Origin of the sequence: Bradyrhizobium sp. SZCCHNRI3052 (genome assembly GCF_032484895.1) — a bacterium.
GTDB lineage: Bacteria > Pseudomonadota > Alphaproteobacteria > Rhizobiales > Xanthobacteraceae > Bradyrhizobium.
Genome location: NZ_JAUETW010000003.1, coordinates 172,635 through 230,305, shown reverse-complemented (window position 1 = coordinate 230,305; position 57,671 = coordinate 172,635). Strand labels below are relative to the sequence as shown.

Annotated in this window: 48 protein-coding genes (2 of these 48 cut by a window edge); 16 read left to right on the top strand and 32 right to left on the bottom strand. The window is 65.8% G+C overall.

Features of this window, described 5'->3' with window-relative positions:
* Together QW887_RS11495 and QW887_RS11490 are read right to left on the bottom strand one after the other, a co-directional pair.
* Window positions 1–592, bottom strand: partial view of an IlvD/Edd family dehydratase gene (locus tag QW887_RS11495; RefSeq protein ID WP_315826401.1) — the 5' portion only. The gene continues 1,115 nt to the left of window position 1, outside the view; only the first 592 of its 1,707 coding nucleotides appear in the window; its start codon is at window positions 590–592; the stop codon falls past the left edge of the window.
* A gap of 138 nt (window positions 593–730) precedes the next feature.
* A complete protein-coding gene (locus tag QW887_RS11490) occupies window positions 731–1,549 on the bottom strand; it encodes an NAD(P)-dependent oxidoreductase (protein WP_316164338.1) in 819 nt (272 codons plus the stop codon).
* A gap of 89 nt (window positions 1,550–1,638) precedes the next feature.
* Here QW887_RS11490 and QW887_RS11485 point away from each other — a divergent pair, with 89 nt between their 5' ends.
* Complete coding sequence (locus tag QW887_RS11485; protein ID WP_315715742.1) at window positions 1,639–2,607, top strand: SMP-30/gluconolactonase/LRE family protein; 969 nt, start codon at window positions 1,639–1,641, stop codon at window positions 2,605–2,607.
* 95 nt (window positions 2,608–2,702) lie between these two features.
* Here the strand turns inward: QW887_RS11485 and QW887_RS11480 are convergent, their stop codons facing one another.
* Window positions 2,703–4,133, bottom strand: a complete 1,431-nt coding sequence (locus QW887_RS11480) for an aldehyde dehydrogenase family protein (protein ID WP_315754729.1) — start codon at window positions 4,131–4,133, stop codon at window positions 2,703–2,705.
* Between the two features lie 490 nt (window positions 4,134–4,623).
* Window positions 4,624–6,993 (bottom strand): transketolase, encoded by a 2,370-nt coding sequence (locus tag QW887_RS11475; RefSeq protein ID WP_315715740.1) that lies wholly within the window; start codon window positions 6,991–6,993, stop codon window positions 4,624–4,626.
* Window positions 6,994–7,134: 141 nt separating this feature from the next.
* Between QW887_RS11475 and QW887_RS11470 the strand changes: the two genes are divergently transcribed.
* The 4 genes from QW887_RS11470 to QW887_RS11455 all read left to right on the top strand — a co-directional run bounded on the left by QW887_RS11470 (window position 7,135) and on the right by QW887_RS11455 (window position 11,371).
* Window positions 7,135–7,596 (top strand): Lrp/AsnC family transcriptional regulator, encoded by a 462-nt coding sequence (locus QW887_RS11470; RefSeq protein WP_315715739.1) that lies wholly within the window; start codon window positions 7,135–7,137, stop codon window positions 7,594–7,596.
* Window positions 7,597–8,124: 528 nt separating this feature from the next.
* On the top strand, window positions 8,125–8,499 hold the full coding sequence (locus tag QW887_RS11465; RefSeq protein WP_315715738.1) for a hypothetical protein: 375 nt from the start codon (window positions 8,125–8,127) through the stop codon (window positions 8,497–8,499).
* Window positions 8,500–8,952: 453 nt separating this feature from the next.
* The gene (locus QW887_RS11460) at window positions 8,953–10,056 is read left to right on the top strand and encodes a ferredoxin (RefSeq protein ID WP_315715737.1); all 1,104 of its coding nucleotides are present in this window, start codon (window positions 8,953–8,955) and stop codon (window positions 10,054–10,056) included.
* 55 nt (window positions 10,057–10,111) lie between these two features.
* Complete coding sequence (locus tag QW887_RS11455) at window positions 10,112–11,371, top strand: 2Fe-2S iron-sulfur cluster-binding protein (protein ID WP_315715736.1); 1,260 nt, start codon at window positions 10,112–10,114, stop codon at window positions 11,369–11,371.
* Between the two features lie 203 nt (window positions 11,372–11,574).
* Here QW887_RS11455 and QW887_RS11450 read toward each other — a convergent pair whose 3' ends face one another.
* The 10 genes from QW887_RS11450 to QW887_RS11405 all read right to left on the bottom strand — a co-directional run bounded on the left by QW887_RS11450 (window position 11,575) and on the right by QW887_RS11405 (window position 25,813).
* Window positions 11,575–12,747, bottom strand: a complete 1,173-nt coding sequence (locus QW887_RS11450; protein WP_315715735.1) for a fumarylacetoacetate hydrolase family protein — start codon at window positions 12,745–12,747, stop codon at window positions 11,575–11,577.
* 85 nt (window positions 12,748–12,832) lie between these two features.
* The gene (locus QW887_RS11445; protein WP_315826406.1) at window positions 12,833–15,814 is read right to left on the bottom strand and encodes an autotransporter domain-containing protein; all 2,982 of its coding nucleotides are present in this window, start codon (window positions 15,812–15,814) and stop codon (window positions 12,833–12,835) included.
* A 266-nt stretch (window positions 15,815–16,080) separates the two neighbouring features.
* Window positions 16,081–17,034 (bottom strand): DMT family transporter, encoded by a 954-nt coding sequence (locus QW887_RS11440; protein ID WP_315715821.1) that lies wholly within the window; start codon window positions 17,032–17,034, stop codon window positions 16,081–16,083.
* A 195-nt stretch (window positions 17,035–17,229) separates the two neighbouring features.
* On the bottom strand, window positions 17,230–18,069 hold the full coding sequence (locus tag QW887_RS11435; protein ID WP_315826407.1) for an aldo/keto reductase: 840 nt from the start codon (window positions 18,067–18,069) through the stop codon (window positions 17,230–17,232).
* A 212-nt stretch (window positions 18,070–18,281) separates the two neighbouring features.
* On the bottom strand, window positions 18,282–20,972 hold the full coding sequence (locus tag QW887_RS11430) for a molybdopterin-dependent oxidoreductase (protein WP_315826408.1): 2,691 nt from the start codon (window positions 20,970–20,972) through the stop codon (window positions 18,282–18,284).
* A 19-nt stretch (window positions 20,973–20,991) separates the two neighbouring features.
* Window positions 20,992–22,206, bottom strand: a complete 1,215-nt coding sequence (locus QW887_RS11425) for an NAD(P)/FAD-dependent oxidoreductase (RefSeq protein WP_409999223.1) — start codon at window positions 22,204–22,206, stop codon at window positions 20,992–20,994.
* Between the two features lie 5 nt (window positions 22,207–22,211).
* On the bottom strand, window positions 22,212–22,637 hold the full coding sequence (locus QW887_RS11420) for a globin family protein (protein WP_315826409.1): 426 nt from the start codon (window positions 22,635–22,637) through the stop codon (window positions 22,212–22,214).
* 82 nt (window positions 22,638–22,719) lie between these two features.
* A complete protein-coding gene (locus QW887_RS11415) occupies window positions 22,720–23,514 on the bottom strand; it encodes an ABC transporter ATP-binding protein (protein ID WP_315715819.1) in 795 nt (264 codons plus the stop codon).
* A gap of 9 nt (window positions 23,515–23,523) precedes the next feature.
* Complete coding sequence (gene ntrB, locus QW887_RS11410; RefSeq protein WP_316194538.1) at window positions 23,524–24,432, bottom strand: nitrate ABC transporter permease; 909 nt, start codon at window positions 24,430–24,432, stop codon at window positions 23,524–23,526.
* Between the two features lie 64 nt (window positions 24,433–24,496).
* Window positions 24,497–25,813, bottom strand: coding sequence for a CmpA/NrtA family ABC transporter substrate-binding protein (locus QW887_RS11405; RefSeq protein ID WP_315715729.1), 1,317 nt, complete (start codon window positions 25,811–25,813; stop codon window positions 24,497–24,499).
* A gap of 679 nt (window positions 25,814–26,492) precedes the next feature.
* Between QW887_RS11405 and QW887_RS11400 the strand changes: the two genes are divergently transcribed.
* Complete coding sequence (locus QW887_RS11400) at window positions 26,493–27,326, top strand: formate/nitrite transporter family protein (protein ID WP_315715728.1); 834 nt, start codon at window positions 26,493–26,495, stop codon at window positions 27,324–27,326.
* A 69-nt stretch (window positions 27,327–27,395) separates the two neighbouring features.
* Window positions 27,396–29,126 (top strand): bifunctional protein-serine/threonine kinase/phosphatase, encoded by a 1,731-nt coding sequence (locus QW887_RS11395; RefSeq protein WP_315715727.1) that lies wholly within the window; start codon window positions 27,396–27,398, stop codon window positions 29,124–29,126.
* A 20-nt stretch (window positions 29,127–29,146) separates the two neighbouring features.
* On the opposite strand, the gene QW887_RS11390 is transcribed toward QW887_RS11395, so the two are convergent.
* Complete coding sequence (locus QW887_RS11390) at window positions 29,147–30,061, bottom strand: dioxygenase (protein WP_315715726.1); 915 nt, start codon at window positions 30,059–30,061, stop codon at window positions 29,147–29,149.
* A gap of 149 nt (window positions 30,062–30,210) precedes the next feature.
* On the opposite strand from QW887_RS11390, the gene QW887_RS11385 reads away from it, so the two are divergent.
* Together QW887_RS11385 and QW887_RS11380 are read left to right on the top strand one after the other, a co-directional pair.
* Entirely contained in the window at window positions 30,211–31,485 is a 1,275-nt protein-coding gene (locus QW887_RS11385; RefSeq protein ID WP_315715725.1) for a serine hydrolase domain-containing protein, read from the top strand.
* A 242-nt stretch (window positions 31,486–31,727) separates the two neighbouring features.
* Window positions 31,728–33,245, top strand: coding sequence for a sensor histidine kinase (locus tag QW887_RS11380; RefSeq protein ID WP_315715724.1), 1,518 nt, complete (start codon window positions 31,728–31,730; stop codon window positions 33,243–33,245).
* Window positions 33,246–33,251: 6 nt separating this feature from the next.
* Here QW887_RS11380 and QW887_RS11375 read toward each other — a convergent pair whose 3' ends face one another.
* Both QW887_RS11375 and QW887_RS11370 read right to left on the bottom strand, forming a co-directional pair.
* Window positions 33,252–33,986 (bottom strand): cytochrome c biogenesis CcdA family protein, encoded by a 735-nt coding sequence (locus tag QW887_RS11375; protein ID WP_315715723.1) that lies wholly within the window; start codon window positions 33,984–33,986, stop codon window positions 33,252–33,254.
* Window positions 33,987–34,290: 304 nt separating this feature from the next.
* Window positions 34,291–34,536 (bottom strand): hypothetical protein, encoded by a 246-nt coding sequence (locus QW887_RS11370; protein WP_315737708.1) that lies wholly within the window; start codon window positions 34,534–34,536, stop codon window positions 34,291–34,293.
* Window positions 34,537–35,051: 515 nt separating this feature from the next.
* Here QW887_RS11370 and QW887_RS11365 point away from each other — a divergent pair.
* The 3 genes from QW887_RS11365 to QW887_RS11355 all read left to right on the top strand — a co-directional run bounded on the left by QW887_RS11365 (window position 35,052) and on the right by QW887_RS11355 (window position 37,936).
* Window positions 35,052–36,272 (top strand): LysR family transcriptional regulator, encoded by a 1,221-nt coding sequence (locus QW887_RS11365; RefSeq protein ID WP_315715722.1) that lies wholly within the window; start codon window positions 35,052–35,054, stop codon window positions 36,270–36,272.
* A gap of 7 nt (window positions 36,273–36,279) precedes the next feature.
* The gene (locus QW887_RS11360) at window positions 36,280–36,675 is read left to right on the top strand and encodes a helix-turn-helix domain-containing protein (protein WP_015668220.1); all 396 of its coding nucleotides are present in this window, start codon (window positions 36,280–36,282) and stop codon (window positions 36,673–36,675) included.
* Window positions 36,676–37,114: 439 nt separating this feature from the next.
* Window positions 37,115–37,936, top strand: a complete 822-nt coding sequence (locus tag QW887_RS11355) for an enoyl-CoA hydratase (RefSeq protein ID WP_315715720.1) — start codon at window positions 37,115–37,117, stop codon at window positions 37,934–37,936.
* On the opposite strand, the gene QW887_RS11350 is transcribed toward QW887_RS11355, so the two are convergent.
* The 3 genes from QW887_RS11350 to QW887_RS11340 all read right to left on the bottom strand — a co-directional run bounded on the left by QW887_RS11350 (window position 37,933) and on the right by QW887_RS11340 (window position 41,542).
* Window positions 37,933–39,012 carry an isocitrate/isopropylmalate dehydrogenase family protein gene (locus tag QW887_RS11350; protein WP_315715719.1) on the bottom strand — a complete coding sequence of 360 codons (1,080 nt, stop codon included), beginning with the start codon at window positions 39,010–39,012 and terminating at the stop codon, window positions 37,933–37,935. The two genes, QW887_RS11355 and QW887_RS11350, sit on opposite strands and share 4 nt — an antisense overlap.
* A gap of 164 nt (window positions 39,013–39,176) precedes the next feature.
* Window positions 39,177–40,244 (bottom strand): alcohol dehydrogenase, encoded by a 1,068-nt coding sequence (locus QW887_RS11345; protein WP_315715718.1) that lies wholly within the window; start codon window positions 40,242–40,244, stop codon window positions 39,177–39,179.
* A gap of 230 nt (window positions 40,245–40,474) precedes the next feature.
* Window positions 40,475–41,542: a CaiB/BaiF CoA transferase family protein gene (locus QW887_RS11340; RefSeq protein WP_409977934.1), complete on the bottom strand. Its 1,068-nt coding sequence runs from the start codon at window positions 41,540–41,542 to the stop codon at window positions 40,475–40,477.
* Between the two features lie 339 nt (window positions 41,543–41,881).
* Between QW887_RS11340 and glgA the strand changes: the two genes are divergently transcribed.
* Entirely contained in the window at window positions 41,882–43,297 is a 1,416-nt protein-coding gene (gene glgA, locus QW887_RS11335) for a glycogen synthase GlgA (RefSeq protein ID WP_315715717.1), read from the top strand.
* 21 nt (window positions 43,298–43,318) lie between these two features.
* Here glgA and QW887_RS11330 read toward each other — a convergent pair whose 3' ends face one another.
* The 3 genes from QW887_RS11330 to QW887_RS11320 all read right to left on the bottom strand — a co-directional run bounded on the left by QW887_RS11330 (window position 43,319) and on the right by QW887_RS11320 (window position 47,734).
* Complete coding sequence (locus QW887_RS11330; RefSeq protein ID WP_315715716.1) at window positions 43,319–45,442, bottom strand: HAMP domain-containing methyl-accepting chemotaxis protein; 2,124 nt, start codon at window positions 45,440–45,442, stop codon at window positions 43,319–43,321.
* Window positions 45,443–45,681: 239 nt separating this feature from the next.
* A complete protein-coding gene (locus QW887_RS11325) occupies window positions 45,682–46,836 on the bottom strand; it encodes a patatin-like phospholipase family protein (RefSeq protein ID WP_315715715.1) in 1,155 nt (384 codons plus the stop codon).
* Window positions 46,837–46,912: 76 nt separating this feature from the next.
* Complete coding sequence (locus QW887_RS11320; protein ID WP_315715714.1) at window positions 46,913–47,734, bottom strand: 3-hydroxybutyrate dehydrogenase; 822 nt, start codon at window positions 47,732–47,734, stop codon at window positions 46,913–46,915.
* 183 nt (window positions 47,735–47,917) lie between these two features.
* Here QW887_RS11320 and QW887_RS11315 point away from each other — a divergent pair, with 183 nt between their 5' ends.
* On the top strand, window positions 47,918–48,814 hold the full coding sequence (locus QW887_RS11315) for a LysR family transcriptional regulator (protein WP_315715713.1): 897 nt from the start codon (window positions 47,918–47,920) through the stop codon (window positions 48,812–48,814).
* Here the strand turns inward: QW887_RS11315 and QW887_RS11310 are convergent.
* Entirely contained in the window at window positions 48,802–49,521 is a 720-nt protein-coding gene (locus QW887_RS11310; protein WP_315715712.1) for a peroxiredoxin-like family protein, read from the bottom strand. The two genes, QW887_RS11315 and QW887_RS11310, sit on opposite strands and share 13 nt — an antisense overlap.
* An 85-nt stretch (window positions 49,522–49,606) precedes the next feature.
* The gene (locus QW887_RS11305; protein ID WP_315715711.1) at window positions 49,607–49,888 is read right to left on the bottom strand and encodes a hypothetical protein; all 282 of its coding nucleotides are present in this window, start codon (window positions 49,886–49,888) and stop codon (window positions 49,607–49,609) included.
* Window positions 49,889–50,132: 244 nt separating this feature from the next.
* Between QW887_RS11305 and QW887_RS11300 the strand changes: the two genes are divergently transcribed.
* Together QW887_RS11300 and QW887_RS11295 are read left to right on the top strand one after the other, a co-directional pair.
* Complete coding sequence (locus QW887_RS11300; protein ID WP_409977935.1) at window positions 50,133–50,618, top strand: cupin domain-containing protein; 486 nt, start codon at window positions 50,133–50,135, stop codon at window positions 50,616–50,618.
* Window positions 50,619–50,710: 92 nt separating this feature from the next.
* On the top strand, window positions 50,711–51,940 hold the full coding sequence (locus tag QW887_RS11295; protein WP_315754195.1) for an MFS transporter: 1,230 nt from the start codon (window positions 50,711–50,713) through the stop codon (window positions 51,938–51,940).
* Here the strand turns inward: QW887_RS11295 and ccoS are convergent.
* From ccoS to ccoO, 7 genes are all read right to left on the bottom strand, one after another.
* Window positions 51,910–52,095, bottom strand: a complete 186-nt coding sequence (ccoS, locus tag QW887_RS11290) for a cbb3-type cytochrome oxidase assembly protein CcoS (RefSeq protein ID WP_315715707.1) — start codon at window positions 52,093–52,095, stop codon at window positions 51,910–51,912. The two genes, QW887_RS11295 and ccoS, sit on opposite strands and share 31 nt — an antisense overlap.
* A complete protein-coding gene (locus QW887_RS11285) occupies window positions 52,086–54,287 on the bottom strand; it encodes a cation-translocating P-type ATPase (RefSeq protein WP_315715706.1) in 2,202 nt (733 codons plus the stop codon). The genes ccoS and QW887_RS11285 overlap by 10 nt, the downstream gene beginning before the upstream one ends.
* Before the next feature lie 14 nt (window positions 54,288–54,301).
* Complete coding sequence (locus tag QW887_RS11280; protein WP_315715705.1) at window positions 54,302–54,802, bottom strand: FixH family protein; 501 nt, start codon at window positions 54,800–54,802, stop codon at window positions 54,302–54,304.
* Between the two features lie 17 nt (window positions 54,803–54,819).
* Entirely contained in the window at window positions 54,820–56,301 is a 1,482-nt protein-coding gene (ccoG, locus tag QW887_RS11275) for a cytochrome c oxidase accessory protein CcoG (protein WP_315715704.1), read from the bottom strand.
* 113 nt (window positions 56,302–56,414) lie between these two features.
* Window positions 56,415–57,287: a cytochrome-c oxidase, cbb3-type subunit III gene (gene ccoP / locus QW887_RS11270; protein WP_315715703.1), complete on the bottom strand. Its 873-nt coding sequence runs from the start codon at window positions 57,285–57,287 to the stop codon at window positions 56,415–56,417.
* Between the two features lie 6 nt (window positions 57,288–57,293).
* Window positions 57,294–57,458, bottom strand: a complete 165-nt coding sequence (locus QW887_RS11265; RefSeq protein ID WP_315715702.1) for a cbb3-type cytochrome c oxidase subunit 3 — start codon at window positions 57,456–57,458, stop codon at window positions 57,294–57,296.
* Between the two features lie 17 nt (window positions 57,459–57,475).
* A protein-coding gene (gene ccoO, locus QW887_RS11260; RefSeq protein ID WP_316194537.1) for a cytochrome-c oxidase, cbb3-type subunit II crosses the window boundary here: on the bottom strand, window positions 57,476–57,671 show its final stretch. Its footprint extends 539 nt past the window's final position; 196 of the gene's 735 nt are visible here — the last part of the coding sequence; the start codon falls outside the window, past its right edge — the gene reads right to left on this strand; it ends in the stop codon at window positions 57,476–57,478.

The following is a 57,671-nucleotide window of genomic DNA, read 5'->3' as shown; positions in this document are numbered from 1 at the left end:
CCATCACCATGCAGGTGCCGACCGAAGGAGCGAGCCGGCCGTTGACTGCGTCGATCTCGCTGCCGTCCATCTCACCGGCGCGATACTTCGCCCAGAGACGTCGGCAGTCGGTGCAGGCGCCGAGCACCTCGCCCTTGTGATGCCCGACCACCATCGGCCCGACCGGAATGACCACCGTCGGCAGATCGGCCGACACCGCGGCCATGATCTGCGCGGGCAGGGTCTTGTCGCAGCCGCCGATAACCACCACCGCATCCATCGGCTGCGCGCGGATCATCTCCTCGGTTTCCATTGCCATCAGGTTGCGCAGATACATCGAGGTCGGATGCGCAAAACTCTCGGCGATCGAGATGGTCGGAAACACGAACGGCATCGCGCCCGACAGCATGACGCCGCGCTTCACCGCCTCCAGGATCTGCGGCACGTTGCCGTGGCACGGATTGTAGTCGCTGTAGGTGTTGGTGATGCCGACGATTGGGCGATCGAGCGCGTCGTCCGAATAGCCGGCCGCCTTGATGAAGGCCTTGCGCAGGAACAGCGAGAAGCCGGCATCGCCGTAAGCGGTCAGTCCCTTGCGCAATCCATCGGTCATGGTCTTCTCTTCTTTCATTCTCAACGTCATTCCGGGGCGCGCGAAGCGCGAACCCGGAATCCAGACATTGTCTTGCGCTCTCACATCGAGATTCCGGGTTCGCGTCCTGCGGACGCGCCCCGGAATGACGAGGTCGGATCAACCCCAGTCGATGATCCGGCTGGTGTCGCCGTCGAACTCAGTGGTGCAGAACGCGCCGCCCTGGAAATAGTCGCCGATCGGATCGGCGGGCAGCTTGGCCTGCTCGGCCAAGGCGTGCTCGCGGAAATCCTCCGCGCGGCCGGTCGGGCGATAGCCGAGGTCATAGGCACGCTGGTTGTCCCACCAGGCGCGCTCGTTCAGCGATGCGCCATAGAGCACTTCAAAATGGATGTCGGGATGCTCGAGGCCGATGCGGCAAAGTTGCACCAGATCTTCCGGCTTGAGCCAGATCGACAGCCGGCGCTTGTCGAGCGGCTTGTCGCCAAAATTGCCGATGCGGATGCAGGTCACCTTCAGCCCATGCTTGTCGGCATAGAGCGAGCCGAGCGCCTCACCGAACACCTTGCTGACGCCGTAGCGGCCGTCGGGACGCGGCTGCACGTCATTGTCGATCTTGCGGTGACGGGGATAGAAGCCGACCGCATGGTTCGACGAGGCGAACACCACGCGCTTGACGCCCTTGCGGCGGGCCGCCTCGAACAGGTTGTAGCCGCCGATGATGTTGGCCTGCAGGATGTCGTTCCACGGTCCCTCGACCGAATAGCCGCCGAAATGGATGATGCCGTCGACGCCTTCGCACAGCGCCTCGACCTGGGCGAGGTCGGCAAGATTGGCCGCCTTGAAGGTCTCCTGGCTGGAAAGATCGGCAGGCGGTTTCAGGTCGCTGAGCAGAAGGTCCGGATAGATCGGCGGCAGCAGCTTCCGCAAGGAAGTGCCGATTCCACCGCTCGCACCGGTCATCAAGATACGTGGCATTTCATCCCTCGTGTTGGGTCCGCAGGTTTGCGGTTGTGGCGGGCCAATGATAGCAGAGATCGCAACCGCGCAATAACAGGACCGGCCAAATGTCCGACGGAAACGCTCACGCGCAGGGCTGGCGCCCTGCCACCTTCTATCCCGATCCGGCGATCCAGGCGCTGGATCCGCGCTTCGAGAAATACTGGCTCAAGCTCTCGGCCGTGGAGCGGCTGGCGACGGGCCTGCGCTGGGCGGAGGGGCCAGTGTGGTTCGGCGACGGGCGCTATCTGTTGTGCAGCGATATCCCCAACCAGCGCATCCTCAAATGGGAGGAGGAAAGCGGCGCGGTCTCGGTGTTTCGCAAGCCCTCCAATTTCGCCAATGGCAACACCCGGGATCGCCAGGGCCGTCTCGTCACCTGCGAGCACGGTGGCCGCCGCGTCACGCGGACCGAGTATGACGGCTCCATCACCGTGCTGATCGACTCCTTCGACGGCAAGCGGCTGAACTCGCCAAACGACGTCGTCGTCAAATCGGACGACTCGATCTGGTTCACAGATCCGACCTTCGGCCTGCTCGGCAATTACGAGGGCTACAAGGCCGAGTCCGAGATCGACGCCAACGTGTACCGGATCGACGCGGCCACGGGCCGGGCGACCATCGTCGCCGAGGGCGTGCTGGGACCGAACGGGCTGTGCTTCTCGCCCGATGAATCCATCCTCTACATCGTCGAATCCCGCGGCGTACCGAACCGCAAGATCCTCGCCTATGACGTCTCCGCCGATGGCAGCAAGCTCGCCAACAAGCGCGTCCACATCGATGCCGGTCCGGGCACGCCGGACGGCATGCGCTGCGACGTCGACGGCAATCTCTGGTGCGGCTGGGGGATGGGCTCGCCCGAACTCGATGGCGTCATGGTGTTCGCGCCCGACGGCGCCCCGATCGGCCGCATCGCCTTGCCCGAGCGCTGCGCCAATCTCTGCTTCGGCGGGCTGAAGCGCAACCGGCTGTTCATGGCCGCCAGCCAGTCGATCTACGCGCTCTACGTCAACACGCAGGGCGCGCTGGGGGGATAATTGGCCGTCATTGCGAGGAGCGAAGCGACGAAGCAATCCAGACTTCCTTCCCGGCCCCTGGATTGCTTCGCTGCGCTCGCAATGACGGAGACCAATCAAGCCGCGTTGTAGCCCGCGATGGCCTTGACCTCGAGATACTCCTCGAGACCGAACCGGCCCCATTCGCGGCCGTTGCCGGACTGCTTGTAGCCACCGAACGGCGCGGTGCGGTCGTTCGGGACACCCTGCAGGTTGACGTTGCCGGCGCGGATCTTGCGGCCGACCTCGCGGGCCTTCTCGATCGTCGGGGCCGTGACATAGCCGGCAAGACCATAGGGCGTGTCGTTGGCGATACGCACCGCCTCGTTCTCGTCCTTGGCGCCGATGATCACGAGCACTGGTCCAAAGATTTCCTCGCGCGAGATCGTCATCTCAGGCTTGACGTCGGCGAAGATGGTCGGCCGCACATAGAAGCCCTTGTTGACGCCCTCCGGCAGGCCCGGGCCGCCGGCGACGAGGGTCGCGCCCTCCTCGATACCCTTATTGATGAGGGCCTGGATCTTGTCCCACTGGCCGCGATTGACGACCGGGCCGATCGTGGTGCCCTCGCCGCGCGGGTCACCCGCCTTGGTCTTGTCGGCGACGCCCTTCGCGATGGCAGCGACTTCCTTCATGCGCGCGGCCGGCACGATCATGCGCGACGGCGCGTTGCAGGACTGGCCGGAGTTGTTGAACATATGCATGACGCCGCCGGTCACTGCCTTCACCAGGTCGGAGCCCTCCAGGATCACGTTCGGCGACTTGCCGCCGAGTTCCTGGCTGACGCGCTTCACGGTCGGCGCCGCGCGCTTGGCGACGTCGATGCCGGCGCGGGTCGATCCGGTGAACGAGATCATGTCGATGTCCGGATGCTCGCTCATCGCAGCGCCGACCTCCGGCCCGAGGCCGTTGATCAGGTTGAACACGCCCTTCGGCACGCCGGCTTCATGCAGGATCTCGGCGAAGATCAGCGCCGAGGTCGGAGTGAATTCCGACGGCTTCAGGATCATGGTGCAGCCCGCGGCCAGCGCCGGCGCGACCTTGCAGGCGATCTGGTTCAGCGGCCAGTTCCAGGGCGTGATCATGCCGACCACGCCGACCGGCTCGCGCACCACCACGGACGCAGGCAGCGTCTCCTCGAACTCATACTTCTTCAGCACGTCGAGCGTTGACATCAGATGGCCGAGGCCGGCGCCGGCCTGCAGCTTCTCCGCCATCGGCAGCGGCGCGCCCATCTCGTCGGAGACGGCGGCGCCGATCTCCTTCATGCGGCCCTTGTAGATCGTGATGATCTTCTCGAGCAGCGCGACGCGCTCCTCGCGCGAGGTCTGTGAGAAGGTCTCGAAGGCGCGCTTGGCGGCGGCGACGGCCTTGTCGACATCGGCCTTGGAGCCCAGCGCAACCTCGTACATCGCCTCCTCGGTCGCCGGATTGATGACCTGGGTGGACTTCTTGACGACCGGATCGACCCAGGCGCCGTCGATGTAGAATTGCAGGCGATTGACCATCGGAAAACCTCTTCACGTGGAAGCATCTGGAGGGGGCGGCAGCACGCGGCCGGCATCCTGGCACGCGCGATCCGCGGGATGAACCCGCCACATGCGGGGACCGGGGTTGCGTCCCGCGGATATAGGAGCAAGGCCGCGACCGGCGCAAGCCGACCGGCCTGCGTTTCGTCGCCGCTCCATTTTGCATCGCAGCAACCGCGTGTCCCCTTCGCCCCCTCCAGATCGCCATCATTCCGGATGGCAGAATTCCCGCCGTCGAAGATTCATTTCCAAGATGTGAACTGCTTCACATCGCCGTTCGATCGCTCTGGCTAATCTCCTCTTCATAGACATCCCGGCATCTCGAAAGGACGCCGGATAAGATTTCAGAACCGATATTTTCGCCAGTTCTTATTGCGCAGCCTTTCAGTACGTAGACATTTGATCCAAGTTGCGACGCCGTCTCCTTCATCCAGGTGAGGGAGACGGCGTCCCCGTTCTTGGCCCGCCCTCACACTGCCATCTTGCGATGCCGGACCGGCGCGCCAGTGAGGCTCTCGGCCGCATCGATGATCGCGTTGGCGTCCATCCCATTGTGGCGATAGAGGTCGTCGATCGTCCCGGTCTGGCCGAATTTCTCAACCCCCAGCGCCTCGACGCGATGGCCGCGCACCGAGCCGAGCCAGCCGAGCGTCGCCGGATGGCCGTCGATCACGGTGACGATGCCGCAATCGCGCGGCAGCGGCGCCAGCAGTTGTTCGATGTGGCTGAGATGTTGCACACCGCGCCGATGCCGCCGCAGGCTGCGCGCCGCCGTCCATCCGGCATGCAGCCGGTCCGCCGAGGTGATCGCGAGCAGGCCGACGTCGCGGCGGGACTCGCCGATCAGGCCGGTGGCCTCGATCGCCTCCGGCGCGACCGCGCCGGTATAGGCGACGATCACCTCGGCATTCGGTCCCGGCTTGCGCAGCCAATAGGCGCCGGCGGCGATGTCGGATTCCAGCTCCGGCGTCATGATCCGCTGCGGCTGATCGATGGTGCGCGTCGACAGCCGCAGATAGAGCGAGCCGCCCTCGCCTGCCTCGCGCTGCATGTGGGCAAAGCCCCATTTCATGATCGCGGCGAGCTCGTCGACGAAGGCCGGCTCGAACGACGACAGCCCGTCCTGCGCCATGCCGATCAACGGTGTCGCGATCGACTGATGCGCGCCGCCCTCCGGCGCCAAGGTCACGCCCGACGGCGTGGCCGCCACCATGAAACGCGCATCCTGATAGCAGGCGTAGTTCAGCGCATCGAGGCCGCGCTCGATGAAGGGATCGTACAAGGTGACCACCGGCAGCAGCCGCGCGCCGTTGATGGCGTGCGACAGGCCAAGCGCCGAGGCCATGATGAACAGGTTCATCTCGGCGATCCCCAGCTCGATATGCTGGCCCTTCGGCGAGGCCGCCCAATTGAAGGTCGACGGGATCTTCTCGCTGCGGAACAAATCCGCCTTCTCCGCGCGGGCGAACAGGCCACGGCGGTTGACCCAGGCGCCAAGATTGGTCGAGACGGTGACGTCGGGCGACGAGGTCACGATGCGCGAGGCCAGCGCGGTGTCGCTGCGGGCGAGATCGTTGAGGATCAGGCCAAAGCCCTGCTGCGTCGACATCTGCGCCGCCGCGGTGAAGGTCAGCCGCTCCGGCACGTCGAACACCGCATCATCGAGCCGGCGGCCATCGCGATTGAACGGCACCGACGCGAGGAACGACTCCAGCGTCGAAGCATCCTGCGTCAGTCCCTCGAACTTGTCCCACTCATGGCCCGGGCGAATGTTCTGCTGCGCGCGCCACTTCTCCATCTGGGCGACGGTCATCAGGCCGGCGTGATTGTCCTTGTGGCCCTGGAACGGCAGGCCGACGCCCTTGATGGTATAGGCGATGAAGCACACCGGGCGGTCGTGGTCGATGGACTCGAAGGCATCAAGCATGCTGGCCATGTCGTGGCCGCCGAGATTGCTCATCAGCGCCAGCAACTCGTCGTCGGTGCGCTTGTCGAGCAGCCGGGTCACGTCGCCCTGATCGCCGATCTCGTCCTGGATGTGCTTGCGGAAGGCAGCCCCACCCTGGAAGCACAGCGCCGCATAAAGCGCGTTCGGGCAGTTATCGATCCAGCGCCGCAGCGCCTCGCCGCCGGGTTCGGCAAACGCCTCTCGCATCAGCCGGCCGTATTTCACGATCACCACGTCCCAACCGAAATTGCGGAACATGGTTTCGAACTTCTCCCACAGGCCCTCGCGCACGACGGCGTCCAGGCTCTGGCGGTTGTAGTCAACGATCCACCAGGTGTTGCGCAGGCCGTGCTTCCAGCCCTCGGCCAGGGCCTCGAAGATATTGCCCTCGTCCATCTCGGCGTCGCCGACCAGCGCGATCATGCGGCCCTCGCGGCGGCCCTTCATCCAGCCATGCGCGTGTACGTAGTCCTGCACCAGCGAGGAGAACAAAGTCTGCGCGACGCCGAGGCCGACCGAGCCGGTCGAGAAGTCGACATCGTCGACATCCTTGGTGCGCGACGGATAGGATTGCGCGCCCTTGAAGCCGCGGAAATTCTCCAGCTTCTCGCGCGTCTGCCGGCCGAACAGATATTGGATGGCATGGAAGACGGGGCTCGCATGCGGCTTCACCGCGACGCGGTCCTCCGGGCGCAGCACCGAGAAGTACAGCGCCGACATGATGGTCGCGAGCGAGGCGGAGGAGGCCTGGTGGCCGCCGACCTTCAGGCCGTCGGTGTTCGGCCGGATGTGGTTGGCGTGATGGATGGTCCAGGACGACAGCCACAGCGCCTTGCGGGTCAGCGCGTTCAGGATGTCGAGACGGTCTGACGATGCGGATGGCGTGGCCATGGCGCGCTGCTCCCCGGGGCCTTGTTGGATTCGCCGATTTTAATCCTGTCGCACCGGCCATAATTCTCAATTTTTCGCGTGCAGTTGCCGATTGTTGAGATATTTTCCCATTCAGAATCCACTTTGAGCGATTTTATCCCAATGCCCGAGCTCGACGCCATCGACCGCAAGATCCTCGGCCATCTCCAGGCCGACGGCCGCATCACCATGCAGGAGCTCGCCGACAAGGTCGGGCTGTCGGTCTCGCCCTGCCACCGCCGCGTCAAGCTCTTGGAGGAGCGCGGCGTCATCACCCGCTATCTCGCGACCGTCGACCAGAAGGCGCTCGGGCTGCACGTGTCCGTCTTCATCTCCATCAAGCTCGCGCGGCAGAAGGAGGAGGACCTCAAGCGCTTCGAAAAGGCGATCTCGGCCTGGCCCGAGGTGCTGGAATGCTATCTGATGACGGGAAATCGCGACTATTTGCTGCGCGTGGTGGCGGCTGATTTGTCGTCGTATGAGGCGTTCCTGAAGAGCAAGCTGACCCGCCTCGACGGCATCGCCTCGATCGAATCGAGCTTTGCGCTGAGCCAGGTGAAGTACTCCATCGCGCTGCCGGTGTGAGGCAGGCCATCGCCACGACCTCAGCTGTCGTCCCTGCGAACGCAGGGACCAATACTCCGCGGCAGACGTTGCGAAGAACGACTGGTCCAACATCGTGCGCAACAACATCTCCCTGGGGTTATGGGTCCCGGATCTGCGCGTGCTGCGCACGCTTGTCCGGGACGACGGCGGAGAGCCAAGCGAGACTTTCGGCCATCTCTGGCGCTCGGCCATGAGAGACCTCGCATGAGCCCCTCTCCCTGCGCCGTCATTCCGGGGCGCCCGCAGGGCGAGCCCGGAATCCATAACCACGATCGTGCGTATGGATTCCGGGCCCGCGCCGCTGCGCGACGCGTCCCGGAATAACGACCTTTGTTGTGTCATCGGATTTGCCACAATCGTGAGTCCAGGACCGACCGGGATGGTCACATGCGTTCTCACTCCCGCGGCGCGTTGCGTCCGGGTGATGCCGATATCATCGCCCTTATGACGTGAAGGGCGCAGGGAAGGCCGGGCGCTGGCCGCGCCCGTGGCCCGCCTGCGGAAAAAATGCAGGCGGCAGGTACCACAGGTCTGGCCGAAGACGCCCGGCCCTCCCTGCGCGATGGTTTTGACGGCTGCTTCGCGTTCTCCCCGGTGCGCCGGCTTTTGGCCACCGTGCGCGACGACGCGCTGTCCGCGCGCCGCCGCGGGGACACCAGCATCGGGGTGCCAGGACCGCGCGACTTGACCGTGCGTGCATCATTGTTCGTCGGCGCGAATGATCACGCTGCAACGACACACGCCCATCGCATTCCGCTGCCGACGTCCATGACGACCGCGATACGTCCCCTCCGACGCAACGGAACGGGCTGGACTGTAATGCTGATTATACGAAATCGGCAAGCGATTTATTTTTTGCCTGACGGCTGGACAGGATTTTAGCGCGCGATCTGATTTGCCCGTCGGGTCGTTATGGCAGCGTCGAAATCATCTGCGCACTGCCCTGATCACGCCCGAACTACGTCACAGCCGAGGCCGTCATTGATCCAGATCAAACGATCTGGAAAAACTGCTCCAGCCCCCGATCAAATCCTTGATGTTCCTCGATTTGATCCAGATCAAACGGCCGCAGGCCGACCGCAGCATGGCCCAGGGACGTCCATATTGGCCGTCAAAAAGCGCCACATCTCGCCGTCAGATTCTGCGTCACAGCATGCGCTGCGACACGAAGTCACAGGGATTGCGGGACTAACAACTCCGCGCCTGTGAACGTGACGTCGGCGCGATCGTGAAGACCAACTCGCGTCCTGGAAAGCAATGCAGAACAACAGCGCTCAACGTTCGCCCCGACACGACTACGCTTCGCAACATCGAGATGCCCGGCCGCTCGCGCACGTGGCGGTGAAGGTGGCTCCCGCCAGGTATCAGCCGGCCGCACAGGCCGGCAGCCGCAGCACCGGACGGGCCGAGCGGCGATTCTGGCTGACGATGCAGACGGTCATGCTGGTCGTCGGCGTGCTGCTGGTGAACCTGCTGCTGTTCTTCCCTCCCCTCGGCATCGCCCTGATGTGGAATCTCCTGATTCCGATCGCGCCCGCGCTGGTGACGATCTCGCCCGGCCTGTGGCGCAACATCTGTCCAATGGCGACATTCCATCTGCTGCCGAACAAGATGGGCATCTCGCAGAACATCCGGATGCCGGAATGGGGCGCGGCGACGCTCGCGGTGATCAGCGTGACGCTTCTTTTCATCGTCGTGCCGATGCGACGAATCGGACTCAATGTCGACGGTCCGCTGACGGCGGTCATGCTGCTGTCGGCCGCGGTCATGGCGTTCGCGATGGGCTCTGTGTTCGAAATGCGCTCGGGCTGGTGCACCTCGCTGTGTCCGATCCACCCCGTCGAGCGGCTCTACGGCACCAACCCCGCCCTGACCTTCAAGAATGCCCGCTGCAACATCTGCGAGGCCTGCAGCAATCCGTGTCCCGACTCCACGCCCGAGCTGACGCCGACGGCGGGCGTGCCCACCAAAGTCCAGCAGTTCCTCGGCAACTTCCTGATCGGCAGCTTCCCCGGCTTCGTCTGGGGCTGGTATCAAGTGCCGGACTATCCGCCGCAGCAGGTCGACCAGGCCGCGATCATCACCGCCTATGTGTGGCCGCTGGGCGCCGCGCTCGTCAGCTACGTCGTCTTCAGGGTCGGCGAGCACATCCTGCGCTACAGGCCCGCCGCCCGCACCCGGATGCATCGCATCTTCGCGGCGGCCGCGATCAGCACCTACTACTGGTATCGCCTGCCCGGCCCGGCATCCTTGCTGCCGGACTGGTTTCCGCTGGTCTCGCATCTCATCACGACGCCGTTCTTCTTCTGGTTCCTGGTGCTGCGTTCGCCGAAGGTGAGCTGGCTGAAGCGGCCGGTGATGGCGTCGAACTACTGGTCGAGCCGGTTCGAGAGCACCGCCAACAAGAATCTCATCCGCGTGTCGCCCGGCAAGGCGTGAATCCCCGCGGTCTCATCCCACCATCGTCACAGCGTATCCGATCGAGGAGTGAACCATGTCGAACTTCAGGACCGTCACCGTCAAGGGCCGCCAGTTCCGCGTCCGCGCGGGTGACGTGCTGCTCGATGGCGCGCTCGCCAACGGCGTCGAGATTCCGTTCGACTGTCGCGCCGGCACCTGCGGCACCTGCATGGTTCACGTCTCCAAGGGCCAGACGGTGTGCGGCGAGACGCATACGCAGGGCATGATCTATGCCTGCCAGGCGCGCGTCGTCTCCGATCTCGACGTCGAGCTGGAGGACGTGCCGGAAATCGACACCAGCAAGGCGCGGCTGGTCGGCCTGCGCGAGGTCGCGCCCGACATCATGGAGCTGATGATCGCTCCGGAGAAGAGCATCAGCTATCTGCCCGGGCAGTACTTCAAGTTCACCTTCAACGGCTATCCGGCACGCGCCTACAGCCCAACGGCGTCGTTCGACGGCCGCATCGGCGGCCGCGTCATCCATCTCAACATCAAGCGCGTGCGCGGCGGCCGCGTCACGACGGCGCTCGGCAGCGGCATCCGTCCCGGCCATCGGCTGCGCATCCAGGGGCCGTATGGGCATGCGTTCCTGCGCCCGGGCGGCACCGGCCGTCTCGTCCTCGCCGGCAGCGGCACCGGCTTCGCGCCGATCTGGGCGATCGCCGCGATGGCGCTGCGCGAGTCCCGCAACCGGCCGATGGTGATCATCGCCGGCGCCAAGAAGCTGCCGCAGCTCTACATGACGCCGATCCTGGCGCAATTGGCGCGGCTGCCGAACGTCACGATCATCCCGACGGTCGAGGAAGGTCCGGTCAATCATCCCTCGATCCGCACCGGACGGATCGAGCCGCACATGCCGACGCTGACGGCCTCCGATGTCGTCTATGCCTGCGGCTCGCCGCGCATGGTGACCGCGCTCGCCGGGATGGTCGAGAAGGCCGGCGCGACGTTCTATGCCGACCCGTTCGATTCCGCGCCACCAGAAGCGCCATCCGGCCTGATCGGCCGCATCAAGACGCTCGTGGCGCGACGTCCGCCCGAGCCTGAGCCGGGCCGTGACGGCGGCAGGGGGCATGACGCGTCGCTCGATCCGTTCGAGCGGGCGCTGTCGCTGGTGCCGAAGGATCCGATCGACGACGATCTGGGCCTGCGCCGGTCGGAGCCACGGCGCAGCACGGCCGCCGAACGCGACCACGCACTCTCGCTGGTGCGCGAGCGCGCGCTGGGCGACGCCTCATCGCTGCAGGAGCGCCCGCGCCGCGCCGCCAGCCAGATGGCCTCGGGGCATGTGTGAGATGACGCAGGAGCCCCCCAGTCTCTCCGTCACTCCGGGGCGCTCGCGAAGCGAGCGAGCCCGGAGTCCATAACCACCAGCCTGCGTGATGGAGCGCGATCGTAACTCAGGCCGTCTGCCTCACGAGCGCTGCGGCGTATGGATTCCGGGCTCGCGCTGTCGCGCGCCCCGGAATGACATCGTGGGTGTGGAGGCTGCGTGCCTCAGATCAGCTTCCGCCGCGCCAGGCTGCGCATCAGCGCACCCACGCCGAACGTCCACGGCTCGCATTCGTCGCTGTTGCGCATGCGGTTGACGAGACGACCGAGTTGAGGCGCCGAGATCGTGACGATGTCGTCGCGCTTGTGGGTGAACCCCTGGCCCGGTGCGTCGCGATCCTTGACGGGCGCGAACATCGTGCCGAGGAACAGCGCGAAGCCGTCGGGATATTGATGCACGGCACCGATGGTCTGGGCGACGAGGTCGGTCGGATCGCGGCTGATCTTGCTGATGGAGGAATGGCCGTCGAGCACGAAGCCGTCGCTGCCGGTCACGTTCAGCGCCACGTCCATCTTGCGGACGTCATCCAGCGTGAAGGTCTTGTCGAACAGGCGCAGCAAGGGGCCGATGGCGCAGGAGGCGTTGTTGTCCTTGGCTTTCGACAGCAGCAGCGCCGAGCGGCCCTCGAAGTCGCGCAGGTTGACGTCATTGCCGAGCATCGCGCCGACGATCCGGCCGCGGCTCGACACCGCCAGCACGACCTCCGGCTCCGGATTGTTCCAGGTCGATTTCGGATGCAGCCCGGCATCCATGCCGGTGCCGACAGATGACAGCGTCGGCGCCTTGGTGAAGACCTCGGCATCGGGGCCGATGCCGACCTCGAGATATTGGCTCCAGGCGTTCTGCTCGATCAGCACCTGCTTGAGGTGCATCGCCTGGTCGGAGCCGGGCTTCAGCTTGGAGAAATCGTCGCCGACCAGGCGCACCACCTCTTTCCGGATCGCCTCGGCCGAGGCCGGATTGCCGCGCGCCCGCTCCTCGATGACGCGCTCCAGCATCGAGATCGCGAAGGTGACGCCGGCCGCCTTCAGGACCTGCAGGTCGACCGGTGCCAGCAGCCACGGCTTGGCCGGATCGCGGCGATCCGGCGGGGTGTTGGCGAGGATGGCGGCGAGGTCGCCGATGCGCTGCCCGCCCATGCCGCGCAGCGCCGTCGCCGGATCATCCTGCTCGCACAGCGCGCTGACGGTGGGGAAAGCCGAGGTGACGTCATAAACACCGTCATCGCGCACCGCGACCACGGCCGGTCCGTCCACGTCGGGGCGCCAGACCCGGCCAACCAGCGTGCCGCTGGTGCCGTCGTCGGGCAGGACGGTCTCGGGCGTCAGGTTGATCATGGCGTCGTGCTCCCTGTTGTTCTTGTTGCTCAGCGCACCCCTAGCATCGGTGCACGCCGGCTCCAAGCCACACGACGTCGCGCAATCACCAACTGTAGCGCACCACGCCCTTGCCGGCGTAGGAGCGGCTGATGGACGAGAATTCGCCTTCGAAGGTCGCGACCGCCGACCAGCCGTTGCGCCAGGCGATTTCGGCCGAGGCGGTGGTGAGCGCGAGGTCGCGCGACTGCGCGGCGCCGTTGACGACGAAGCTCGTGCCCGGCAGCGCCTCGAAGCCCGCGGTCATGGTGCGATCGGGGTTGAAATTGTGCGCCCAGGCGGCGCGGCCGCGCAGCGACAGCACGCCGTCGGCGAGCGCAAACGACCGGTCGACGCGCGCGCCGAGCTCGGTGCGCGCATCCGTCACGGTCTTGCCGGCATAGCTCAGCGCGAAGGTGCCCGCGCCGGAGAGCACCTGCTCGGCATAGGACGGCAGCACGTAAGCCGTCGCCTGGCCGCCGAGATAGGGCGTGATCCCGCCCCACGGCGTGGCATAGCGGCGGCCGGCCTCGAGGCGGGCCGAATAGGCCGACGCATCGAAGCGGGCGCGGAGCTGGTCGACGCCGGCGACGGTCACGGCGCGGTCGGTGGTCACGTCGTGCCAGCCATAGGCGAGCGCCGCGGAGAGATAGTCCGGACCACTGCGATAGCGGGCGAAGGCGCCGGCCTGGAACAGGTCGGAGCGGCCGCTGCCGCCACCATTGACGCCGAAGGCGGTGCCGCCGCCCGACAGCGCGAAGCCGGCCAGCCAGCTCGGCGACACGATGTAATCAGCGCCGGCGGCCAAGGCGACCTCGCGGATCGTGGCGTTGTTCGAGCCGAGCGCGGCGTTGCCATCGGCGAACGAGCCGCCGCCGAACGGCGCCGCCCAGGTGCTCCAGCGCTCGTCGAAGCGCCGGGCCGGTATGGCCTTCACCGGCATGCGCGCGAAGGCATCGCGCGGCGCGGCGCCCTGTCCTGCGTCGGCGAACGCCGCTGCCGGACCGGATGCGTTCGCGCTGCGCCCGGCGACAAAGGGATCGGTCATCAGGCCAAGGAAGATCTTCATCGAGTCGAACATCGCCTGCTGCGAGGCGGTGGCGATCTCGCCGGACGCCTGTGTCAGGCCGGCTGGGGTCAACGCGCCGAAAGCGAGCGGGATGCCGCCGGTGCGGTTGAAATAGCCGGTCGTGGTGTCCGTGACGTTCTGCTGGTTGGTGTTGGTCCCGGCCGTGCCGAGCGTCAGGTTCAGATAGACGTTGTTGGCGTCGTAGCTCAGGCTCGAAGAGAAGTTGGCCGGCAGGTTGGTGTTGATCAGCGTGTTGAAGGTGCCGCTGATGCCGCCGGCGGCGTTGACGATCGTGTACTGCTTGTTGACATAGCTGCCGGGCGCGAAGCTCGCCTGCACGGTCGCGCCGCCGAGCGTCGCGGTGCCCGTCACATTGACCCGGTCGGCATTGGCCGGCGACACCTCGACCATGTAGCTCGCGGCCGCCGTGAACACGAGGCTGCCCTGCACGGTGAGCAGCCCGATCGAATTGCCCGGCGCGAGCGCGCCGCCATTGACCAGCGTGCTGCCGACGATGCCGTTGCCGCCGAGCGTCCCGCCGGCATTCACGGTGACGCTGCTGCCGGCGATGGCGCCGTTGACGGCGAGGATGCCGCCATCGACCGTGGTCGTGCCGGTGTAAGTGTTGATGCCGGACAATGTCAGCTTGCCGCTGCCGACCTTGGTCAGCGAGCCTGGGCCGATGGTGCCGCACCCGCAAGGATCGGTGTCGCCGATCACGCCGGAGACCTCGGTGGAGAGATTGTTGCCGCCGACCACCAGCGTGTTGAAGGCGCCGATGTAGTAGTTGCCGGAGCCCGCCAGCGAGCCGGCGGTGATGCGGCCGTCGCCATTGACACCCATGCTACCGGAGAAATCGACCACGCCGGTGCCATTGGTGACGAACTGGGCGGTGCCGCCGGTCGTATTGTCGAGGAAGCGGGTGCGGCCGCCATCATTGGTGATGATCGTGGCGGAGCCGGCGCTGGCGTGATCGAAGAACAGCGTCGATCCGCCGTCATTGGTGGTGACGGTCGCGTTCGCCGCGGTGGAATGGGCGTTGAACTGGACCTGGCCGTTCATGTTGTTGATGATGGTGGCATTGCCGGCCGACGGGGTGTCGCTGCCGAAGCCGATCCCGAACATCACGTACGAATTGCCGCCATTGGTGATGACCGCATTGGCGGCCGTGGCGGCATTGACGAACGCCAGCAGGCTGAACGTATCGTTCGTGATCGTCGCGTTGCCGGCGCTGGTGTTGGCGTTGAACAGCGTGCGACCCTGATGGTTGGTGATCACGGCGTTCCCCGCCGTGGCCGTATCGGTGCCGCCGGCGACGCCGAACGCGGTCGTGGCAATCGACTGGTTCACGATCGTCATCGCACCGGCGGAGCTCGCGCCGAGGAAGTTGGTGGTGCCGCCGTCATTGGTGAGCGAGGTGATGCCGGAGGTGTCGGCCCTGACGATGTTGAAGATGCCGAAATTCGAAACGTCGCCGATGATGCGGGCGGTGTGGGTGGCGTCGCCGAGTTGCAGCGTCGCGACGCTGCCGATGAAGGTGCCGCCGGAATAGGAGTTGGTGCCGAGCAGGATGGTGGTGCTGTTGCCGAGCAGCTCGGCGCGCACGCCGGCAACGGTCTCGCCGAGATTGTTGCCGATCGTGATCGTCTGGCCGGAATTGGCGTTGTTGATGAAGCCCCAGCCGGAGCCGGCGACGCCGAAATTCACGTCGGCGCCGCCAATCGAATAGGACTGGGCGTTGCTGAGGAAGATCCAGGAATCCGGATTGATCGGCGCGGTGACCGTGATGGTCGATGCGCCGGTGGCGCCGAACAGCGCCTCCTGGCCGCTCGATGCCGGCGGCGCGCCGGCCGGCGGGCTCTCCCAGTTGGTCGAGAGATTGTAGTCGGAGGTCGCGGTGGACGAGCCGGTGCCGCCCCAGGTGTAGTCGGTCTGGGCCAGCGCCGACGTCGTCAGCCCGAGCCCACAGAGCCCGAGCATGAGCCCCAGCGCGCCCCACACGGCCCGCGCCGTCCGACACACCGCCGTTTCGACCCGCCTCCGCACGCAATCCCCCGATCTTGCTCTGCACCCGTGATGCAATCCAAGACCTAGCAGGCGCACGGCGCCCGCCGAGATCGACGGCGCTCCTGTTTCTTGTTTGAAATCAGTGCGTTACGCGTTTGATCGCAGGTGTAGCGGACACGCAACGCATCCACCCAAAAAGTCGCTCCCCGGTAATGGCCCGGGGGCGTGCGACCGATGGCTCACGGATTCGGCGAGCTCTCGCCGGCGACCTGGAGCAGTTGCGAGCGGCGGACGCGCTCGCGATGGGCGGTGTAGAGGCCGCTGGAGACGATGAAGGCGGCGCCGACGATGGTCCAGACGTCCGGCACCTCGCCGAACACCAGGAAGCCGAGGATGCTGACCCACAGGAGCTGGGTGTAGGAGAACGGCGCCAGCACCGAGGCGTCGGCATAGCGGAATGCCAGCACCACGATCCACTGCCCCATGGTCGAGGCGACGCCGACCAGCACGCCGAAGCCGATGTCCTGCCAGGACGGCGTGGTCCATACGAACGGCACGATTGCCGTGAGCACGCAGACGCCGGCAATCGAGGAATAGGTCATGATGGTGATGGCGTGCTCGCGGCCGCTCATCATCCGCGTCATGATCAGCGTGCAGGCCCAGGCGAACGCCGAGACGATCGGGAACAGCGCGGCAAGATGGAACGCGCCGGTGCCAGGGCGGAGGATGATCAGCACGCCGCACAGCCCGACCGCGGTTGCGACCCAGCGGCGCAGGCCGACCTTCTCGCTGAGGAAGATGATTGACAGCGCGGTGACGAACAGCGGCGCGACGAAGCCGGTCGCGGAGGCCTCGGCGATCGGCAGATAGCGTAAACCGGTGATGAACATCAGCGACGAGCCGAGCAGCGCAACGCCGCGCAGCAGCTGGAACTTGAGCTGCTCGGTGCGCATCGCGAACAGCGGCGAGCCCGGGATCATCGCCGGCACCATGATCGCTGCGAATACCACGAAGCGGATCCAGGTGATCTCGATCGAGGGCAGCGTCTTCGACAGATACTTCGCGGTGACGTCCGAGGTGCCGAGGAACACGGTCGACAGCAGGATCAGCGCGATGCCGCGGAACGGCCGGTCGGCCCGCGCGGGCGCGCGCTTGCGCGTGGCCTGCGGCTTCTCCTGCACGGATGTCGGCACATCGTCGAGGCGCGCGGCGGCGGCCGCACTCGGTGGCGGGGTCACGGTCGAACTCGGACGTTTGGAGACAGGACGATTCGGTGAGTGGCGACAAAACGCCAATCGCGACGCCGCGACAACCCATCGAAGCGGGCAGCACTTATGCGTTGCTACGCGCCGGGGTAGCAAACATCCGTAATTTTCCGTGATGCTGCATTACAGCATGGGCAGCCCACGCGGCTTCGGCCCGCGCGGAAAGGCGCGATCGATTGCGGCGATCTCGGCCGCGGTGAGCTCGATGTCGCCGGCCGCCGCATTCTGCTCGGCATGCCCGGGCCGCGACGCCTTGGGGATCGCGAACAGCGACGACGCCCGCGTCAGGAAGGCCAGCGCGACCTGGCGCGGCGTTGCACCATGCTGCTCCGCGATCCGCTGCAGCACCTCGCCGCCGGCGCCGCGGCGTTCCGGAAAGTCGTCATGGCCGAACGGCGAGTAGGCGACCACGGCAACACCATGCTGGCCGCACCACGGAATGACGGCATGCTCGATGGCGCGCTCCTGCAGATGATAGAGCACCTGGTTGCAGGCGATCTTGCCCTCACCTGCGACCTCCAGCAGTTCGTCGAGATCGTCGACGTCGAAATTGCTGACGCCCCAGGACGCGATCTTGCCGGCCGCCTTGAGCTCCTCGAACGCCGCCACCGTCTCCGCGAGTGGATAGGAGCCCGGCCAGTGCAGGAGATAGCAGTCGAGCCGGTCGGTCTTCAGCCGCTGCAGCGAGCGCTCGCAGGCGGTGACGGTGCCCTTGCGCGAGGCGTTGCTCGGCAGCACCTTCGACACCAGGAACACCTCGTCGCGTCGGCCGGCGATGGCCTCGGCGACGACGAGCTCGGCATCGCCATACATCTCGGCGGTGTCGATGTGGCTCATGCCGAGATCCAGGCCGCGCCGCAGGGTGGCGATGGCGCGGCGGCGATCGGCGTGGTCGAGATACCAGGTGCCCTGCCCGATGACGGAGACGCCGCCGCCGCCGGTTCCGAATGTCTTGTGCTTCATGCGCGGGAGCATAGTGGATGAGGCGCACGGCGTCGATTGGGTGCCCTCCCTGCTCAAGGCATCTGACACGCTTCCACACCCACGTCATTCCGGGGCGACGCGTCAGCGTCGAACCCGGAATCCCGAGCTTGTCTTGCGCTGTTTCATTTCCACCATGTCGAGATTCCGGGTTCGAGGCCGTTGGCCTCGCCCCGGAACGACAGTGTTCTCGGCTAGCTCGCCGCCGCGATGGGCGGGGCGTCCGTGGCCGTCTGCGCGATCAGCCGCTTCATCTCCGGAATGCACGAGCCGCAATTGGTGCCGGCCTTGAGCTGCGCGCCGATGGCGGCGGGCGTGCGCGCACCTGCCGTGATCGCATCGCAGATGGTGTCGCGGCCGACGCCGAAGCAGGCGCAGACGATCGGGCCGCCGCCGACGCCGTCGGGCGCGCGGCCGGACAGCAGCGTGCGACGCTGGTCGTCGTCGAGGCGGTCGGCGGCGAACATCGTCTTCACGACGTTCCAGTCGCCAGCATCATGGCCGGGGCCGACGAACAAACAGGTTTCGATGCGATCGTCGGCGAACGACGCGGCGCGATAGACGCCGCCGCCGACATCCATGTAGTCCGTGACATCGTCGGTGGCGCGCGCCTTGAACCAGGCCGGCCAGCGCGACAGATCGCCGTTGTCGGCGAACAGATAGCCGAAGCCGCCCTGCACCGTCGCGCGCGCCCACCACAGGTTGGACGGCAGCGTGAGCTCGTTGCGCGACAGGATGAAGCCGCGGAATACGTACTCATAAGAACTGATCGCAGCCGGGGTCGCCTTGGCCTCGGGCTGGCCGGAGAACGGATCGGTGTAGGAGGCGACCAGCGCGCCGACGCGGCCATGCGATGAGTTGGTGGCGCTCCAATGGATCGGCGCGAACAGCATGCCGCGCTGCTGGCGCTCGCTGACGACGACCTTGAGGATGCACTGGCCGTGCTCGGTCGTGACCTTGGCGAAACCGTCATGCATCAGGCCATAGCGCAGCGCGTCATCCGGGTGCACCTCGACGAACGGCTCCGGCAGATGCGCTGATAGCCGCGGGCTCAAGCCGGTGCGCGTCATCGTGTGCCACTGGTCGCGGATGCGACCGGTGTTCAGGCGCAGCGGGCGGGCGGCGGTGGTCTCGCCGCGCAGCGCCGGCACCTCCGGCGCGACGAAGCGCGCTTTGCGATCGTTGGTGAAGAAGGCGCCTTCGGCGAAAAAGCGCGGCTCGGGCGGCCTGCCCGCGCGCGCCGGCCATTGCACCGGCGCCATCGCGTCGTATTCGTCGTCGGTGAGCGTCGCCAGCGCGCCGATGTCGAAGTCGCGCGTGCCGTCGTTCTCGAACGCCGACAACGCCGCGTGCTCGCGGAACACGTCCGCCGCAGAGTTGTAATTGAAGGCGCCCGCGTGGCCGAGCCGTTTGCCGACCTCGCTCAGGATCCACCAGTCCGGCATGGCCTCGCCGGCCGGCGCAAGGAAGGCGCGCTGGCGCGAGATGCGGCGCTCGGAGTTGGTGACCGTGCCCGATTTCTCGCCCCAGGCCTGCGCCGGCAGCAGCACGTGGACGCCAGCATCGACGGTGTCGTTGGAGCGGACGTTCTCGGACACGACGAGCAGCTCGAGCTTCTTGAGCGCGGCGCGGACCAGATCGGCGTCCGGCAGCGACACCGCGGGGTTGGTGCCGATCACCCACAGCGCCTTGATCTCGCCGCGCGCGATCGCCTCGAACATCTGCACCGCCTTGAGACCCTCATGGGTGGCGATGTCCTTGGCCTTCCAGAAGCGGCGGACGCGGTCGATGTCCGGCGGCGTGAAGCCCATGTGGGCCGCGAGCTGGTTGGCGAGCCCGCCGACCTCGCGGCCGCCCATCGCATTGGGTTGGCCGGTCAGCGAGAACGGCCCCATGCCCGGCTTGCCGATGCGCGCGGTCGCAAGATGGCAGTTGAGGATCGCGTTGACCTTGTCGGTGCCCTGCGCCGACTGGTTGACGCCCTGCGAATAGAGGGTGACGACCTTGGGAGTATCGCGGAACAGCTTGAAGAAGGCGGCGACGTCGACCTCGGACAGGCCGGTGGCGAGCGCGGTCGCCGCGGCGCTGCCGGCGAGGCTCCGGGCGCGGGCCAGGGTCTCGTCGAAGCCGCCGGTGTGAGCGTTGATGTAGTCGTGATCGAGCGCACCGCTGTCGGCGAGATGCACCAGCAGGCCGGCGAACAGCGCCGCATCCGCGCCGGGCTTCAATCCCAGGAACAGATCGGCTTCGCTCGACGTGTCGGTGCGACGTGGATCGATGACCACGAACCTGGCGCCGCGCGCCTGCTTGTTGGCCAGCATGCGCTGGTACAGCACCGGGTGGCACCAGGCGGCGTTGCTGCCGACGAAGACCAGCAGATCGGCCTGATCGAGATCCTCATAGGTGCCGGGCACGGTGTCGGCGCCGAAGGCACGGCGGTGGCCGGCGACCGACGAGGCCATGCACAGCCGCGAATTGGTGTCGACATTGGCCGAGCCGAGAAAGCCCTTCATCAGCTTGTTGGCGACGTAGTAGTCCTCGGTCAGCATCTGGCCGGAGAGATAGAACGCCACTGCATCCTCGCCGTCGCGGGCGACGATGTGCTTCAGCCGGGTCGCGACGTGATCGAGCGCATCGCTCCAGGCCACCCGCTGCATTCCGCCCTTGCAGCGGATCATCGGGTACAGCAGCCGGCTCTCCAGCCCGAGCGTCTCGCCGAGCGCCGAGCCCTTGGAGCAGAGCCGGCCGAGATTGGCCGGATGCGAAGGATCCCCGGAGATCGCCGCACCGCCGCGACCGTCGGGCGTGGCGAGCACGCCGCAACCGACGCCACAATAGGGACAGGCGGTGCGCACCATCGGCAGCTTCGGATCGAGCGTCGTCATCGTCGTGCGTGGCCCCTTCTCACGCTGCCTGCGGCCGCGCCCTCGCGCGGCCGAACATCATCGCTGTCCGGATCGCTGCGACCGGTTCGCGGCTCCGGATCAGGTCGCGATACCACAACGCGTCCTGAGTCTCACCGATCAGCACGGCGCCGGTGAGGCGTCCCTCGGCGATGACGAGCTTCTTGTAGATGCCGCGCCTGGCGTCGTTGAGCACGATCGCCTCGCTGCCCTCGGCGCCCATGAAGTCGCCGGCCGAGAACACCGACACACCCGACACCTTCAGATTGGTCGAGACGACGCTGCCGCCATAGGCCGCCTGGCGGCCGGCGAGATGCCGCGCCAGCACCCGCGCCTGCTCATAAGCAGGTTCGACCAGCCCATAGCAGGTGCCACGGTGCTCGGCGCATTCGCCGAGCGCGAAAATGCCGGGCGCCGAGGTCTGCATCGCGTCGTCGACGACGATGCCGCGGTTGACCGCGAGCCCCGCCTCCTTCGCCAGTGTCACATTCGGCCGGATGCCGGCCGCGAAGACCACGGCGTCGGTGGCAAGGCGCCGCCCATCGGCCAGCTCGACTCCTTCGACGCGACCATCGCCATGGATGGCCGCGGTGCTGGCATTGAGCAGAACCTCGATGCCCTTGCGCGCCACCAGCGACTTGAGCAACGCGGCGGCCGGCGCATCGAGCTGCCGCTCCATCAGCCGGTCCATCAGATGCAACAGCGTCACCCTGGCGCCGGCACGCGCCAGGCCATAGGCCGCTTCCAGCCCGAGCAGCCCGCCGCCGACGACCACCACGCGCCCCTTCTTCGCCGCCAGCGCCAGAAGCACGTCCGTGTCCCGGCTGTCGCGGAATGTGTGCACACCCGGCAGATCGGCGCCCGGCACCGGCAGCCGCAGCGGCAGCGAGCCGGTGGCGAGGACCAGGCGCGAGAACGCCACGTTCTCGTCGTTCTCGATCCGCAGTTCGCGACGGCCGACATCGATGGCGGTGACGCGCGCACCGTATTTCAACGTTACCCCGCGCTCGCGCCACCAGGCCGCCGGCTTGAGCTCGATCTCGTGGGACGCGGCCTCGCCGGCCAGCACCGACGACAGCAGCACGCGGTTGTAGGCGAGCCGCGGCTCCTCGCCGATGACGGCGATCGCGTAGCGGCCGAGCGCAGTCTGCGACAATTCCTCGACCAGCTTTGCGGCAGCCATGCCGTTGCCGACGATGACGAGCGGTTCACTCAAAGCGCCTACTCCGCCGCCTGCGCCTTGCCATGGGCTTCCGCGATCATGTAGCCGGACAGCGTGCCGTAGGCCGCGGTCCAGGCATCGGCGACATCGGGCGTCCAGCCGTCGCCAAGTCCCTTCTCGAGGGTCCACAGCAGCGCGGCGCCGACCACCGGATAGTGCTCCGGCCTGGCGCCGTAATCGACGTGGCGCTTGGCGAGCGCGCTTGCCGCCGGCAGGATCGCGGGCAGATTCGTCAATCCATTGACGACGACCGCCAAGGTCGCCATCAGCTTCTTGCGCTGCTCGGTGAGATCGTCGGGAAACATCGCGCGCACCTGCGGCGCGACCTCGAACAGCCGATCGTAGAAGATGGTCGCGGCCTGATCGGAGATCGGCGCGACCCTGGCAAAGCTATCCTGAACCAATGCGATCTGAGACGGCGTCATGGGAAATCCTTATGATGGAAACGAGAACCCGTTAGTTGCCCGACGCGGAGAGCGGTTCGATGCGCTCTCCGCTTTCCAATCGTCACGCCGCCTCGACGTAGCGATGCCGCTCATACAGGAACTCCAGCACGCGCTGGCGACACTTGACGTAGGTGGCGTTGGTCGCCAGCTCGAGCCGCTTGCGCGGCCGCGGCAGGGCGACCTCGAGCACCTCGCCGATATGCGCGCTCGGGCCGTTGGTCATCATCACGATGCGGTCGGACAGCAGCACCGCCTCGTCGACATCGTGCGTGATCATCAGGATGGTATTGCCGAGCTTCTGGTGCAGCGCCATCACCGAGTCCTGCAGATGCGCCCGCGTCAGCGCGTCGAGCGCGCCGAACGGCTCGTCGAGCAGCAGCACTTTCGGCTCCATGGCGAGCGCACGGGCAATGCCGACGCGCTGCTTCATGCCGCCGGAGACCTCGTTGGGCCGCTTGTCCTTGGCATGGGCCATCTGCACCAGGTTCAGATTGTGCATGGTCCAGGCGTCGCGCTCGGCGCGGGTCTTGGTCTTGGCGAACACCTTGTCGACGCCGAGCCGCACGTTCTCGTAGACCGTCAGCCAGGGCAGCAGGCTGTGGTTCTGGAACACCACGGCGCGGTCGGGTCCCGGCGAATTGACTTCGCGCTCCTCCAGCAGCACGCCGCCGGTCGTGGCCGTGGTGAGCCCCGCCACGATGTTGAGCATCGTCGACTTGCCGCAGCCGGAATGGCCGATGATCGAGACGTATTCGCCCTTGTTGATCGAGAGGTTGATGTCCTTCAGCACTTCGGTGGTGGCGGTGCCGCGGGTGAAGGTCTTGTCGACGTGATCGAGCTTCAGATAGGCCATGATCTCTACCTCTCAATTCGTCGCGGTGCCGCGGGTGACGATCTTACCGACGACCGCAATCAGGCGATCGAGCACGAAGCCGATGATGCCGACATAGAACAGCGCCAGGATGATCTCGCTGATATGCGAGGAATTCCACGCATCCCAGATGAAGAAGCCGATGCCGACGCCGCCGATCAGCATCTCGGCCGCGACGATCGCGAGCCACGACAGGCCGATGCCGATGCGCAGGCCGGTGAAGATGTAGGGCGCGGCCGCCGGAATCATGATCTTGCCGAAGAACTCCAGCGGATTGAGCTGCACCACCGCGGCGACGTTGCGATAGTCCTGCGGAATGTTGCGGATGCCGACCGCGGTGTTGATGATGATCGGCCATACCGAGGTGATGAAGATGACGAAGATCGCCGACGGCTGGCCGTCGCGGAACGCCGCCAGCGACAGCGGCAGCCAGGCGAGCGGCGGGATCGTGCGCAGCACCTGGAAGATCGGATCGAGGCCGCGCATGGCCCACACCGACTGGCCGATCAGCGTGCCGACACCGACGCCGACGACGGCAGCAATCGCGTAGCCGAAGGCGACGCGGCGCAGGCTGGCCTCGAGATGCCAGAACAGTCCCTTGTCGATGCCGCCATGATCGAAGAACGGATCGAAGATCAGCTCGCGGGTATCGCTGAACACCCGGGAGGGCGGCGGCAGCGCCGAGCCGGCCCGGCGGCAGACCAGCTCCCAAATCAGCAGGAACAGCGCCAGCACGATCAACGGCGGCACCACGCGCACCGCGGCCTCGCGGGCCATCTTTCCATAGCGTTCGGCTTTCGGCGCCTGCTTGGGCGTCATGGTCACGATGGACGCCGAGGTGGACGCCGCCGCGGTCGGCACGACCTGGGGAGCGCTATCGTTGGTCAACGCTGGCATGGACATCGGAAATCTTTCTCCGTGCAATGAGAGAGGCCGCGCGCCTTGCGCGCGCAGCGGGAGGTCCTGATCAGGCGTCGACGCGCTTGATCGACAGCGACTTCAGGTAGGCGGCGGGATCTTCCGGATCGAACACCTTGCCGTCGAAGAAGGTCTCCTTGCCGCGCGACTTGGAGGTCGGAATCTCGGCGGCTGCGACGTTCATCTCCTTGGCGGCCTCGCGCCAGATGTCCTCGCGGTTGACCTTGGCGATCAGCGACTTGGCGTCGAAGCCAGCCTCATACTTGCCCCACCGGATGTCCTCGGTGATGAACCAGAGATCGTGGCTCTGGAATGGATAGGACGCGAAGTCGCGCCAATACTTCATGATGTGCGGCGAGTTGTCGACGACCTTGCCGGTACCGTAGTCGAACTTGCCGGCCGTGCGTCCGGCGACGTCCTCGACCGGGCAATTCATCCACTGCCGCTTGGCCATGATGGTCGCAAGCTCCTGCTTGTTCTCCATCTTGTCGGCCCACTGCTGCGCTTCCATCACCGCCATCGTCAACGCTTTCGCGGCCTTCGGATATTTGTCGACAAAGGCGGCGCGCATCGCGAAGGATTTTTCGGGATGCTTGTTCCAGATCTCGCCCGTCGTGACGGCGGTGTAGCCGATACCCTGGTTGACGAGCTGCGCATTCCACGGCTCGCCGACGCAGAAGCAGTCCATGGTGCCGACCTTCATGTTGGCCACCATCTGCGGCGGCGGCACCACGATGGTCTCGATGTCCTTGTCGGGATCGATGCCGCCGGCGGCGAGCCAGTAGCGGATCCAGAGATCGTGGGTGCCGCCCGGGAAGGTCATCGCGGCCTTCACGGACTTGCCGGAGGCCTTCTTCTTCTCCAGCGCGGCTTTGAACGGCGCGGTATCGAGGCCGAGCTTGAGGTCCGCATATTCCTTGCCGACCGAGATGCACTGCGCATCGAGATTGAGCCGCGCCAGAATGTACATCGGCGTCGGCTGGTTGTTCTGCGTCACCTTGCCCGAGGAGATCAGGTACGGCATCGGGGTCAGGATGTGCGCGCCGTCGATGCCGTTGCCTTCAGAGCCGAGCACGAGATTGTCGCGCGTGGTGCCCCACGAGGCCTGCTTCTGTACGTCGACGTCGGGCATGCCGTATTTGGCGAAGATGCCCTTGTCCTTGGCCACGAACAGCGGACCGGCATCGCTGAGCGCGATGAAGCCGAGCTTGGCGCTGGCGACTTCCGGCCCCGCCCCCTGGGCGAACGCTCCGCCCGGCAAGTTCAGCTTCGCGGCTGCTAGCAGCGCAGCCGTGCCGGCGCCCGCCTTGAGAAGCTGACGACGGCTGAAGCCGTTGCGGCGAGCAGGATTGGCAGTCTTCGTCATGAGTGCTGTCGTCCTTTGTCTGAAGAGCGCTCGATGGGTGAAAAGGCCGTCCGTTGCGGGTCGCTGCGCCACGCACGAAGGCGCGTGTTCCGAGGTGGCCTCGGAAGGGGCAGCGTCACGATTCGGATGAGGATTGCGCGGACGGCATCGATGGCGTCGCGAATGCTCTTTCAAGCTTCGTGCCAACGCATCAATTTTGAATTTACAAGTAAATTCAATCGTTTAACTGCACACAGCAAATCCATCAGAGGCAGAAGGCCGCATCCAAAATTTGCGATTCGCCCACTTTGTGTGCGCCGCACACAAAGTGGGCATGGCGCGATTGTTCCATGAGCACCAGGGCAGCAAATCAGCCCTTTCAAGCAGCCGCGGCCCGGACGTCCAAACGTAATCGATTGAAATCGATGATCTTTTGATTGGCGTCAAAATTGGCACAGGCATTGCTTCGACGCCTACAAGTCAACGATGACTGCGGTTCGCCGGACTGTCGAGGCCGATGGCGCCTGATCTCCGGGACGGACGCGCGCTCGCGACCGGGGTCACCTCGGCGCGGTCGTCGTGACGCCCTTCCCCGCATTCGACATCCGATCCGCCTGCCCGTGGCGATGTCCCGCGAGAGCCAGAACCTCTCGCAAGGCAGCGCGCAATCTATTCCCGAGAGCAAACAAAGGACGTTTGAATGTCGTACCTCGCGCCTTCAGAATTCGTGACCAAGATGGTGGACGCAGGCGAGTCCAAGATCTTCATGTCGACCCGGGACACCGTCATCCGCGCCTACATGGCTGGCGCGATCCTGGCGCTCGCGGCCTGGTTTGCCGTCACCATCAATGTGAACACAGGCCAGCCGATCATCGGCGCGCTGTTGTTTCCGGTCGGCTTCTGCATGCTCTATTTGCTGGGCTTCGATCTGCTGACCGGCGTGTTCGTGCTGTCGCCGCTGGCGCTCATCGACAAGCGTCCGGGCGTGACCCTCGCGGGCGTGCTGCGCAACTGGGGCCTCGTCTTCATCGGCAATTTCGCCGGAGCACTGACCGTTGCCTTCATGATGGCATTCGTGACCACGTTCGGCTTCACGCAGGAGCCGGACAAGGTCGGCGCTGTCATCGGCAATATCGGTGAAGGCAGGACGCTCGGCTACGCGGCGCATGGCGCGGCCGGCATGGCGACGCTGTTCATCCGCGGCATGCTGTGCAACTGGATGGTCTCCACCGGCGTGGTCGGCGCGATGATCTCGACGACGGTCCCGGGCAAGGTGCTGGCGATGTGGATGCCGATCCTGGTGTTCTTCTACATGGTGTTCGAGCATTCGGTGGTGAACATGTTCCTGTTTCCGTCGGGGCTGATGCTCCATGCGAAGTTCTCGATCATGGACTACCTGATCTGGAACGAGATCCCGACCGTGCTCGGCAATCTCGTCGGCGGTCTCTCGTTCACCGGCCTGACGCTCTATGCCACTCACATCAGGACGCAGCCGAAGCGTGATGCCAAGATCGCAGCCCGCGTCGCGGCCTGATTTCCGTCTCCCTTGGAGAGCCCGGCTTCAGTTAAGGTCGGACTCTCCTCAAATCGCTCGATAGCCCAAATGCCATTGCGGATCACCATCGGAGCGCATTCCGACAAAGGGCAGAAGCCGGGCAACCAGGACTTCCACGGCGCACTGATTCCCGATGAGCCGGCGCTCAGCCTGAAGGGCATCGCGATCGCCATCGCGGACGGGATCAGCAGCAGCGAGGTCAGCCACATTGCGAGCGAGTCGGCGGTCAAGAGCTTCCTGACCGACTATTATTGTACGCCGGATGCCTGGTCGGTGAAGACCTCGGCGCGACGCGTGATCGCCGCGGCCAACTCCTGGCTCTACGCCCAGACCAGAGCCAGCCAATACGCCTATGACCGCGACAAGGGTTACGTCTGCACGCTCAGCGCGGTGGTGATCAAGGCGGCCACGGCGCATCTCTTCCATATCGGCGATTGTCGCATCTATCGCCCCGCAGGCCATTCGCTCGAACAGCTCACCGACGATCATCGCGTCATCATCTCGTCGCAGCAGAGCTATCTGGGGCGTGCGCTCGGGGTCAATCCCGAGGTCGAAATCGACTATCAGGCCATTCGGATCGAGCGCGGCGACATCTTCGTGCTCGCGACCGACGGCGTTCACGAACACGTGGGCAAGCGTTTTGTCGCCAACGTGTTGAAAGAGAATTCCCACGACCTCGACCAGGCGGCCCGTATCATCGTCGCTGAGGCGCTGGCGCAGGGCAGCGCGGACAATCTCACGATCCAGATCGTGCGGATCGACGAACTCGGTGCCGGCGATGCCGCCGAGATTCCGGTCCAGGCCGAGCAGCTGCCGCCGGCGCCGGTGCTGGACGCGCGGATGATCTTCGAGGGCTACCGGATCGTGCGCGAGATCCACGCCAGCAGCCGCAGCCACATCTATCTGGCCGTCGACGTCGAGACGGAGCTCGCCGTCGCCCTCAAGGTGCCTTCGATCGACCTGCGCGGCGACCCGGCCTATCTCAAACGGTTCCTGATGGAAGACTGGATTGCGCGGCGGATCGACAACCCGCACGTGCTGAAGGCCTTCCCATCGACGCGTCGCCGCGATCATCTCTACGTCGTCACCGAATTCGTCGAAGGCCAGACCCTGGCGCAATGGATGATCGACCATCCCAAAGCCGATCTCGATGCCGTCAGAGACATCATCGAGCAGATCGCCAGGGGGCTGCAGGCGCTGCATCGCAAGGAAGTGCTGCACCAGGATCTGCGGCCTGCAAACATCATGATCGACCGGACCGGGACGGTGAAGATCATCGATTTCGGATCGGTGCGCGTCAGCGGCGTGGTCGAGGCCGATCCGGCTGCCGACCACGACAGCATCCTCGGCACCCAGCAGTATACGGCGCCGGAATATTTTCTCGGCGAGGGCGGCTCCGAATGGTCCGACCAGTTCTCGCTCGGCGTGATCGCCTACCAGATGCTGACGGGCCGGCTGCCCTACGGCGCGCAGATGGCACGTGCACGAACCCGGGCGCAGTTTCGCAAGGTGCTTTATCACCCGGCCTCCGGCGATGACCAAACCGTCCCGCTCTGGATCGATGGCGCACTCCGGCGCGCCGTCCATCCCGTCGCCGCCAAACGTTACGAGAGCCTCTCGGAATTCGTCTTCGACCTTCGGCACCCCAATCCCGCCTATATCGGCGGCGGCCGGACGCCCCTGATCGAGCGCAATCCGCTGCTGTTCTGGAAGGCGACGACTGCGCTGCTCGCGATCGCAGTGATCATCCTGCTCGCGGCTCGCCACGGCGGCTGGTAGGCGGACCTGCCGGCTGCGGATCAGGCGGGTTCAGGCGCGATCGCGCCAAGCGGCCTCGGCGCCACGCCCGCTCCCGGCTTCATGCGGAAATCGTAGGTCATCAAGTGCCATGGCCCGATGGCCAGCTTGCCGTCCGGCATCACAGCGTCGCTGCGCCGCTCGACCTGGGCGATGAGCTCGTCCTTGACGCCAAAGACGACGTCGCTGTCGAGATATTCGTCGCCGCCGACGAAGACATGGGTGATGAGCGGCTCGTAGCCCTTGGCGTCCACCAGGAAATGCACATGGGCCGGGCGCATCGGATGACGCTTGGTCTCGAGGATCATCCGTCCCACCGGACCGTCGGTCGGGATCGGATAGCTGCAGGGCAGGATGGTGCGGAAGAAAAAGCGGCCATCCGCATCGGTGATGAAGCGCGCCCGCGACGACGGACCATCGCTTTCATAGGACGGCCGCTGCGAATCGTAGAAGCCCTCGTCGTCGGCATGCCAGACATCGACCGCGGCGCCTGCCAGCGGGGCACCCGCCAGATCGGTCACCCGTCCCTGGACGAACATCTTCTCGCCCTTGAGATCCGCCGAGATGTCGGTGCCGTGGGGCGTCACCTTGTGCTCGCCGACGTAGAACGGGCCGAGTACGGTCGTCTCCGTCGCCCCTGCCCGGTCGCGATGATTGATGGCGTCGACCAGCATCGACACGCCGAGCACGTCGGACAGCAGGATGAACTCCTGCCGGCTTGCGGTGCAGGTCTGTCCGGTGCGGGTGAGAAAGTCGATGGCGGCGGCCCATTCGTCGAAAGTGAGCTCCGTCCGGCGCACATAATCGTGCAGCGACTTCACCAATTCCTGCAGCAGGAATTTCGCGCGCGGATCGGGTGTCCGTTCGAGGCTCGCGACGACGGCCTCCGTGAGCTCGCCTTCATTGAATTGTGTCATTGCCAATTCCTCCCGGCGCAAAGGGTACACGACGCATGCCTGGCCTGCCATTGGACGCGGCGCGATTTTCGGCTATCACCCGGAACAAACGGGATGCGCGGCCGATCCTCGCGCAGGCCGCCAGAAACCGATCATAGCGGAGACGCCCGATGCTCGCCCCGACACCCGCCTCGCCCGAAACCGTCGGCATGTCGAAAGCCGCGCTCGATCGCATCGATGCCCATCTGCGGCAGCGCTATGTCGAGGCCGGCCGCTTTCCCGGGACGCAGTTGATGGTCTATCGCCGCGGCAAGATCGTGCATGCGAGCTCGCTCGGCTATGCCGACGTCGAGCGCAAGGTCCCGGTCAGGGACGACACGATCTACCGCATCTATTCGATGACCAAGCCGATCACCTCGGTCGCCTTCATGATGCTGGTCGAGGAAGGCAAGGTCGCGCTCGACGAGCCGGTCGCGAAATACATTCCGGAGTGGAAGAATCTCGGCGTGTTCGTCGCCGGCACCGCGCCGGCCTTTGTCAGCCGGCCGCCGTCGCGGCCGATGCTGATCGTCGACCTGCTGCGCCACACCTCCGGCCTGACCTACGGCTTCCAGCAGCGATCGAACGTCGATGCCGCCTATCGCGACGCCAAGATCGGCGCAGTCGAAAAGGCGGGAACGCTGCAGTCGATGATCGATGATCTCTCGCGTATTCCGCTCGAATTCTCGCCGGGCGAGGCCTGGAACTACTCGGTCTCGACCGACGTGGTCGGCTATCTCGTCGGCAAGATCGCCGACCAGCCGTTCGAGCAAGTCCTGAAGCAGCGCATCTTCGATCCGCTCGGCATGAGCGACACCGATTTCCACGTGCCCGCGGCGAAGGCGCACCGGCTGGCGGCGTGCTACTCGGCCGATGCCGGCGGCGCCTTGTCGTTCCACGCCGCCGATCGCAAGGGCGGCCTGACCTTGCAGGACGACCCGGCGACCAGCTCGTTCCTGAGCCCGCCCGACTTCATCTCCGGCGGCGGCGGCCTGTGCTCGACCACGGCCGACTATCTGACGTTCTGCCGCGCATTGCTCAATGGCGGCGAGCTCGGCGGCGTCAGGCTGCTCGGACCGAAGACGCTGAAGCTGATGACCTCGAACCATCTGCCGGGCGGCGTCGACCTGCCGGCGCTGTCGCGCTCGATGTTCGCGGAAGCAGCCTATAACGGGATCGGCTTCGGTCTCGGCTTCTCGGTGACGATGGATCCGGCCAAGACGTTGATTCCCGGCAGCGCCGGCGAATATGCCTGGGGCGGTGCGGCCTCCACGGCGTTCTGGATCGACCCGGCCGAGGAGCTGATCACGATCTTCATGACCCAGGTCTTGCCGTCGAGCGCCTACCCGATCCGCCGCGAGCTGCGCACGATGGTGTACGCGGCGATCACCGAAAGCAACGTCTAGGAGCGGCGTCGTGGCGGTAAAGCCGCTCAGGGAACCGGCGATCCCCGCGCGTTGCGCTTGGCGTGCACGCGGTGCTCTCTTATGCTGACAGTCATGTGAACGGCTGCAACCGCCGAGCCCTTGCGGAGGCAGCCGCTCCAGCCTGATATGCGCTCGCCGCACAAATTCGCCTCCGCCCGACGCGTCTCCCGCCTGCGTCAGTCCCAACGGCGATCAGCAGCGCCAGCTCAAACGGGGCATCCGTGCCAAAACTCTCCCTGCCGATCCGGCTTGCTCTTCTGGTCGCAGGGACCACACTGCCGCTCATCCTGTTCGCAGGCGGAATCGTCTTGCACAGCTACATGCAGGATCGCAGCGACGCCCGTCAGCGCGTGCTGGAGACGGTGCGCAGCATCCGGCTGACGCTCGATGCCGAAATGCAGCGCATGACTGGCGGCGTTCAGGTCCTGGCGCTGACCGATGCCCTGACCACCGGCGATTTCGAACGCTTCCGGCCGATCGCGACGGGCTTCCTCGAGCAGTACGGCAAGAACGGCACGATCGTGGTCGCCGACCGCAACGGACGCCAGCTGTTCTCGTCGGCGACGACGGATACGGCTCACCTGCCGACGCGCAACAACCGCGAGATCACCCGCCGCGTGTTCGAGACCCGGCAGCCGCAATATTCCGACCTGTTCTACGGCGTCGTGAAGAAGAGCCTGATCGTCACCGTCGAGGTGCCCGTCTTTCGCGACGGCGAGGTCGTCTATGACATCTCGTTCAGCCCGCCGATCGAGATGTTCCAGACCATCCTGGAAAAGCAGCGGCCGAATCCGGACTGGACCTTGTCGCTGCTCGACCGCCAGGCGACCGTCTTCGCACGCGTGCCAAATCCGGCGGAGACGATAGGCAAGCAGGCCTCGCCCTCGGTGTTTGATCGCATGCGCAGCGAGCAGGAGGCGACGCTGTCGAGCGTATCGCTCGAGGGCGTGCCGCTGCTGTCGAGCTTCACCCATTCCACCCTCACCGGATGGACCATCGGCGCCGGCATCGCCGAGGATTCGCTGGTTGCGCCGTTGTGGCGCAACCTCGCCGTCACCAGCCTGCTCGGCGGCATCATGCTGGCGATCGGTCTGGCCTTCGCGGTGCGGATGGCGACGACGATCGCGCGCGCCGAGATGCTGCACGACCTGCTGATCGAGGAGCTCAATCACCGGGTCAAGAACACGCTGGCGATCCTGCAGGCGATCGCGGTGCAGACCTTCCGCAGCGCCAGCCGCCTTGAGCGTGAGAAGTTCGAGGGCCGGCTCGGCGCGCTCGCCGAGGCGCATAATCTGCTCAGCAAGGAGAAATGGCAGGGTTCTGAGCTGCAGGACGTGATCGAGCGCGTGCTCAAGCCCTACCGCCTCAACACGCCCGACCGCATCAGGATCTCCGGCCCGAAGGTGGCGCTGTCGCCGCGGCTCGCCGTCGTGCTGTCGATGATCGTGCATGAGATCGCAACCAACGCCGCCAAATATGGTGCGTTCTCCAACGACACCGGCACGGTCGATCTGTCCTGGGAGCTGGCGAACGCGGCCGACGCGGCGAAGAAGCTGCCGGCACGGCTGCGGCTGGTGTGGCAGGAAACCGGCGGCCCGGTGGTCTCGGCGCCGATCCAGCGCGGCTTCGGCTCCCGCCTGATCGAGCGCAGCGCGCGCGATCAGCTCGGCGGCGAGGCCACGGTCGACTTCCTGCCGCCGGGCGTGGTCTACACCATCACCTGCAAGCTCGACGATTGAGCCGCGTCAGCCGAACCTCTGCAGCGCCGGGAACGTCTCGAGCAGCCAGATGCTGAAGGTCGAGACCGCGCCAGTGAGAAAGCCGATGCCGGTGGCGATCATCAGCACGCCCATCGCGCGCTCGATGTTCACGAGATGGCCACGCATGCGGATGAACAGCGCCGAGAACTGTTCGATCATGAACGCCGCGACCAGGAACGGAATGCCGAGGCCGGCGGAATAGACGGCAAGAAGCCCGGCCCCCTTGGCGACCGTCGTCTCCGCAGCTGCGATCGAGAGGATCGCCGCCAGGATCGGCCCGATGCACGGCGTCCAGCCGAAGGCGAAGGCGAGCCCCATGACATAGGCGCCCCACAGGCCGACCGGCTTGGGGATCGGCAGCCGCCCTTCGCGCATCAGGAACGAGATCCGCGTCAGGCCGAGGAAGTGCAGGCCCATCACGATGATGACGACGCCGGCGAGGATGGACAACTGCTCCGACCAGGCCCGGATCAGGCCGCCGATCAGCGAGGCGCTCGCCCCCAGCATCACGAACACGGTGGAGAAGCCCAGCACGAACAGTGCGGCCGAGATCATCACGGCGCGACGCGACGCGGCCGGAGGCTCGTCGCTCTCGATGTGCTCGATCGTGGCGCCGGTGAGATAGATCAAATACGGAGGAACCAGCGGTAGCACGCAGGGCGAAAGAAAACTGACCAAGCCAGCAATGAACGCGGCCGGAATCGATACGTTCTGGATCATGCGAGTCCCGCGATACGCCCCTCCAGGCGCAAGCCGGGGCACGACGCTTCTTGCCGCCGATGCGGGGAATACGCAACAGACGTGCCGAAGTTACGGCGGTCAACGATGATCACGGCCTGCGGGCTTTCGCCAGGATAGAGCCCGACGCCCCCGGATCGGGGCCTCATTGGCGAAGTCCCCCGCCCCGATAGGGAGTGTCGCCTCGCTTCAACCGGCTCGTCTGCGAGCCGGCGCGCGCCTCACCGTGGGATCACGACATATCACAAATGCGCCAAATGCACCCTTGTGCACACACCGAACTGTGCTATTTCACCACTCGAAGCAACGGTGGCCGGCGCTGACCTGGCTGCAGCTTCGCATCGCGCAGCTTGTCGGGATTGTCGGCTTGAACCATCTCATCGCAAAGCGATTTCAGATCGTCCTCGCTCAGACGGTTCAGCTTCATGCGCAGGTCGAGGATGGCAACCGAGACCAAATGCGCCGATTCGCGATTGCCCGTCGCCGCGAGCATGGCGCGGCACTGCTCGAGGGACGCAAGCACTGCAAGCATTTGTTCGTCTGAATTGGCCACAGGCGTCGTTTCCGTTCTAGTAGCGTGCGACGAGATGGAGCCGAGCAACTCCCGACTCGCGGATGGCTTCCAAATACGTCATGTCGTTGCTCCCCTGCGCTTTGCCGATGCGGCTCAGCCGAGCCATGCACCTACCCCCTGGGACGGCACGACGGCGTCCTGGCATGACGCAGGGTGAAGAGACATCACCGCTCCCCGGCATTCGATGAATTAGCGCCACGATCCGTTCATCACGATAGCATGACAACGGCCCATCTTCGAATACCATTTCATTGCGGTCGAGGCAAAAACCGTCGATCTTAGGTTCGACTCGCGTTAAGCGTGTCCCTGTCCTACATGATGTGTCAGACCGCGCATCTGCTGGCAGTAAGACCATGCTGCAGAGAACTGAAGGTGGCAGACTCATCGACCCTCGATCGCTCAACCAAATCATGGCACGAACGTGCCCTGCCCGTAATTTATCGGAATCACTCTAGCAGGCGGAGAGAGCTTGTATGCGCGTTGCGGCGGAACGGGGCGTTCCTCAGAAGGAACGCCGGGAACTAGCCGAGACCCCTGCGACGCTGGCACCAGGGGAGCACGGCGGCTCGTCTGCTGGGGCAGGATCGAGCATTGAACTGAGCCGAGAGAGTGGCGGCGCCAAGGGCGCAACGGCGAGCAAGCCGGCAAGAACTGCGACGGGCCGGGCCGCCCCGGCCAAGTCGACCGTGAGCAAATCGGCGCAGGCAAGCCTCACCGACTGGGATGCAGCGCGGATATTCCTCGAGGTTGTCAGGGCCGGCAGCTTTCGCTCCGCGGCCGAGCGGCTGACGCTCTCGATCAATGCCGTACGGCGACGCATCGATGATTTCGAGCGGCAGATCGGCGCGACGCTGTTCACGCGCGATGTCCACGGCGCTCGGCTGACCGACGAAGGCGCGCTGGTGGTCTCCGCCGTCGAGCACATGGAGGCCGCGTCATTCGAGTTGCTGCGCGCGGGCGATGGTCTCGCCGGCGCTGCGTCGGGCGAGGTCCGGGTCGCGGTGACCGAGGGGCTCGGCACGTTCTGGCTGGCGCCCCGGCTGGTCGAATTTCAGCAGAGCTTTCCCAACGTCATGGTCGATCTCTATTGCGCGATGCGCTCGGCCGACGTGTCGCGTCACGAGGCCGACGTCGCCATCCACCTCTCCCGGCCGGCGGCGCTCGACGTCAAGCTGGTCCGGCTTGGCCGCATGCACCTGATGTGCTTTGCGAGCGAGAAATATTTGGAGATATTTGGCATCCCAAAGACGATTGACGATCTCGTCAAACACCGCTTGGTTCTGCAGGTGGCGGACGAAGCCGCCGCCAATGCCGCCTTCGCCACCATCTTCCCCGGTTTCGAACAGCGGGACCTGATCGCGATGACCACCAATGTCTCGAGCGCCAATTACTGGGCCGTGGCGCACGGCGCCGGCATCGGGGTCTTCCCAACCTATGCGAGTGCCCTGGGCGGGAAGATCATACCACTGGAGGTTGACCTCAAGTGGTCCTACGACATCTGGCTGTCTTATCATGCCACCACCGGACGCATCCCTAGGGTGCGTCACATGATCGACTGGCTGGTCGAGGCTTTTAACCCTGGCAAATACCCGTGGTTTAAAGACGAATTCATTCATCCACAGCAACTTAAAACAGTATATATGGGTGAACCCCTGACCCATCTATTCGGGGGCTTTCCGATGGAAGGACGGTAAAATCAGTATGAACAAATCAGCGGCAAAGAAAATGAAGCAGCGCAGTGCGGGCAAGCCCGACATCGAGCTCGGCAAGCGGATTCGCCTGCGGCGTGTAGAGCAGAAGATCTCGCAGGCCGAGCTCGGCGAGAAGCTCGGCGTGAGCTTCCAGCAGGTCCAGAAGTACGAGAAGGGCGTCAACCGGGTCGGCGCTGCGCGTCTGCAGCAGATCGCCACCGCGCTCGACGTGCCTGTGACGTTCTTCTACGACGGCGACAGCAAGGCGCGCGAGGTCGAGAGCCTCCTGTTCCTGGACTCAGCCTTCAGCCTGCGGTTGCTGCGCGCCTACAGCAAGATCAAGGACCAGACCGTGCAACGTCAGCTGGTATCCTTGATGGAATCGATCGCAGCGAACGAAGAATAGGCAAGGCTGTCTGATCCGTCAGACAGGTCTGCCCGTGATGGATATGGGCCATCTTCGCTCGAGGGCGCAACTTGGGGGCGCCAGGCGCTCTGCCAGCTCGGGCGAGTTCACTGCCTCGGCTCAAGGCCGAGCGATCGGCGCGGCCGACACACCGGCCCTTCTCGTCCGCACAGCGATCGCTGCGCGGTCTGAGGCTTCGTCGCTTTTATAATCTCGTGCTCTCTGCCGTCATAGGAAGTGGCGGCATGCCGGCGTTTCGGTTCCGTCCGGCCGACGCTGATCATGAACGCTGCGCGTCCTCTCCTGGGCCACCCGTGCACAGGTCGAGAGCTCGGCCCGAACGTCCCTTTGCCTGCCCATCATGTCCTGAACTTGCATTGACGCCGTCACCGGCGCGGTGAACGATGCCGGCCGCCTGCCCTCCTGCGGACGGACCCACATGCCGACTATCTCCGAGCTCCCCACCACCTTCGCCGGGGACAAGATCCTCATGACCAGAGCGGGCGATGGCGTCGGCATCATCACCTTCAACAACCCGGACAAGCGCAATGCGATGTCGCTGGAGATGTGGGAGGGGCTTGGCCAGGCACTGGTCGCGCTGCGCGACGATGACGCGATCCGGGTCGTGGTGCTGACCGGCGCCGGCGGCAAGGCCTTCGTGTCCGGCGCCGACATCAGCCAGTTCGAGCAGAGCCGCCACAATGCCGCGGCCTCGGAGGCCTATGCCGAGCGAAGCGCCGCCCAGCGGGCGCTGCTCGCCGGCTACCCGAAGCCGACGATCGCCTGCATCAGCGGCTTCTGCCTCGGCGGCGGCCTGCAGATCGCGATGCTGACCGACATGCGCTTCGCCGCCGCGGACAGCCAGTTCGGCATCCCCGCCGCCAGGCTCGGCATCGCCTATGGCTATGACGGCCTGCGCAACCTGGTGTCACTGGTCGGCCCGTCGCAGGCGCGGCTGCTGCTCTATACGGGCCTGCGGATCGATGCCGCGGAGGCGCTGCGGATCGGCCTCGTCGACCGGATGATGAGCAACGACGAACTGCTGCCGGCCACGCTGGAGATCGCCCGCACCATTGCCGTCAATGCGCCGCTGGCGGTCAAGGCCGCCAAGATCACCATCGCCGAGGTGCTGAAGGACGAAAGCCGCCGCGACATGGAAGCCATCAAGCGGATCGGCGACATCTGCATGGATTCGGAGGATTTCCGCGAGGGCCGCCGCGCCTTCATGGAGAAGCGCAAGCCAGCCTTCAAGGGACTTTAGAGCGCCTCCAGCACCGCCCTGGTCACGTCGATCGTGCCGGCATTGCCACCGAACTCGAATGGCTTGAGGCCGGATGCGTAGACCTGGTCGACGGCCTGCTCGATCCGCTGGGCCGCCTCGGCTGCCCCCTCGATGCCATGGGTGTCCGCCAGCCAGTCCAGCATCATCGCGGCCGACAGGATCATCGCGGTCGGGTTGGCCTTGCCCTGCCCCATGATGTCGGGCGCGGTGCCGTGGCAGGGCTGGAACACGGCGTGGCGATCGCCGATGTCGGCCGACGGCGCCATGCCCATGCCGCCGACGAGACCGGCGGCGAGATCGGACAGGATATCGCCGAACATGTTCTCGGTGACCAGAACGTCGAAATCCCACGGGCGCTTCACCAGCATGAGCGCGCAAGCATCGATGTAGAGGCGGTCCGTCTTCACGTCCGGATGAAGTTGAGCGACCTCGTCGAAGATCTTACGGAAGTAGGCGAAGGCCTTGAAGACGTTGGCCTTGTCGACGCAGGCTAAAGTCCCCGAGCGGCCGCGCGCGCGGCGCCGGGCGGCGAGCTTGAAGGAGAAGTTGAACAGCCGCTCGGATGTCTTGCGGGTGATGACGAGGGTCTCGCGCGCCTCCTCATGCGTCACGACACCTTTGCCCATCGAAGCGAACAGGCCTTCGGTGGACTCGCGGATCACGACGAAGTCGATGCCGCGCTCGGCGGCGCCGACGATCGGACTCGGCACGCCCGGGATCAGCCGCGCCGGCCGCACGCCGGCATAAAGGTCGAAATGGAAGCGCAGCTCGATCTGCGGCGCGATCTCGGTGTTGTCGGGATAGCGCACCGACGGCAGCCCGCAGGCGCCAAGCAGGATCGCGTCCGCCTCTTCGCACAGCCGGATCGTGGAGTCGGCGATCGAGACGCCGGTCGCGAGATAGTTGTTCGCGCCGGCCTGGGCCTCGGTGAACCGGAACGACAGGCCGGCCTTGGCCTCGACCTTGCGCAGCACTTCGAGTGCCGGCGCCATGACTTCAGGACCGATGCCGTCGCCGGGGAGGACTGCGATGTGGAGTGCGTTGGTGGAGGGCATGCTTTTTTCTTCGTCACACGAGGGATTTAGCGCCGTCATTGCGAGCGAAGCGACTTGTCCGCCTTAGCCCGAAGGGCGACGGCGGAAGCAATCCAGGGCCCAGGTTGAGACTCTGGATTGCTTCGTCGCTTCGCTCCTCGCAATGACGATGGAGAGGGTGTGTCCTACGGCGTCAGCACGGCGCGGCCGACCAGCTGACCCTTCTGCAGCTCACGCAGGGCATCGTTGGCCTTGGCGAGCGGCATCGGCGTCACCGGGATCGGCGCGATGTGCTTGGCGCGGACGAGGTCGAGCAGCTCCTTTGTCTCGCGGAGATTGCCGACATAGCTGCCCTGGATCGTCACCGCCTTGATCGGAATGAGCGGCAGCGCCCACGGCGCGCCGCCGCCGAACAGGCCGACGATGACCAGCTTGCCGCCCTTGGTGAGGCAGTCGAAGCCCAGCTGCGCGGTGGCGGCATTGCCGACCAGGTCGATGACGGCCCGGATCGGCTCGCCTGCGGCCTTGTTCAGTTGCTCCAGCGCATCCGGCGCCTTGCCGTCGACCGCCGCCAGCGCGCCGGCCGCCAGCGCCGCCTCGCGCTTGCGCGCGTCGATATCGACCACGATCGCACCCTTGCCGCCCATTGCCTTCAACAGCGACAGCGCCATCAGCCCGAGGCCGCCGGCGCCGAAGATCACGATCGGCGTGTCGAAATCCTTCTCGACCTTCTTGAGCGCGCTGTAGGTCGTGACACCGGAGCAGGCGTAAGGCGCGGTCGTCACCGGATCGAGCCCCTTGAGATCGATCAGGTGGCGCGGATGCGGCACCGTCATGTGGTCGGCATAGCCGCCGTCGCAATAGACGCCGAGCGAGGCCGGCTTCAGGCACATGTTCTCGTCGCCGGCGAGACAAGTCGCGCACTTGCCGCAGCCGATCCAGGGATAGACCAGCACGACGTCGCCGACCTTCAGCCCGCCCTTCTCCGCCTCGGTGACCTCCGGCCCGAACGCCACGATCTCACCGGCGCTCTCATGGCCCATGGTCCGCGGCAGCGACACGCCGCGATCCTTGAGGGACAGCGGTTTGCGGCCGTGCCCGAGATCATAGCCGCCTTCCCAGATGTGCAGATCGCTGTGGCAGACGCCGGCCGCCTTCACCTTGATCAGCACCTGTTTGCCGAATGGTTGCGGTGTCGGCTCGTCGACCTCGGTCAGCGGCGCATTGAAATCGGTGACCTTGAAGCTCTTCATGGTTTCACTCCCGTAGTCCGGTGCGGGCGCGACCGGTGGCGCATCGACGGGACGAGCGGCGAGGCTGCGCGCGGCAACGTCGCCTTGGACCTCCTCCCCGGCATGAGCGCGTCCGGCTGGTCCGGACTGTTCTTGCGATATCGCGACATTGGCTGGAAACGCGAGGAGCGGCAAGGCTGCGCGCAGCGCCTGCGGTCATGGCAGCCCTGCAGCGTTTTGCCTCAGCGAGCTCAAGGTTTTGCAGCGTCGCCTACGCCAGCCCCCCGCAGGATTTCCACGGTGTGCTCTCCGAGGCTTGCGGCCCGCGGGCCGGCCGCAACCTTCGCTTCCGACATCCGAAACGGCAGGTTGACGACCTTGAAGCTGCCGGCTGCATCCTCCACATCGGCCAGCGCGCCGCGATGCGCGATCTGCGGATCAGCCAGCGCATCGGCCACGCTGCGGTAGGCCGAACTTGGCACGCCGCCCGCATTCAATGCCTCCAGGCATTGGGCGACGGTGAGCCGGCGCGACCAGGCTTCCACGCCATCCATCAGCGCCCCCCAGTTTGCCCGCCGGTCGGAATATTTTGCGAATCTGGGATCATCGACCCAGTCCGGATGGCCGATCGCGGTCATCAGGTTCTGGAACGTCTTCTCGCTGGCGATGGCGATCATCACATAGCCGTCGCGACACTCCGCCGGGCCGAAGGTCGGCCGCGACGGCTGCGCGACGGGAAATTGCGACCATTGGATCTCGTTCAGTGTCAGGCTCAGCATCGATTCCAGCATCGAGCAGTCGATGTGCTGGCCGCGCCCGTTGCGTTCGCGCTGATACAGAGCGGAGGCGATGGCGCCGAACGCGTAGGTCCCGGTGACGACGTCGGCATGGTAGATGCCGCAATAATCGGGTCGGCTGCGCCCCGGCTGGTAGGCGAGATGCGCCATGTCGTAGCCCGAAGCCGCATGGATCACCGGGGCGTAGGCCGGGAGTTCCGCCGATGGGCCAGTCTGGCCGTAGCCCGAGATCGAGCAGTAGATCAGCCGCGGATTCAGCGCGCTCAAGGCCGCATAGTCCAGCCCGAGCCGCTGCATCACTCCAGGGCGGAAGTTCTCAACCAGGATATCGGCCGATGCGACCAGCCGACGCACCGCGGCGACACCGTCGCGCGACTTGAGGTCGAGCACGACGCTCTTCTTGCCGACGTTGAGCTGACCGAAAGCGGTAGAGCAGCCATGACGCATCGGAGGCCGGGTGCGCATGGTTTCACCTTCGACTGACTCGATCTTGATCACCTCCGCTCCCATATCGGCAAGCATGCGGGCACAGTGCGGGCCGGCGATGGTGGTCGAGAAGTCGAGGACGCGCAGTCCCTCGAAACATCCTGTCAAACGGCTCTCATCGTTTCCCACTAGACTCACCCTGGCAGCTCCCTGGTTTGAACTCTTCTCGCTCGGCACCGAGGCCGAAGGTCCGCTTTGCCGTCGCGGATTCACAAAGCGTAAGCCATCGATCGTTGTGCAGGTCGTTTCTAGATCGAACCATTCGATGTCGAAAGCGTTTGGCGTCCCGCCGCGGTGCGGCAGCGCCTTTCTTCATGACTGAATTTGGACCTTTTCTTGCATAGGACGAACATGGGGCTTGATCGAGGACATCTCTTGCGGGTTCTGTTCGTTACGACCGAAATGGACGATTTCGTCCGGGTGGGCGGACTGGCTGCCGTTTCGGCGGCACTTCCCCGGGCGCTGCGCTCACACACCGATGTCAGGATCATGCTGCCCGGCTACCGGGACGTGATCGAGCAACTCACTCACATCGAGATCGTCGGCCACTGCGCGCCCCTGGCAGAGATGCCGGGCTGCGCCCTGGGGCGGTCGTCGACCCGCGACGGCCTGCCGGTCTACGTCCTGCTCTGCGACGAGCTCTACGACCGGCCGGGCAACCCCTATGGCGACGAAAGCGGGCAGGACTGGGCGGACAACGACATCCGCTTCGGCCGTCTCGCCGCCGCCGCCGCCGAGTTGGCGGCGGGCACGCTGGACAAGAACTGGGCAGCCGATCTGGTCCACGCCAATGATTGGCAGGCCGCATTGGTGCCGGCCTATCTGGCGTGGCGCGGGGTCGACGTACCGTCGATCCTGACCATCCACAACCTCGCCTATCAGGGCCTGTTCCCGCGCGAGTCGCTGCGCCGGATCGGCGCCCCCGAATCCTCGTTCCACATCGACGGTCTGGAGTTCTACGACAAACTGTCCTTTCTCAAGGGCGGTCTGATCTATGCGTCGCATCTCACCACGGTCAGCTCGACCTATGCCCAGGAGATCACGACGCCCGAGCTCGGCTGCGGGCTGGAGGGCCTGCTCCGGCAGCGCTCCAATGCCGATGAGCTGACCGGCATTCTCAACGGCATCGACGAGAGCTGGGATCCCCGCTACTGCCAGCAGCTGGCGCAGCCCTTCGCCGCGGGCGACTGGAAGGGCAAGAAGGCCAACGCCGACTACGTCCGCAAGCAGTTCGGCCTCGCCGTGTCGCGCGGTCCGATGTTCGGCATCGTCGCGCGCCTCGTCCATCAGAAAGGCATCGACCTGGTGCTGGAAGCCGCCGATGAGATCGTCGGCGCCGGCGGCCAGATCGTGGTCACCGGCACCGGCGAGCCCGCCATCGAGCGCGCGCTGATGGAGGCCCACCGCCGCCGGCCGGACGCGATCGGGGTCGCCATCGGCTTCAACGATGCACAGGCGCGGCGCATCTTCGCCGGCAGCGACTTCACCCTGATGCCGTCGCGCTTCGAGCCATGCGGCCTGAGCCAGATGTATGCCCAGCGCTTCGGCTCGCTGCCGATCGGCCACCAGACCGGCGGCCTCGCCGAGACCATCACAGATGGCGAGACCGGATTCCTGTTCGAGAAGCCGTCGGCGGAATCCTTCCTCGGCGGGGTTAAGCGCGCGTTTTCGGCGTTCACCAGCACCGAACGGCTGAACGAGATGCGGCTGTCGGCGATGGCACGCTCATTCAGCTGGAACCTGTCGGCCGCCTGCTACAACGCACTGTACCGGAAGATGCTGGCGTCGTAGCCCGCTTGAAAGGCTGGCTTCTTACGCTGCGCGGACCGCTTCCAGGAAGCTGCCGACCTCCCGCTTGAGGCGGTTGGAATCTCCAGCCAGCGACTTGGCCGACGACAGCACCTCGGCGGAGGCCGAGCCGGTCTGCGAGGCGCCGCGCTGCACGTCCGTGATGTTGGACGAGACCTGCTGGGTGCCGTGGGCGGCCTGCTGCACGTTGCGCGAGATTTCCTGCGTTGCCGCGCCCTGCTCTTCGACCGCCGCCGCAATGGCTGCTCCGATCTCGGCAAGCCGCTCGATCGTCGAGCTGATCGCCTGGATCGAATTCACCGATTCCTGCGTCGCGGCCTGCACGCCCGAGATCTGCTGTGAGATCTCCTCGGTCGCCTTCGCCGTCTGTTCCGCGAGCGCCTTCACCTCGGTCGCAACCACCGCGAAACCGCGGCCGGCGTCGCCGGCGCGCGCCGCCTCGATGGTGGCGTTGAGTGCGAGGAGATTGGTCTGTCCGGCAATGCTGTTGATGAGCTCGACGACGTCGCCGATGCGGGCTGCGGCCTGCGACAACTCGGCGACGCGCCCATTGGTCTGGCGCACCTGCTGCACGGCGTCGCCGGCCATGCGGGCCGACGCCTGGACCTGACGGCTGATCTCGGTCACCGACGAGGAGAGCTCCTCGGTGGCGGAGGCGACCGACTGAACGTTGGCGGACGCTTCCTCCGACGCAGCCGCCACCACCGTGCTGAGCTCCTGCGAGCGGCTAGCGGTGTTTGTCAGCATGTCCGCCGACGTCTCGAGGCCCGAGGCCGCCGACGACACGGTGTTGACGATGTCGGCAATCGTCGACTCGAAGTTGCGCGTCAGCGCATCCAGCCGCTGGGCCCGATCGATCTGCGCCTGCGCGTCGCGCTGCGCGGCCTCGTCCGAGGCCTTCTTGGCGATCAGCGCGTCCTTGAAGATCTTCAGGGCGCGCGCCATCGCGCCGATCTCGTCCTTGCGGGACTCGTTCGGAATATCGGCGCTCAGCTCGCCATTGGCGAGGCGCAGGGTCACGCCGGTCAGTCCGACCAGCGGGCCGATGACGCCGCGGACGACGCCGATGACCACGGCGACCGACACGATCGCCACCAGCAGCAGAACGCCGAGCGCGATGAACAGCCGCAGCCGCGCCGCGCCGATCGCCTGATCGATGGCCTGATGCGCGGACTTCAGCGCCGCATCGCGCAGCACGATGACGTTGTTCAGCATCGGCGTGGTCCAGCGGCCCCATTCCTCAGCCGTGACCGGCGACGGCTGTCCGTCGCGCCCCGCCGTGACGATCTGACGGTAGCGCTGTTCGCCAGCACCCATCAGGGTCGTGCGCACGTGCTCCAGCGCGGCGGACACCTCCGGCGTATTGCGAACGCTGCGCGCCGCGAGCTCGATCTGCTGCCACAGCAGGGTCACCTGTCCGCTCTGCTCGGTCACCTCGGCAAGACGCGCCGGGGTCCAGCTGACGTTCTGGATGAAGAAGCGCAGCACGGCGGAGCGCGCGCCGTTGATCGTGCGCATCGATTGCGACAGCTGCGCAAGCTGGGCCGAAGGCAACAGGTTCTCGACCTCGCCGCCGGCCCCCGACAGCTCGATCGCGGTCTCGTCGATGGCGGCATTCAGGGACTCGGCCGCCCGACCGAGGCCATCCGTGGTCGTCGCCTGGATGTTCGCCGGACGTTGCGCGGCCGGAAGCGGTACAGCGTTGCGCGCCGCCGAACGGACGCCACGCAGTGTCGTCGCTGCGGCATCGATGTTGGTGGTCGGCAGGCCCGCAACTTGCGCGGCGGCCTTGGCCCGTGCCAGCGACTCGTCCGTCGTGGCGATGGCCTTGTCGAGCTTGGCGACATCATCCGCCGACGCGGACCCGGCCGCCGCGAGCAGATTCCACTGGCCGCGCTCGAGCGGGATCTGCGCATTGACCTTCAGTGCCAGCTCGAAGGCGTCCAGAACCTGCTCCGCCCGCTCGCGCTTGCGCAAGTCGCCCCACCCGCTCCATGCGAGCGCAAAGGCGAAGGCCATCGCGAAGAAGCCGGTCAGCAGATTGCCGGCAAGAATTTTCCATTTGAGACTGACCGCACCGGTCTCCGGCTTGATCGTCTCATTCTGCAGCACCGAGCGCTCGGACATCGGCCGTTCCCAATCAAATATCGCTGCCCGGCCGGTCACGCTCGCGTCGGCCGATACGCGCTGGCGCAGCGGCCTCCGGCGACGTCCCCGCGCGGTCGGCAAACACGAATCGCGGCGATGCTGCCGCGCCATAATGATTAAGAACGAATGGCGACTAATCCCTTAAACTGAGCTGATCCGAGCGGTATCTGAATGCCGCGATACCGCGCCAATCGGATCGACTCGGCTCATCGGGCCCTCTACTCCGCAGCCGCTGCAAGCGTGACCGAGGGATCGTGCAACACCACGCCGGAGAGCGGATCGTGCTCGCCCGACCAGGGCCTGCGCTGCAGGACCGATCGCGTGTGCTGATAGCCCGCAGTCCAGCGCGCGATGATGCCTCGCTCGGTGAAATCGATATCCTTGGTATGGCTCTCGCGAGCGAGTTGCGGGGCCAGCAGCCGGACGACATGCATCCGCGTCTGGCAACCGTGACTGACAAGATCGCGGATCGCCGGATCATTGCGGGCCGACTCCGGCAAATGAACCGCAAGCTGATTGATGATATGCCGCAGCCGATGCGTCTGCTGCTGGCGCGCGATATGGCTCGAGATCCGGCTCGAATATTGCGCGTCCTTGTGGCGGTTGAACACCTCCGCCATGGTCGTCGGCTCGGCTCCCTCGGGATTCCACAGATGCACGGCGAAGATCAGCGAGTCCTTTCGCGGATTGTCGTCGAACACGACCTCGGTCGGCGTGTTCGACAGGATGCCGCCGTCCCAATACAGTTCGCCATCGATGCGAACTGCCGGAAACGCGGGAGGCAGCGCGCCCGATGCCAGGATGTGGCGGACATCCAGCACCTCGTCGCGACTGTCGAAATAGCTCATCCGGCTCGTCCTGACATGCGCCGCCCCGACCGTGAGGCGTAGACCGCCATTGTTGAGACGATCGAAGTCGACGAGCTCCTGCAGCGTTTCGCGCAGCGGAGCGGTCGAGTAATAGCCGGCCTGCTCGGCACCGAGCGGATAGGACTCCCCGGCATGCGCCAGGGCGTTGGGACGGAAGAAGCCCGGAATCCCATGCGTCACGGTCGTCCAATAGGACAGCCGCTCGTTGAAATCCGGAAAGGCCGTGCGCACTGTCCAGGCTGGCCGCCGGTGCATCCGCTTCCAGAACTCCCGCAGCCGCGTCATGCGCTCCTGCACCGGGCTGCCGGCGATGAGAGCGGCATTGATGGCGCCAATCGATGTCCCGATCACCCAGTCCGGCTCCAGACCAGCCTCGTGCAGCGCCTGATAGACGCCGGCCTGGTATGAACCGAGCGCACCACCGCCCTGCAGGACGAGAACCACCTGCCCAGGCAGCCTGCTGCGATCGATCATCGCGCACATCGTGTCGTCGACGTCGGCCATGTCTCCCTCCTCATGTCTCCCTCCTGATGCATTGTCCTGTTCGCAGTTTTCCCGTCGCTGTTACATCGCCCAACCGTCAATGTGCGGTCCAACCACCATCGACCGGCAGGGCAACACCGGTGATCGATGCGGCGGCATCGCTGGCGAGAAAGACGGCGAGCGCACCGATCTCCTCCACCGTTGCAAAGCGCTTGTTCGGCTGTTGCGCCAGCAGGACATCGCGGATGACCTGATCGCGGGAGATGCCGTGCGCCCTGGCCTGTCCGTCGATCTGCGCCTCGACCAGCGGCGTGTAGACGTAGCCTGGACAGATCGCATTGCAGGTGATGCCGATCTCGGCCGCCTCCAGCGCCGCGACCTTGGTCAAGCCGATGATGCCATGCTTGGCAGCGACATAGGCCGATTTGAACGGCGACGCGACGAGGCCATGCGCCGAGGCGATGTTGATGATGCGACCGAAGCTATTCCGCCGCATCGACGGCAGTGCCAACCGCATCGTGTGGAACGCCGACGAGAGATTGACCGCAACGATGGCGTCCCACTTTTCGACGGGAAACTGCTCGAGCGGCGCGACGTGTTGAATGCCGGCGTTGTTGACCAGGATGTCGATACGGCCAAATTCCTGCAGGGTACCGGCCATCATGCTCGCGATCGCTTCCGGCTGCGTCATGTCGGCCGCAGCATAGCCGGTGCGAACACCGAACTCCGCAGCGATCTGCGACCTGATGCGGCCGATCTCCTCGGGAGCTCCGAAGCCGTTCAGCATGACGTGCGCCCCGGCACCGGCAAGTGCCTGCGCAATCCCCAGACCGATGCCGCTGGACGAGCCGGTGATCACCGCCACCCTGCCGGACAACGGAGGTAATGTGGATCGGGCTTTCAGTGAATCTACAGCCATGGCGTCGCCTTCGTCCGAGCAGTTGAGCCCCGTGCCTGCACAAATTGCCGGGCCGCCATGACCAATGGAAATGCCGTTTGGCTCGCCACACGATAGGTGCTCGCTATCGCAATCGCTGGTGCCAAGCCCCGCTTGGTAGGATATTGCACCCGGGACGTCAGCCCGATCGAACGGAGCACCTCGATGGAAATGCATCAGGTTCGGTATTTTCTTGCCGTTGCCCGGCTGCTGCACTTCACGCGCGCGGCCGAGGAATGCAACGTGACGCAGCCGTCGCTGACGCGTGCGATCAAGCAGCTCGAAGCCGAGCTCGGTGGCGACTTGTTCCGGCGTGAGCGGCCGGCCGCGCAACTCACCGAGCTCGGCCAGCGCATGCATCCACTGCTGAAGCAATGCTACGAGGCTGCCGTTGGCGCGCGAACCCTCGCCTCGTCCTTCAAGAGCGGAGAGCTCGGCACGCTCCGGATCGCGCTCGCCGACTCGGTCGACCTTGCGCTGCTGATCCCGCTGCTCGATCAGCTGCAGCGCCAGTTCAACCAGCTCGAGCTCAGGTTTCTACGCGGCAGCAGCCGCATGATCGCAGAGCATCTGAAGAGCGGCGAAGCGGAGCTCGGCATCGCCTCGGAGATCGACGAGACCTGGGATCGGCTGGATGTCTGGCCTCTCTTCACGGAGGACTTCGCGCTCGCCGTGAGCAGCCGGCACCGGCTGGCCGGGCAGGATCCGATCGCGATCGATGATCTGGGCGGTGACGCGTTGCTGTGCCGCAACTATTGCGAACATGCGGACAGGTTGCGCACGCTGCTCCGCGAACGCGGCGTCGACCTCGGACGAACTCATGATGTCCACTCCGAACGCGACCTGATCGCGCTGATGGAAGCCGGAGTCGGCATCGGTGTGGTGCCGCAAACGACCACGCTGCCGGAGACCCTGCATCGGGCCACCGTCGACGGACTCGACGTGCGGCGCACCGTTCATCTCTACGGCGTTGCTGGCCGTGAACGCACGGCGGTTGCCTCGACCGTGATGCGCATGCTGCGCGGCAGGAACTGGCAGGAATGGCTCGCTCAGCTGTCCTGAGCCGCGGCCTGGCGAAGCGCTTCGACCAGATCGTCGATTTCCATCCGCTTGCGGAAATCGGGATCGACGAAACGCGCCTTTACGAGACCGTCACGCCCGACCACGAAGGCAGCCGGAATGGGCAACACCCAGCCGTCATTGCCGTGGAAGCTCGCCAGGTCCTGGTGCGCCAGTAGTTGCTGGATCTCACGACCAAGCCAGATCGCGAGGTTGAGCGACAAGGCATAGCCGTTGTCGAGGTCCGTCAACACAGGGAAGGTGGCGCCGGCGTCCGATTTGAACTGCTGCGTGAACGCCTGCAGCTCCGGCATGATCGCGACGATCGCGCCGCCCGCGGCGTCGATGCGCTCCTGCGCCTTGATCACCGCGCGAACGTTGAGCCGGCAATAGGGGCACCAATGGCCGCGGAAGAACATCACGGCGACCGGCCCCCGGACGAGGCAGGATTGCAGGCTCACTAGCCGGCCAGCCTCATCGGGCAGGACGAATGGCGGCATCGTCTCACCGGGCCGCGGCGCAGTCTCGCCGCCGCCGTTGTCTCCGAGCCGCGCCACCAGGCGGTCGACGGCGGATGCGTAGGCCGGAAAGATCTCGCGACCCGCAGCGGCATAGGCCTCGAGCTGCTGACGCAGGGTGCCCTGCATCTCCCTGCATTGCAGGAAGGCCTGTCTGAGCCGCTCGGCATCCGCGGGTGAAAGCACTGTCATGAGCAGCTCCGGCAGGTTCAGGACCCCAACCATGATAGTTTCCCGGGCAAGCCGACCACAAGGGCGGCCTGCCCGACCGTCGCGCTCAGGGCCGATAGAAATTGCCGGTGGGATCGAGCATGCCGGACGCCGAATAGAGCTGCCCGTCGCTCATGAAGAAGACGGTGTTGTTCGGCACCTTCCTGGCGTGGCGCATCATGGCCCGATGATTGGCGTCGCCGGCGGCCATCGTCATCATGCTGGTCTTGCCGGCGCTGTAGACATAGGCCATGCCGGGCGCGAGATCGAGACCGCCTTGCGCGATGGCTGCGGTGGCAGAGACCGCGACCACGGCCGCGGCGATCAAGGTCTTGGACAGGCGGGTCATGGATATCTCCTCCTCATGAATGCTGTCGCCCGTCATCGGGCGTCCGCATTACAAGCGCGACCTGCTCTGCTTGAGAAATGCCGTTGTCCAATCGCGAGGATAGCGTCCGCCTATCGATAGCGGCGGTCTATCGGCTCCAGAGAAAGGATGCATTTCCATCATGTCCCCTGCTCCCCGATGGTGCGCCTCGCGATGCCCGCTCGGCGCGGGCCGCTGTTCCATCAGAGGAGACAATGACATGTTGATGCAGATCGCACCTACACGCGCGCGCCGCCTGAGCGCTGCTTTCGTCCTGGCCGTTGCTACGACGGTGATCGCGGCGTCCGGCGCCCGCGCCGGCGAGTGTCCGGCCGACAAGATCAAGGCCGGCGTACGTGAGAAAGCCGACGTCAAGGCGGTCGGCGTTACCGACGTCACGCTTGGCGCGATCGATCTCGCCAAGCAGCCCGCCAATATCAAGGACCGCGAGTTGCGCTTCCGCAAGCTGACCATCGCGCCCGGCGGCATCGTGCCGTGGCACAGCCATGACGATCGCCCGGCGCTGATCTTCGTTCAGCAGGGCGAGATCATCGAATATGCCAGCAACTGCGCCGAGCCGATCCTGCACAAGGCCGGCGATCTGAGAGCCGAGGTGTTCGGCACGTCGCATTGGTGGAAGAACGACGGCAAGGAGACGGTCATCCTCTATGTCGGCGACGTTCGCAAGGATCCGCACGATCACAACATGTAGATCGCGGGCCTCCGCCAGCCGCCTTCGGATCGCCCCCTTCAGGCAGGCGATCCGGATGCGGCCGCGTTGCCTGTGGAGCCGAGGAGATTGCCATGACGGATCTGTCCGCACGGTTGCCGATTGGAGCCGCCGATGTGAATGCACGAAGGGCGGCGCGGCGCGCGGTCCTGGTCGGCCTGCTCGCCTTTTTCAGCCTCGTCGATCTGTTCGCGGCGCAGGCGATGCTGCCGGTCCTCGCGCGCTACTATCAGGTCAGCGCGGCCGAGATGGGGCTTGCCGTCAACGCCTGCACGCTGGGAATGGCGATCGCGAGCCTGGTCATCGGCCTGCTCAGCCCGCTGATCGATCGCCGGATCGGCATCGTCGCCAGCCTTGCCCTGCTCGCCGGCTTCACCGCCTTGCTCGGCAGCGCGCCCGACCTGACGGTGTTCGCAGGCTTGCGCATCCTGCAGGGCCTGTGCATGGCCTCGGCGTTCGCCCTCACCCTTGCCTATCTCGGCGAGCAGTGCACCGCCAGCGAGGCCGGCGGCGCCTTCGCGGCCTATATCACCGGCAACGTCGCCAGCAATCTGGTCGGGCGCCTGCTCTCGGCCGGTCTCACCGGTGCCCTGGGCCTCAAGCCGACCTTCTACGTCTTCGCCGCGCTCAATGTCTGCGGTGCCCTTCTCGCCGCATTCGCGGTCGGAGGCGCGGCCATGCGTGTGCAGGGAACGATGCGGCTGCGCGGCGGGGCCATCGCCGATCACCTGCGCGACCGCCGGCTGCGCGCGGCCTTCGGCGTCGGCTTCTGCGTCCTGTTCGCCTTCATCGGCGCCTTCACCTTCGTGAACTTCGTGCTGGTGCGACCGCCGCTGTCGCTCGGCATGATGGAGGTCGGACTGGTGTATTTCGTCTTCCTGCCCTCGATCGTCACCACGCTGCTCGCCGGCCGGACGGTCGCAAGGATTGGCACACAGGGCGCGATCTGGGGCGCACTCGCAACCGCAGGCCTCGGCCTCGTCCTGATGCTGTCGTCACAGCTCGGGGCGGTGCTCGCCGGCATGGTGCTGGTCGGAGCGGGCACGTTCTTCGCCCAGGCCGTGACCACAGGTTTCGTCGGAAAGACCGCCGCCCACGATCAGGGCGTTGCAAGCGGTCTTTACCTCGCCAGCTATTTCGCCGGCGGCATCATCGGAACGGCCGTGCTCGGCCAGTTGTTCGACCGGTTCGGCTGGACGGCTTGCGTGGCAGGCATCGCCGCCGCGCTCGCGGTCGCGGGATACCTGGCGCGTCGGATGACGCTGCCAGGCGTTCAGGACCGGCTCGGCGCGGCCTCGGGCTGAGCCGGCGGGGCCTGCTCATCGTCGTCGGCGATGGCGCGCCAGGCCGCCCCTTCGAGATCCTCATACTGGCCGCTCTTCAGCGACCAGAGAAAGCCGACCAGGCCGGCAAGGCCGAGCGCCAGAGCGAGCGGGACGAGAATGATCATCACTTCCATGACGCGGCCTCCCCGGCCACCTTGCGGGCACGCAGCGCATTCAGCATGACGATGATCGACGAGCCGGACATCGCGGCTGCCGCGATCAGCGGGGTGACGACGCCGCTGATCGCCAGCGGCACCGCCAGGGCGTTATAGCCGACTGCGAGCCACAGATTCTGCCGCATCAGATGCAGCGCCTTGCGCGCGTAGTCGATCGCGGCCAGCACCGGCGCCAGGGGACGACCGAGGAAGACGAGATCCGCGGTGGCTTGGCTCAGATGCGCGGCCGAGATCGGCGACATCGAGACGTGCGCGGCGGCGAGCGACGGCGCGTCGTTCATGCCGTCGCCGACCATCATGACCTTGACGCCCGCGCGCTTCAGCTCCTCGATGCGCGCGATCTTGTCGGCCGGCGTGACGCCGGCGCGCCACTCGCCGATGCCGAGCGCCTTGGCGGCCGCGGCCACCGCCGCCTCGCGATCGCCCGAGAGGATCTCGACCTTGATGCCGCGCCGCTGCAGGCCGGCGACGATCTTGGCGGCGTCGGGGCGCAAGCCCTGCCGCACCGAGAACAGGTACTTGCTGTCGCCGCGGCTGAAGGCCACCACCGAGGCCTCGGGATCGACGCTGCCGGTCTGCGCAACCAGCGCCTCGGCGCCGCAGAAGGTTGGACGTCCCAGCCTGATCTCGACGCCGTCGACGACGGCGCGGACACCCTGGCCCGGCTCCTCGACCGCGCCCATCAGCGGCGACCGCGCATTGGCGGCCTGTGCCACCGCCGCGGCCACCGGATGATGGCTCGACAGCGCGAGCTGGCCGGCCAGCGCGAACACATCTGCAGGGATGTCGGCGGCGTTGACGACCTCGAGCTCCGGCAGCGTCAAGGTGCCGGTCTTGTCGAAGATGACGTGATCGGCCTCGGCGAGGCGCTCGATCGCATCGCCCGCATTGAGCAGCACGCCGGACTTGAACATCGCGCCCGACGCCACGGTCTGCACGGTGGGAATCGCGAGCCCGAGGGCGCAGGGACAGGTGATGATCAGCACGGCAATGCCGGTGACGATGGCGTCATGCCAGCTCGCGCCCATCAGCACCCAGCCGAGCACGGTGAGCGCCGCTGTCGCGTGCACGACCGGCGCATAGAGCCGCGAGGCGCGGTCGGCGAGGCGCATGTAGCGCGAGCGGGCCTGCAGCGCGTTGTCGAGCAGGCGCGTGATCTCGGCGAGCAAGGTGCCCTCGGCCGCGGCCGACACCCGGACGCGCAGCGTGCCGGAAATGTTGAGCGAACCCGCATAGACCGCGGTGCCCTGCTCGGCCGGCACGTACAGCGTCTCGCCGGTGATCAGGCTCTGGTCGATCTCGGAGCGGCCCTCGACCACGACGCCATCGACGGCGCAGCGCTCGCCGGGTCGCAGCAGCACGAGATCGCCGGCGCGAACGGCGGCGACCGGTACCTCCGAAATCTCGTCGGGGCCAATGAACTTGGTCGCGGTCTCCGCCTTCAGCGCGGCGAGATTGCCGGCGACGGCGCGGGTCCGCCGCCGCATGTTCTGGTCGAGATAGCGGCCGACCAGCAGGAAGGTCAGCAGCATGATCGCGGCGTCGAAATAGGCGTGCTCGGCGTGGTGGAAGGTCTCGACGACCGACATGCCCAGCGCCAGGATCACGCCGATGCAGATCGGCACGTCCATGTTGACGTTGCCGCTCTTGAGCGCGCGCCATGCCGAACGGAAGAACGGCTGGCCGGCATAGGCCGCGGCCGGCAATGCGATGACGGCCGACAGCCAGTGGAAGAAGTCGCGCTGCTCCGGCAGCATGTCGCTGACATTGCCGGACCACACCGGGATCGACAGCATCATCACGTTCATGGTCGCGAACGCGGCGACGCCGAGACAGCGCAGCAGGAAGCGCGATTCCTCGGCCTCGGTGGCCTCGGCGCTTGCCTTCTCGAACGGATAGGCCTTGTAGCCGAGTTCGGCGAGGCGGTCGATGAACTTGGCCGGATCGAGCGTGCCCTGCTTCCATTCCAGCGCGACGCGGCGGTCGGTCAGGTTGACCCGCGCGAGCGTCACGTCGGGCAGTGCCGAGAGGCCGCGCTCGATCTTGGCCATGCAGCCGGCGCAGCTGACACCCTCGACCGCGAGGTCGATGTGCTTCAGGCCGGCGCCGAGATCCTTGACGTAGTGGGAGAAGTCACGCGTCACATGCATGATCGGAAGTCCCTTCAGTTCAGCAGCACGCGGTTCTTCGACATGAACAGGCGGCGGCCGCTGGAATCACCTTCGAGCACGAGGTCCCACTGGCCCGGCGCGATCGCCTCCGCCGTGCCGCGATAGATGCCGATGCCGACCTCGGCGAGGGCGACGTCCTGATCCGCGCGCTTGTCGGCCGGACGCTCGAGCCGGCCCTGGAAGGTCAGGCCCGAGACGGGATTGCCGCTTGCGTCGCGCGCGTTGACCTGCAGGATGGCGGCGCCGCCGGCGCTACGCTCGATATGCGCCTCGACCTGCCAGCGCCGCGCCTCCTGGGCGCGCGCCGCCGCGATCTCCTTCTCGTAGCCGAGGCTGGCGCTGTAGGCGCTGTCGACCTCGGTGCCCGGCAGGGTCGAGATCGCCATCTTCATCATGTAGACGTTGACGCCGATCACGGTCCCGAAGAAGGCGAGGAGCATCGCGAGCACCATGCCTCCGGTCAGCTGGAAAGAAGGATTGGAACGGCTGGCCATTGACAGGCTCCTTAGCTCTACGGGCTGACGAAATTGTCGGTGGCGGAGGCGACGACGCCGAGACCGATATCCGTCACATGGAACTTCACTGGGATGGACTTCGCGGGATTGTTCTCCTCGGGAGCGGTCACCAGGAGGCGCAGCTCCTCGGTCTGGTCGCGCCCGATCACGATCATAGGCCGGTCCGGCGTCACCGAATCCGCACCGACGACGTGGACGGTCGAATTGGCAGGCCCCTCGATGTCGATGGCGATGACGCGATCGAAGCCGTGCTTGTTGAGGACGCGCACCGTATAGGCATTGCGGATCGAGCCGTCGGACAGCTTGATCGCGATCGGATTGCGATCGTGCAGCACGTTGACCTCGAGCAGCGACCGAGTCGCGAGCTTGTAGACCATGGCGCCGCCGACCACGGCGATGATCGCGGCATAGACGATGGTCCGCGGGCGCACGAGCTTGTAGATCGGCGGCTTGCCTTCCTGTCGACGATGGATGTTGATGTCGTTGTCATAGCCGATCAGCCGCGTCGGGCGGCCGATCTTGGTCATGACGGTATCGCAGGCGTCGATGCAGAGGCCGCACTGGATGCAATCCATCTGGGCGCCGTCGCGGATGTCGATGCCGGTCGGGCATACCGCCACGCATTGCTTGCAATCGATGCAGTCGCCGGCCGGCTGGCCGAGCGCGCGCAATTCGGCGGCCTTCTTGACCGACATGCGGCTCTCGCCGCGGTCATAGCGGTAGGTGACGTTGAGCGCCCATTCGTCGGTCAGCGCCGCCTGGATGCGCGGCCACGGGCACATATAAACGCAGACCTGCTCGCGCATGAAGCCGGCGAGCGTGTAGGTCGTCGCGGTCAGGATCGCGATCCAGACATAGGCGAGCATCGGCCCCTGGAAGGTGATGAGATCCTTCACGAGCGTCGGCGCATCGCTGAAATACAGCACCCAGGCGCCGCCGGTCCACCACGCGATCATCAGCCAGATCGAATGCTTGAGCACGAGCTCCGAAATCCGCTCCAGCTTCATCGGGTCGCCGGAGGCATCCTTCTTCATGCGCTCCCGCCGGTCACCCTCGATCAGGCGCTCGACGGCATAGAACAGGTCGGTCCACACTGTCTGAGGGCACAGATAGCCGCACCAGATACGGCCGCCGATCGCGTTCATCAGGAACAGGCCGATGGCGGCGATGATCAGGAGGCCGGTGAAGTAGTACACCTCCTGCGGCCACAGCTCGATGAAGAAGAAATAGAAGCGGTGGTTCGGGAAGTCGATCAGCACCGCCTGGTCGGGCGCGCCGAGGCCGCGATTCCAGCGCACGAACGGCAGGAAATAATAGACGCCGAGGCAGAAGCCCATCAGGCCCCATTTGATCCGGCGGAAAGTGCCCGAGACGCTCTGGGGATAGACCTTCTTGTGCGCAGCATAGAGCGGACCGTAATCGTCCACGGGCTGCAGGTCCTGAGGCTTCAGGTCGTCCGGTCTTACCGTCTGGTTCATGGCTGGCGGATCATGGCTGGGGGGTCTTCTCGCAGTTGCGGCCGAAGGTATGTCCACCTCCGGCCGCTCAGTTGATCCAGCTCAATTGAAGGGAAAGTTCCGTTGGATTTCCGTTACTTTCCGCCACCCAGCGAGTGGACATAGACCGCCATCGCCTTGATCGTGGTCGGGTCGAGACGGCCCTCCCAGGCCGGCATGACGCCGGCGCGACCATTGGTGATGGTCTCGATCAGGGTCGCCTCGTCGGAGCCGTACAGCCAGATCTTGTCGGTGAGGTTCGGCGCGCCGAGCTCCGGATTGCCCTTGGCGTTGTCGCCATGGCAGGCCGCGCAGTTCTCGGCGAAGACCTTGGCGCCGGCCTTGGCGTCATAACCCGGCCGGGTCGGCAGGCCCGCCAGCTCCCGAACGTAGTTGGCGACCGTGACGATCTCCGCCGGCTTCAGGACACCGTCCTTGCCGAAGGCGAGCATCTGGCCCTCACGCGTCTTCGGGTGACCCGAGCGCACGCCGTACAGCAGGGTCTGCTGGATCTGCTCCAGCGAGCCGCCCCACAGCCAGTCGTCGTCGTTCAGGTTCGGGAAGCCCTTGGCGCCGGCCGCGCCGGTCCCGTGGCAGGCGGCGCAATTGTCGCCGAACACCGTCTTGCCCTTGGCGCGCGCCAGGGCCAGCATCGCCGGATCCTTCTCGATGTCGGCGAGCGAGGCGGTCGCGAGCGCGGCCATCTTGGCGCCGCGGATCTTCTCGAGATTGGCAAGCTCGACCGCCACGTCCGCACGGGACGAGTAGCCGAACAGGCCCTGGGTGTTGCTGGAGATGGTCGGCCAGGCCGGATACACGATCCAGTAGCCGATCGCCCAGACGATGGTGATGTAGAAGGTGATCACCCACCACCGCGGCAGCGGGGTGTTGAGCTCCTTGATGCCGTCCCAGGCGTGGCCGGTGGTGGGGGTGCCGGAGACACTGTCGACTTCGGTATGGTCAGCCATGATGAATCAATCCTCCCGCAACGGCATGCTCGCCGCCTCGTCGAAAGCGGCCTTGTTGCGAGGCCAGAGGGCATAGGTCACGATCGCGATGAAGATCGCGACGAAGATCGGGGTCCACAGCGTCGTCACGAGTGACGACGCGATGTTTTCGACTGCAATGATGGGCTTCATGATGTTCGCCTCTGATCTCAGCGCAGATTGGCTTTTTCGTTGTAGATCTTGAAGTCGACCAAGGTGCCGAGCATTTGCAGATACGCTACCAGCGCATCCATCTCGGTCGGCGCACCCGCCTTGCCGTCGAAGTTGCGCACCACCGCCTTCGGATAGCGTTTGGTGAGCGCCTCGGCACCGGCACCGTCCGGATCGACCTGCGCCTTGAGGTCG

Excerpts from the sequence above, each read along its gene's own strand:
- QW887_RS11490 (WP_316164338.1), bottom strand. The coding sequence starts at position 1,549 with ATGCCACGTATCTTGATGACCGGTGCGAGCGGTGGAATCGGCACTTCC.
- QW887_RS11485 (WP_315715742.1), top strand. The coding sequence starts at position 1,639 with ATGTCCGACGGAAACGCTCACGCGCAGGGCTGGCGCCCTGCCACCTTC.
- QW887_RS11480 (WP_315754729.1), bottom strand. The coding sequence starts at position 4,133 with ATGGTCAATCGCCTGCAATTCTACATCGACGGCGCCTGGGTCGATCCG.
- QW887_RS11475 (WP_315715740.1), bottom strand. The coding sequence starts at position 6,993 with ATGGCCACGCCATCCGCATCGTCAGACCGTCTCGACATCCTGAACGCG.
- QW887_RS11470 (WP_315715739.1), top strand. The coding sequence starts at position 7,135 with ATGCCCGAGCTCGACGCCATCGACCGCAAGATCCTCGGCCATCTCCAG.
- QW887_RS11465 (WP_315715738.1), top strand. The coding sequence starts at position 8,125 with ATGCAGGCGGCAGGTACCACAGGTCTGGCCGAAGACGCCCGGCCCTCC.
- QW887_RS11455 (WP_315715736.1), top strand. The coding sequence starts at position 10,112 with ATGTCGAACTTCAGGACCGTCACCGTCAAGGGCCGCCAGTTCCGCGTC.
- QW887_RS11450 (WP_315715735.1), bottom strand. The coding sequence starts at position 12,747 with ATGATCAACCTGACGCCCGAGACCGTCCTGCCCGACGACGGCACCAGC.
- QW887_RS11445 (WP_315826406.1), bottom strand. The coding sequence starts at position 15,814 with ATGCTCGGGCTCTGTGGGCTCGGGCTGACGACGTCGGCGCTGGCCCAG.
- QW887_RS11435 (WP_315826407.1), bottom strand. The coding sequence starts at position 18,069 with ATGAAGCACAAGACATTCGGAACCGGCGGCGGCGGCGTCTCCGTCATC.
- QW887_RS11430 (WP_315826408.1), bottom strand. The coding sequence starts at position 20,972 with ATGACGACGCTCGATCCGAAGCTGCCGATGGTGCGCACCGCCTGTCCC.
- QW887_RS11420 (WP_315826409.1), bottom strand. The coding sequence starts at position 22,637 with ATGACGCCGTCTCAGATCGCATTGGTTCAGGATAGCTTTGCCAGGGTC.
- ntrB (WP_316194538.1), bottom strand. The coding sequence starts at position 24,432 with ATGTCCATGCCAGCGTTGACCAACGATAGCGCTCCCCAGGTCGTGCCG.
- QW887_RS11405 (WP_315715729.1), bottom strand. The coding sequence starts at position 25,813 with ATGACGAAGACTGCCAATCCTGCTCGCCGCAACGGCTTCAGCCGTCGT.
- QW887_RS11400 (WP_315715728.1), top strand. The coding sequence starts at position 26,493 with ATGTCGTACCTCGCGCCTTCAGAATTCGTGACCAAGATGGTGGACGCA.
- QW887_RS11395 (WP_315715727.1), top strand. The coding sequence starts at position 27,396 with ATGCCATTGCGGATCACCATCGGAGCGCATTCCGACAAAGGGCAGAAG.
- QW887_RS11390 (WP_315715726.1), bottom strand. The coding sequence starts at position 30,061 with ATGACACAATTCAATGAAGGCGAGCTCACGGAGGCCGTCGTCGCGAGC.
- QW887_RS11385 (WP_315715725.1), top strand. The coding sequence starts at position 30,211 with ATGCTCGCCCCGACACCCGCCTCGCCCGAAACCGTCGGCATGTCGAAA.
- QW887_RS11375 (WP_315715723.1), bottom strand. The coding sequence starts at position 33,986 with ATGATCCAGAACGTATCGATTCCGGCCGCGTTCATTGCTGGCTTGGTC.
- QW887_RS11370 (WP_315737708.1), bottom strand. The coding sequence starts at position 34,536 with ATGCTTGCAGTGCTTGCGTCCCTCGAGCAGTGCCGCGCCATGCTCGCG.
- QW887_RS11365 (WP_315715722.1), top strand. The coding sequence starts at position 35,052 with ATGCGCGTTGCGGCGGAACGGGGCGTTCCTCAGAAGGAACGCCGGGAA.
- QW887_RS11360 (WP_015668220.1), top strand. The coding sequence starts at position 36,280 with ATGAACAAATCAGCGGCAAAGAAAATGAAGCAGCGCAGTGCGGGCAAG.
- QW887_RS11355 (WP_315715720.1), top strand. The coding sequence starts at position 37,115 with ATGCCGACTATCTCCGAGCTCCCCACCACCTTCGCCGGGGACAAGATC.
- QW887_RS11350 (WP_315715719.1), bottom strand. The coding sequence starts at position 39,012 with ATGCCCTCCACCAACGCACTCCACATCGCAGTCCTCCCCGGCGACGGC.
- QW887_RS11345 (WP_315715718.1), bottom strand. The coding sequence starts at position 40,244 with ATGAAGAGCTTCAAGGTCACCGATTTCAATGCGCCGCTGACCGAGGTC.
- QW887_RS11340 (WP_409977934.1), bottom strand. The coding sequence starts at position 41,542 with ATGCTTGCCGATATGGGAGCGGAGGTGATCAAGATCGAGTCAGTCGAA.
- QW887_RS11330 (WP_315715716.1), bottom strand. The coding sequence starts at position 45,442 with ATGTCCGAGCGCTCGGTGCTGCAGAATGAGACGATCAAGCCGGAGACC.
- QW887_RS11325 (WP_315715715.1), bottom strand. The coding sequence starts at position 46,836 with ATGGCCGACGTCGACGACACGATGTGCGCGATGATCGATCGCAGCAGG.
- QW887_RS11320 (WP_315715714.1), bottom strand. The coding sequence starts at position 47,734 with ATGGCTGTAGATTCACTGAAAGCCCGATCCACATTACCTCCGTTGTCC.
- QW887_RS11315 (WP_315715713.1), top strand. The coding sequence starts at position 47,918 with ATGGAAATGCATCAGGTTCGGTATTTTCTTGCCGTTGCCCGGCTGCTG.
- QW887_RS11310 (WP_315715712.1), bottom strand. The coding sequence starts at position 49,521 with ATGACAGTGCTTTCACCCGCGGATGCCGAGCGGCTCAGACAGGCCTTC.
- QW887_RS11305 (WP_315715711.1), bottom strand. The coding sequence starts at position 49,888 with ATGACCCGCCTGTCCAAGACCTTGATCGCCGCGGCCGTGGTCGCGGTC.
- QW887_RS11300 (WP_409977935.1), top strand. The coding sequence starts at position 50,133 with ATGCAGATCGCACCTACACGCGCGCGCCGCCTGAGCGCTGCTTTCGTC.
- QW887_RS11295 (WP_315754195.1), top strand. The coding sequence starts at position 50,711 with ATGACGGATCTGTCCGCACGGTTGCCGATTGGAGCCGCCGATGTGAAT.
- ccoS (WP_315715707.1), bottom strand. The coding sequence starts at position 52,095 with ATGGAAGTGATGATCATTCTCGTCCCGCTCGCTCTGGCGCTCGGCCTT.
- QW887_RS11285 (WP_315715706.1), bottom strand. The coding sequence starts at position 54,287 with ATGCATGTGACGCGTGACTTCTCCCACTACGTCAAGGATCTCGGCGCC.
- QW887_RS11280 (WP_315715705.1), bottom strand. The coding sequence starts at position 54,802 with ATGGCCAGCCGTTCCAATCCTTCTTTCCAGCTGACCGGAGGCATGGTG.
- ccoG (WP_315715704.1), bottom strand. The coding sequence starts at position 56,301 with ATGAACCAGACGGTAAGACCGGACGACCTGAAGCCTCAGGACCTGCAG.
- ccoP (WP_315715703.1), bottom strand. The coding sequence starts at position 57,287 with ATGGCTGACCATACCGAAGTCGACAGTGTCTCCGGCACCCCCACCACC.
- QW887_RS11265 (WP_315715702.1), bottom strand. The coding sequence starts at position 57,458 with ATGAAGCCCATCATTGCAGTCGAAAACATCGCGTCGTCACTCGTGACG.